At 69.1% G+C, this 44,385-nt stretch carries 37 protein-coding genes; 28 read left to right on the forward strand and 9 right to left on the reverse strand.

Annotation, left to right across the window (positions count from 1 at the left end):
* Nucleotides 1–145: 145 nt before the first annotated feature.
* The 4 genes from ABZ845_RS28745 to mshC all read left to right on the forward strand — a co-directional run bounded on the left by ABZ845_RS28745 (nt 146) and on the right by mshC (nt 3,721).
* Nucleotides 146–832, forward strand: coding sequence for a histidine phosphatase family protein (locus ABZ845_RS28745; RefSeq protein WP_360985265.1), 687 nt, complete (start codon nt 146–148; stop codon nt 830–832).
* Nucleotides 833–942: 110 nt separating this feature from the next.
* Nucleotides 943–1,533 carry a DUF3090 domain-containing protein gene (locus tag ABZ845_RS28750; RefSeq protein ID WP_360985268.1) on the forward strand — a complete coding sequence of 197 codons (591 nt, stop codon included), beginning with the start codon at nt 943–945 and terminating at the stop codon, nt 1,531–1,533.
* On the forward strand, nt 1,497–2,315 hold the full coding sequence (locus ABZ845_RS28755) for an SCO1664 family protein (protein WP_360985271.1): 819 nt from the start codon (nt 1,497–1,499) through the stop codon (nt 2,313–2,315). The genes ABZ845_RS28750 and ABZ845_RS28755 overlap by 37 nt, the downstream gene beginning before the upstream one ends.
* A gap of 176 nt (nt 2,316–2,491) precedes the next feature.
* Complete coding sequence (gene mshC, locus ABZ845_RS28760; protein ID WP_360985274.1) at nt 2,492–3,721, forward strand: cysteine--1-D-myo-inosityl 2-amino-2-deoxy-alpha-D-glucopyranoside ligase; 1,230 nt, start codon at nt 2,492–2,494, stop codon at nt 3,719–3,721.
* 61 nt (nt 3,722–3,782) lie between these two features.
* On the opposite strand, the gene ABZ845_RS28765 is transcribed toward mshC, so the two are convergent.
* The 5 genes from ABZ845_RS28765 to ABZ845_RS28785 form a co-directional block, all read right to left on the reverse strand.
* Nucleotides 3,783–4,769, reverse strand: a complete 987-nt coding sequence (locus tag ABZ845_RS28765; RefSeq protein ID WP_360985277.1) for a PAC2 family protein — start codon at nt 4,767–4,769, stop codon at nt 3,783–3,785.
* 376 nt (nt 4,770–5,145) lie between these two features.
* Entirely contained in the window at nt 5,146–6,753 is a 1,608-nt protein-coding gene (locus tag ABZ845_RS28770) for a glycerol-3-phosphate dehydrogenase/oxidase (RefSeq protein WP_360985280.1), read from the reverse strand.
* 6 nt (nt 6,754–6,759) lie between these two features.
* A complete protein-coding gene (gene glpK / locus ABZ845_RS28775) occupies nt 6,760–8,298 on the reverse strand; it encodes a glycerol kinase GlpK (protein ID WP_360985283.1) in 1,539 nt (512 codons plus the stop codon).
* A 106-nt stretch (nt 8,299–8,404) separates the two neighbouring features.
* On the reverse strand, nt 8,405–9,193 hold the full coding sequence (locus ABZ845_RS28780) for an MIP/aquaporin family protein (protein ID WP_360985285.1): 789 nt from the start codon (nt 9,191–9,193) through the stop codon (nt 8,405–8,407).
* A 557-nt stretch (nt 9,194–9,750) separates the two neighbouring features.
* Nucleotides 9,751–10,515, reverse strand: a complete 765-nt coding sequence (locus ABZ845_RS28785) for an IclR family transcriptional regulator (RefSeq protein ID WP_360985288.1) — start codon at nt 10,513–10,515, stop codon at nt 9,751–9,753.
* A 269-nt stretch (nt 10,516–10,784) separates the two neighbouring features.
* On the opposite strand from ABZ845_RS28785, the gene metH reads away from it, so the two are divergent.
* From metH to ABZ845_RS28805, 4 genes are all read left to right on the forward strand, one after another.
* Nucleotides 10,785–14,330 carry a methionine synthase gene (gene metH / locus ABZ845_RS28790; protein ID WP_360985291.1) on the forward strand — a complete coding sequence of 1,182 codons (3,546 nt, stop codon included), beginning with the start codon at nt 10,785–10,787 and terminating at the stop codon, nt 14,328–14,330.
* A gap of 198 nt (nt 14,331–14,528) precedes the next feature.
* Nucleotides 14,529–15,230 (forward strand): HAD family phosphatase, encoded by a 702-nt coding sequence (locus ABZ845_RS28795; protein WP_360985294.1) that lies wholly within the window; start codon nt 14,529–14,531, stop codon nt 15,228–15,230.
* A 421-nt stretch (nt 15,231–15,651) separates the two neighbouring features.
* Nucleotides 15,652–17,256, forward strand: coding sequence for an ABC transporter substrate-binding protein (locus tag ABZ845_RS28800; RefSeq protein WP_360985297.1), 1,605 nt, complete (start codon nt 15,652–15,654; stop codon nt 17,254–17,256).
* 141 nt (nt 17,257–17,397) lie between these two features.
* Nucleotides 17,398–18,981 carry an ABC transporter substrate-binding protein gene (locus ABZ845_RS28805; protein WP_360985300.1) on the forward strand — a complete coding sequence of 528 codons (1,584 nt, stop codon included), beginning with the start codon at nt 17,398–17,400 and terminating at the stop codon, nt 18,979–18,981.
* 77 nt (nt 18,982–19,058) lie between these two features.
* On the opposite strand, the gene ABZ845_RS28810 is transcribed toward ABZ845_RS28805, so the two are convergent.
* Both ABZ845_RS28810 and ABZ845_RS28815 read right to left on the reverse strand, forming a co-directional pair.
* Nucleotides 19,059–19,730, reverse strand: coding sequence for a response regulator transcription factor (locus ABZ845_RS28810; protein ID WP_360985303.1), 672 nt, complete (start codon nt 19,728–19,730; stop codon nt 19,059–19,061).
* 14 nt (nt 19,731–19,744) lie between these two features.
* Nucleotides 19,745–20,632 (reverse strand): RecB family exonuclease, encoded by an 888-nt coding sequence (locus ABZ845_RS28815; protein WP_360985306.1) that lies wholly within the window; start codon nt 20,630–20,632, stop codon nt 19,745–19,747.
* A gap of 228 nt (nt 20,633–20,860) precedes the next feature.
* Here ABZ845_RS28815 and ABZ845_RS28820 point away from each other — a divergent pair, with 228 nt between their 5' ends.
* The 3 genes from ABZ845_RS28820 to ABZ845_RS28830 all read left to right on the forward strand — a co-directional run bounded on the left by ABZ845_RS28820 (nt 20,861) and on the right by ABZ845_RS28830 (nt 24,128).
* Nucleotides 20,861–22,342 carry a site-2 protease family protein gene (locus ABZ845_RS28820; protein WP_360985309.1) on the forward strand — a complete coding sequence of 494 codons (1,482 nt, stop codon included), beginning with the start codon at nt 20,861–20,863 and terminating at the stop codon, nt 22,340–22,342.
* A gap of 55 nt (nt 22,343–22,397) precedes the next feature.
* Nucleotides 22,398–23,300, forward strand: a complete 903-nt coding sequence (locus ABZ845_RS28825; RefSeq protein ID WP_360985312.1) for a tRNA (adenine-N1)-methyltransferase — start codon at nt 22,398–22,400, stop codon at nt 23,298–23,300.
* A 252-nt stretch (nt 23,301–23,552) separates the two neighbouring features.
* Nucleotides 23,553–24,128 carry a hypothetical protein gene (locus ABZ845_RS28830; protein ID WP_360985315.1) on the forward strand — a complete coding sequence of 192 codons (576 nt, stop codon included), beginning with the start codon at nt 23,553–23,555 and terminating at the stop codon, nt 24,126–24,128.
* 115 nt (nt 24,129–24,243) lie between these two features.
* Here ABZ845_RS28830 and ABZ845_RS28835 read toward each other — a convergent pair whose 3' ends face one another.
* On the reverse strand, nt 24,244–24,558 hold the full coding sequence (locus tag ABZ845_RS28835; RefSeq protein WP_360985318.1) for a ferredoxin: 315 nt from the start codon (nt 24,556–24,558) through the stop codon (nt 24,244–24,246).
* Between the two features lie 244 nt (nt 24,559–24,802).
* Here ABZ845_RS28835 and arc point away from each other — a divergent pair, with 244 nt between their 5' ends.
* The 6 genes from arc to prcA all read left to right on the forward strand — a co-directional run bounded on the left by arc (nt 24,803) and on the right by prcA (nt 30,954).
* Nucleotides 24,803–26,569, forward strand: coding sequence for a proteasome ATPase (arc, locus tag ABZ845_RS28840; RefSeq protein ID WP_360985321.1), 1,767 nt, complete (start codon nt 24,803–24,805; stop codon nt 26,567–26,569).
* Between the two features lie 234 nt (nt 26,570–26,803).
* A complete protein-coding gene (dop, locus tag ABZ845_RS28845; protein WP_360985324.1) occupies nt 26,804–28,315 on the forward strand; it encodes a depupylase/deamidase Dop in 1,512 nt (503 codons plus the stop codon).
* Nucleotides 28,316–28,497: 182 nt separating this feature from the next.
* A complete protein-coding gene (locus ABZ845_RS28850; protein ID WP_360985327.1) occupies nt 28,498–28,716 on the forward strand; it encodes a ubiquitin-like protein Pup in 219 nt (72 codons plus the stop codon).
* Between the two features lie 117 nt (nt 28,717–28,833).
* On the forward strand, nt 28,834–29,346 hold the full coding sequence (locus ABZ845_RS28855; protein WP_360985330.1) for an endonuclease VII domain-containing protein: 513 nt from the start codon (nt 28,834–28,836) through the stop codon (nt 29,344–29,346).
* Nucleotides 29,298–30,143, forward strand: a complete 846-nt coding sequence (gene prcB / locus ABZ845_RS28860; RefSeq protein ID WP_360985333.1) for a proteasome subunit beta — start codon at nt 29,298–29,300, stop codon at nt 30,141–30,143. The genes ABZ845_RS28855 and prcB overlap by 49 nt, the downstream gene beginning before the upstream one ends.
* Nucleotides 30,144–30,204: 61 nt before the next feature.
* Nucleotides 30,205–30,954: a proteasome subunit alpha gene (prcA, locus tag ABZ845_RS28865; protein WP_360985336.1), complete on the forward strand. Its 750-nt coding sequence runs from the start codon at nt 30,205–30,207 to the stop codon at nt 30,952–30,954.
* Between the two features lie 88 nt (nt 30,955–31,042).
* Here the strand turns inward: prcA and ABZ845_RS28870 are convergent, their stop codons facing one another.
* Nucleotides 31,043–32,059 (reverse strand): LacI family DNA-binding transcriptional regulator, encoded by a 1,017-nt coding sequence (locus tag ABZ845_RS28870; RefSeq protein ID WP_360985339.1) that lies wholly within the window; start codon nt 32,057–32,059, stop codon nt 31,043–31,045.
* A 142-nt stretch (nt 32,060–32,201) separates the two neighbouring features.
* Between ABZ845_RS28870 and ABZ845_RS28875 the strand changes: the two genes are divergently transcribed.
* From ABZ845_RS28875 to ABZ845_RS28925, 11 genes are all read left to right on the forward strand, one after another.
* The gene (locus ABZ845_RS28875) at nt 32,202–33,461 is read left to right on the forward strand and encodes an MFS transporter (protein ID WP_360985342.1); all 1,260 of its coding nucleotides are present in this window, start codon (nt 32,202–32,204) and stop codon (nt 33,459–33,461) included.
* 9 nt (nt 33,462–33,470) lie between these two features.
* Nucleotides 33,471–34,832, forward strand: a complete 1,362-nt coding sequence (pafA, locus tag ABZ845_RS28880; protein ID WP_360985345.1) for a Pup--protein ligase — start codon at nt 33,471–33,473, stop codon at nt 34,830–34,832.
* A gap of 139 nt (nt 34,833–34,971) precedes the next feature.
* A complete protein-coding gene (locus tag ABZ845_RS28885) occupies nt 34,972–35,991 on the forward strand; it encodes an FKBP-type peptidyl-prolyl cis-trans isomerase (RefSeq protein ID WP_360985348.1) in 1,020 nt (339 codons plus the stop codon).
* A gap of 70 nt (nt 35,992–36,061) precedes the next feature.
* The gene (locus tag ABZ845_RS28890) at nt 36,062–36,433 is read left to right on the forward strand and encodes an FKBP-type peptidyl-prolyl cis-trans isomerase (protein ID WP_360985351.1); all 372 of its coding nucleotides are present in this window, start codon (nt 36,062–36,064) and stop codon (nt 36,431–36,433) included.
* A gap of 313 nt (nt 36,434–36,746) precedes the next feature.
* Nucleotides 36,747–37,724 carry a WYL domain-containing protein gene (locus ABZ845_RS28895; protein WP_360985354.1) on the forward strand — a complete coding sequence of 326 codons (978 nt, stop codon included), beginning with the start codon at nt 36,747–36,749 and terminating at the stop codon, nt 37,722–37,724.
* 17 nt (nt 37,725–37,741) lie between these two features.
* Entirely contained in the window at nt 37,742–38,785 is a 1,044-nt protein-coding gene (locus ABZ845_RS28900) for a WYL domain-containing protein (RefSeq protein WP_360985357.1), read from the forward strand.
* A gap of 104 nt (nt 38,786–38,889) precedes the next feature.
* On the forward strand, nt 38,890–39,123 hold the full coding sequence (locus tag ABZ845_RS28905) for a hypothetical protein (RefSeq protein ID WP_360985372.1): 234 nt from the start codon (nt 38,890–38,892) through the stop codon (nt 39,121–39,123).
* Nucleotides 39,124–39,150: 27 nt separating this feature from the next.
* Nucleotides 39,151–39,345 (forward strand): hypothetical protein, encoded by a 195-nt coding sequence (locus tag ABZ845_RS28910; protein ID WP_360985360.1) that lies wholly within the window; start codon nt 39,151–39,153, stop codon nt 39,343–39,345.
* Between the two features lie 384 nt (nt 39,346–39,729).
* On the forward strand, nt 39,730–40,017 hold the full coding sequence (gene tatA, locus ABZ845_RS28915; RefSeq protein ID WP_360985363.1) for a Sec-independent protein translocase subunit TatA: 288 nt from the start codon (nt 39,730–39,732) through the stop codon (nt 40,015–40,017).
* A gap of 48 nt (nt 40,018–40,065) precedes the next feature.
* Nucleotides 40,066–41,013, forward strand: coding sequence for a twin-arginine translocase subunit TatC (gene tatC / locus ABZ845_RS28920; RefSeq protein ID WP_360985366.1), 948 nt, complete (start codon nt 40,066–40,068; stop codon nt 41,011–41,013).
* A gap of 107 nt (nt 41,014–41,120) precedes the next feature.
* Nucleotides 41,121–43,976: a DEAD/DEAH box helicase gene (locus ABZ845_RS28925; protein WP_360985369.1), complete on the forward strand. Its 2,856-nt coding sequence runs from the start codon at nt 41,121–41,123 to the stop codon at nt 43,974–43,976.
* Nucleotides 43,977–44,385: the final 409 nt, after the last annotated feature.

Consider the following 44,385-nt stretch of genomic DNA (forward strand, 5'->3'; position numbering starts at 1 on the left):
CCCCAGGTCATCCGTTCGACAGGGGGGAACAGTCATGCCGGGCCCGGAGGCCAGCGGCCCTCTTGCAGGACCGCGCAAAACATAACGGGGGGGGGTGCCCACTCGCCGGGTCCGGCCCCGCAGGCGTCCGTTTAGGCTGGGCGGCATGCCCACGTTGCTCCTCGTCCGACATGGACGCTCCACCGCCAACACCGCGGGACTCCTCGCCGGCTGGATGCCCGGCGTCGCCCTCGACGAGCGCGGCACCGAACAGGCCGCGGCCCTGCCGGGGCGACTCGCCGGGCTGCCGATCTCCGAGGTCGTCGCGAGCCCGCTGCAGCGCTGCCAGGAGACCGTCCGGCCGCTGCTCGACGCCCGCCCCGGACTGAATGCGCACACCGACGACCGGATCGGTGAGTGCCACTACGGTGACTGGTCCGGCCGTAAGCTCGCCGAGCTGTCCGACGAGCCGCTGATGGAGGTCGTCCAGGCTCACCCGTCGGCCGCCGCGTTCCCCGGCGGCGAGTCGATGCGGGCCATGCAGACCCGCGCCGCCGAGGCGGTGCGGGAGTGGAACGAACGGGTGGAGCGCGACCACGGCGCCGACGCCGTGTACCTCATGTGCTCGCACGGTGACATCATCAAGTCGCTTGTCGCGGACGCACTCGGACTTCATCTCGACCTTTTCCAGCGGATCTCTGTAGAACCGTGTTCCATCACCGCGATCCGTTACACCCGTCTGAGGCCGTTTCTCGTTCGCCTCGGCGACACCGGGGATTTCAGCTCCCTCATGCCGCGCGCGGAATCCTCCGGTTCCGACGCCACGGTCGGGGGCGGCGCGGGCGCCCCGTGATCGTCGGCAGCAGTAGGGTGAAGCGGGCGCACGAGCGCAGCAGTTGTCAGTAACCGAAAGCGGGCCGGTGCCGTCGGCCGGTCCCGTTCCCGATCTCATGGAGACAGGACGTGTCCCGTCAGGTGTTCCTCTACGACCCCCCGGACCGCTTCGTGGCCGGGACGGTCGGGCTGCCCGGGCGCCGTACTTTCTTCCTGCAGGCTTCGTCCGGCCCCCGGGTGACGAGCGTCGCTCTGGAGAAGACCCAGGTCGCGGCGCTCGCCGAGCGCATGGACGAGCTGCTCGACGAGGTGGTGCGCCGTAGCGGCGGCAGCGCGTCCGTACCCGCCATGGCCCCCACGGACGACTCGGACACGGCACCGCTGGACACCCCCATCGAGGAGGAGTTCCGCGTCGGCACCATGGCACTGGCCTGGGACGGTGACGAACAGCGCATGATCGTAGAGGCGCAGGCGCTCGTCGAGCTGGACGCAGACTCCGAGGAGGACCTCGCCGAGGCCGAGGAGCGGCTGCTCCAGGACGAGGAGAACGGCCCTCCGATGCTCCGGGTGCGCCTCACCGGCGCGCAGGCCCGCGCCTTCGCCAAGCGCGCCCTCGACGTCGTCAACGCCGGGCGGCCGCCGTGCCCGCTGTGCAGCCTCCCGCTCGACCAGGAAGGACACGTATGTCCGCGCCAGAACGGATACCGCCGCGGAGCGTGACCACGGTCGAACTGCTCGCCGAGGGCGAGCTGACGGTGGTCGGACGCATCCGCGACGCGTCCAACGCGGCGCTGTACTGCACGGTCTCCTACGAGGGCCGGGAAGCCGCCTGCGTCTACAAGCCCATCCAGGGGGAGCGGCCCCTGTGGGACTTCCCCGACGGCACGCTCGCCGAGCGCGAGGTGGCCGCCTACGAGGTGTCCGAGGCCACCGGCTGGGAGCTCGTGCCGCCCACCGTGCTGCGCGACGGGCCCTACGGCCAGGGCATGTGCCAGCTGTGGATCGACGGCACGCCGGGGCCCGAGCTGCTCGCCCTGATGGACGCCGAGGAGCCGGCGGAGGGCTGGAAGGCCATCGGCCTCGCCGACGTCGGGGAGGACCGGACGGCCCTGCTCGTGCACGCCGACGACGAGCGGCTGCGGCGCCTGGCCGTGCTCGACGCGGTCATCAACAACGCAGACCGCAAGGGCGGCCATCTGCTGCCCGGCGGTGAGGAGCGCCTGTACGGCATCGACCACGGGGTGACTTTCAACACCGAGAACAAGCTGCGCACCCTGCTGTGGGGATGGGCCGGGGAGCCGCTGACCGGGGAGGCGGTCGAGGTGCTCGAGCGGCTGAAGGAGGATCTGCGGGAGGGCGCGGCGCTGGCCGTACGGCTCGGTGATCTGCTCACCGCCGACGAGGTCCAGGCCACGCGGGCGCGCGTCGACGGGCTCCTGGAGTCGGGCAGGCATCCGGAGCCCAGCGGGGAGTGGCCGGCGATTCCGTGGCCGCCGGTGTAGTCGCGGCCACCGGCGCGGCCCCGGAACCGCGCCGGCGCGACAGGGGCCGGAAACCGCTCGGCAGTGGTCGCCCCCGGCACGCCCCGCACATCGGCGGCCCGCGCGCAAGAGCGCGTTCCTGGCCATACGGCCCGTCCGGTTCGTACACCGAACTTCCGGCCGGTTAGGCTCATGGCATGCATGCCTGGCCCGCTTCCGAGGTCCCCGCCCTGCCAGGCCAGGGCCGCGACCTCAGGATCCACGACACCGCGACCGGCGGTAAGGTCTCCCTCGACCCCGGTCCCGTCGCCCGCATCTATGTGTGCGGCATCACCCCGTACGACGCGACCCACATCGGGCACGCGGCGACGTACAACGCGTTCGACCTCGTCCAGCGCGTGTGGCTGGACACCAAGCGGCAGGTGCACTACGTCCAGAACGTGACCGACGTCGACGACCCGCTCCTGGAGCGCGCGGACCGCGACGGCGTCGACTGGGTGGCCCTCGCCGAGAAGGAGACCGCCCTCTTCCGCGAGGACATGACCGCCCTGCGGATGCTTCCTCCCCGGCACTACATAGGCGCGGTGGAGGCAATACCCGGGATCGTGCCGCTCGTCGAGCGCCTCCGGGACGCCGGAGCGGCGTACGAGCTCGAAGGGGACATCTACTTCTCCGTCGAGTCCGACCCCGACTTCGGAAAGGTGTCCAACCTGGACGCCGCCGCCATGCGCCTGCTGTCAGCCGAGCGCGGCGGCGACCCGGAGCGCCCCGGCAAGAAGAACCCGCTCGACCCGATGCTGTGGATGACCGCCCGCGAGGGCGAACCCAGCTGGGACGGCGGCTCGCTGGGCCCGGGCAGGCCCGGCTGGCACATCGAATGCGTGGCCATCGCCCTCGACCACCTGGGCATGGGCTTCGACGTGCAGGGCGGCGGCTCCGACCTCGCCTTCCCGCACCACGAGATGGGTGCCTCGCACGCTCAGGTGCTGACAGGTGAGTTCCCGATGGCCAAGGCGTACGTCCACGCCGGGATGGTGGCGCTGGACGGCGAGAAGATGTCGAAGTCGAAGGGCAACCTCGTCTTCGTGTCCCGGCTGCGGCGCGACGGCGTCGACCCGGCGGCCATCAGGCTCGCGCTGCTGGCCCACCACTACCGCTCCGACTGGGAGTGGACCGACGAGGTGCTCCAGGAGGCCGTGGCACGGCTCGACCGCTGGCGCTCCGCCGTCTCCCGGCCCGACGGCCCGCCCGCCGAGGCGCTCGTCGAGGAGATCCGCGAGGCGCTCGCCGACGACCTGGACGCACCGGCGGCGCTCGCCGCGGTGGACCGCTGGGCGGCACTCCAGGAACAGAGCGACGGTACGGACACGGGCGCGCCCGGAGTCGTCTCACGTGCCGTGGACGCGCTGCTCGGCGTGGCTCTCTGAGCCTCACCCTCCGGGCACAGAAGAACGATCAAGGGCGGTGCGCACACGCGCACCGCCCTTGTCAGTCCTCCGACGTGTCCTCGTCCTCGTCGTCTGTCCGCGGCGGCTTCGGCGGTCTCGTCAGCCCGCCAGGGTTGTCCTTGTCCCGGTCCCGCCGGAACGAGCCACTGTCGCCGCCGTCCGCCGTGGCATGCCCGCCGGGCGGGTTTATGTCCCGTCGGCGCAGATACCGCTCGAACTCGCGGGCGATCGCCTCGCCCGACGCCTCCGGCAGCTCGGCGGTGTCCCGGGCCTCCTCCAGCGTCTGGACGTACTCGGCGACCTCGCTGTCCTCGGCGGCCAGCTGGTCCACGCCCAACTGCCAGGCACGCGCGTCCTCCGGCAGCTCACCGAGCGGGATACGCAGGTCGACCAGGTCTTCCAGGCGGTTGAGCAGAGCCAGGGTGGCCTTCGGGTTCGGCGGCTGCGACACATAGTGGGGGACCGCCGCCCACAGCGAGACCGCCGGGACGCCCGCGTGGGTGCACGCCTCCTGGAGAACGCCCACGATGCCCGTGGGGCCCTCGTACTTGGTCTCCTCGAGGTCCATCCGGCGCGCCAGGTCCGGGTCGGACGTGGTCCCGCTGATCGGGACCGGACGTGTGTGCGGGGTGTCACCGAGCAGAGCTCCGAGGATCACCACCAGTTCCACGCCCAGTTCATGGGCGAAGCCCAGCAGTTCGTTGCAGAACGACCGCCAGCGCATCGAGGGTTCGATCCCGCGGACCAGTACAAGGTCGCGGGGCTTGTCACCGCCGACGCGGACCACGGACAGCCGTGTGGTGGGCCAGGTGATCTTGCGTACTCCGGCCTCCATGAACACGGTGGGGCGGTTCACCTGGAAGTCGTAGTAGTCCTCGGCGTCCAGCGCCGCGAACACCTCGCCCTTCCACTCCCTGTCCAGATGCGCGACCGCGGCGGAAGCGGCGTCACCGGCATCGTTCCAGCCCTCGAACGCGGCCACCATGACCGGGTCGATCAGCTCGGGAACCCCCTCGAGCTCGATCACCCAGCGCCTCCTTCCGACGTGCCCTTCATGTACGTCCCAACCTTACGGCGTGCCACGGGGGTGCCCGCAGCCCCTTGCACGGGGGAGTGAACGGATGACTGCCCAGTCTGGGACGCTCGAACACCCATGATCGCCGACAGGACATCCCGGCCCGGAGGAGGGCCACACATCGGACGGATCACATGGCCCGCTCCGCCCGGGCCACAGCCACCACCTCATCGAGCGTCGTCAGAACCCGGTCACCAGCCGCAACGCGCCCGGCACGCCGAGGTGTCGGGGCCGACCGCGCGTCCGTGCCCAGCCCGGCACACACGCCCGCCTCCAGCAGGCGAGGGGCGGCCCCCTTCGGGAGCCGCCCCTCGATGTCCGCTGGTGCCTACGCCTTGCCGAGCAGGTCCTCGACCTTGCCGCGCACCTCGTCCGTGGCCAGGCCGCGGATCGTCAGCGTCGTACGGCGGCGCAGCACGTCGTCCGCGGTGGAGGCCCACTCGTGGTCCCGGGCGTAGACGACCTGCGCCCAGATCTCCGGGGCGTCCGGGTGGATGCGCTCGCCGAGCTCCGCGTTCTCGTTGGCCAGTCGGGCGATGTCGAAGGCCAGCGAGCCGTAGTGCGTCGCCAGGTGCTTGGCGGTGTCGGCGGCCATGCGCGGGCCGGGGGCCGGACCGTCGACGACCAGCCGGTGGGCGACCGCGCGCGGGTTGGCGACGCCCGGCAGGGGCAGCCGCTTCGGCAGCGAGGAGATCGGCTCGAAGTCCTCGCCGAGCGGACGGCCCGGCAGGGACTCGAGCTTCTTCATGACGGTGCGTCCGATGTGCCTGAACGTCGTCCACTTGCCGCCCGCGACGGACAGCATGCCGCCCCGGCCCTCGGTGACGACGGTCTCGCGCTTGGCCTTGGCGGTGTCGCCGGGGCCGCCCGGCAGCACCCGCAGACCGGCGAAGGCGTAGGTGATCAGATCGGGCCGCAGCTGCTGGTCGCGGACCGAGAACGCGGCCTCGTCCAGGATCTGCGCCACGTCCTTGTCGTTGACCGCGACGTCCGCCGGATCACCCTCGAACTCCTCGTCGGTGGTGCCGAGCAGCAGCATGTCCTCCCAGGGGAGGGCGAAGGTGATGCGGTACTTGTCGATCGGCGTGGCCAGCGCCGCCTTCCAGGGAGAGGTGCGCTTGAGCACCAGGTGCGCACCCTTGGACAGGCGTATGGAGGGCGCCGCCTTCGGGTCCTCCATCCTGCGCAGGTGGTCGACCCAGGGGCCGGTCGCGTTGAGCACCAGCCGCGCGTCGACACCGAACTCGTCGCCGGACAGGCGGTCCTTGAGCTCGGCGCCGGTGACCCGGCCCTGCGTGAAGCGCAGACCGGTGACCTCGGCGTGGTTGAGCACCACCGCGCCCGCGTCCACGGCCGCGCGGACCGTCATCAGCGCCATGCGGGCGTCGTTCATCTGGTCGTCGCCGTAGACGGCGACGGCCTTGAGGTTCTCGGTGCGCAGCTCCGGCACGTCCTGCTGCGCCCTGGCGGGCGACAGCAGGTGGCCGACGCCGTCCCCGAACGCCGACAGCGCGGAGTAGGCGAAGACGCCCGCCCCGAGCTTCGCGGCGCCGTGCGGCCCGCCCTTGTAGACGGGGAGGTAGAACGTGAGCGGGTTCGCCAGGTGGGGGGCCACCTGACGGGAGACCGCACGGCGCTCGAAGTGGTTCTCCGCCACCAGCTTCACCGCGCCGGTCTGCAGGTAGCGCAGACCGCCGTGGAGCAGCTTGGAGGAGGCGGAGGAGGTGGCGCCGGCGAAGTCGCCGGCGTCCACCAACGCCACCCGCAGGCCCGACTGCGCGGCATGCCATGCCGTGGAGATGCCCAGGATCCCGCCACCGATCACCAGGAGGTCGTACGTCGCTTTGGACAACTGCTCCCGGGTCTCGGCGCGGCTCGGGGTGGAGCCGTGGGCCGGGTGGGTCCCCAGAGCCGGGACACTCTGCAGGGTGGTCATCGCGAATTACTCCTCGTCTTCGATCCAGCCCATGGTCCGCTCGACGGCCTTGAGCCAGTTCTTGTACTCACGGTCGCGGGTCTCCGCGTCCATGTGGGGCGTCCACTCGGCGGCCCGGCGCCAGTTGGCGCGCAGGTCGTCGGTGCTGGTCCAGAAGCCGACGGCGAGGCCGGCGGCGTAGGCGGCGCCGAGGCAGGTGGTCTCGGCGACCATCGGGCGCACCACAGGCGCGTCCAGGACGTCCGAGAGCGTCTGCATCAACAGGTTGTTGGAGGTCATACCGCCGTCGACCTTGAGGGCCGCGAGCTCGACGCCGGAGTCCTTCGTCATGGCGTCGGTGATCTCACGGGTCTGCCAGGCCGTGGCCTCCAGGACGGCGCGCGCGAGGTGCGCCTTTGTGACGTACCGGGTCAGACCGCTGATCACGCCACGGGCGTCGGAGCGCCAGTACGGGGCGAACAGACCGGAGAAGGCCGGCACGAAGTAGGCGCCGCCGTTGTCCTCGACCGAGAGCGCCAGCGTCTCGATCTCCGCGGCGGTCTTGATCAGGCCCATCTGGTCGCGCATCCACTGCACCAGGGAGCCGGTGACGGCGATCGAGCCCTCCAGGGCGTAGACCGGCTTCTCGTCGCCGATCCGGTAGCCGACGGTGGTCAGCAGGCCCGAGTAGGAGTTGATGATCTTCTCACCGGTGTTCATCAGCATGAACGTGCCGGTGCCGTAGGTGGACTTGGCCTCGCCCTCGGAGAAGCAGGTCTGGCCGAACAGGGCCGCCTGCTGGTCGCCGAGCGCCGAGGCCACCGGGATGCCGCCGAGCAGCTCGCCGAGGCTGCCGCCGGCGATCTCCCCGTACACCTCGGCCGACGAGCGGATCTCCGGCAGCATCGCCATCGGAACGCCGATCGACTCGCAGATCTTCTCGTCCCACTCCAGCGTGTGAAGGTTCATCAGCATGGTGCGGGAGGCGTTGGTCACGTCGGTGACGTGATGGCCGCCGTCGACACCGCCGGTCAGGTTCCAGATGACCCAGGTGTCCATGGTGCCGAAGAGGATGTCGCCCGCCTCGGCGCGCTCGCGCAGGCCCTCGACGTTGTCGAGCAGCCAGCGGGCCTTGGGGCCGGCGAAGTACGAGGCCAGCGGCAGACCGGTCTCGCGACGGAAGCGGTCCTGGCCGACGTTGCGGCCGAGCTCCTTGCAGAGCGCGTCGGTGCGGGTGTCCTGCCAGACGAGGGCGTTGTGGACGGGCTCACCGGTGTTCCTGTCCCACAGCACGGTGGTCTCGCGCTGGTTGGTGATGCCGATCGCCTTGATGTCGTCGCGGGTGATCCCGGCCTTCTCGACGGCTCCGGCGACGACCTCCTGGACGTTGGTCCAGATCTCGGTGGCGTCGTGCTCGACCCAGCCCGGCTTCGGGAAGATCTGCTCGTGCTCCTTCTGGTCGACGGAGACGATGCGGCCGTCCCGGTCGAAGATGATGCAGCGCGAGGAAGTCGTGCCCTGGTCGATGGCGGCGATGAACGGGCCGGCGGTGTGTGCGTCGGTCACTGTCTGCTCCTGAAATTCCTAAGTCCGCGGATAAGTGGGGCGGCTCTACGGCTCTTACGGCGCGGTGCTGAGTGCTGAGGGGCGATGCCCGGAGTGATCAGTTTTCTCAGGCGAAGGCGACGTTGTATATGCCGGCGGCGATGGCGCCTCCGACCAGCGGACCGACGACGGGGATCCAGGCGTAGCCCCAGTCGGAACCACCCTTGTTGGGCAGGGGGAGAAGTGCGTGCACGATGCGCGGACCGAGGTCGCGGGCGGGGTTGATCGCGTATCCGGTCGGGCCGCCGAGTGACAGACCGATGGAGACGACGACCAGCGCGGTGATCAGGGCGCCAAGAGTGCCGAGGCCGTTGCCCTTGTCGTTGAGACCCTGCGTCAGCACGGCGAGGACCAGCACGATCGTTCCGATGATCTCCGTCGCGAGGTTCATCACCGCGTTACGGATCTCGGGGCCGGTCGAGAAGACGCCGAGCACCGGACCGGCCTCGGCCTCCTGGGCCTCGGCGGCCTTGGTGGCCTGCGCGCCCGGTCCACCGACGATCTCGCTGTCGGTGAGGTGGGCCTGGAACTGGCCGTAGTAGACGACCCACACCAGAGTCGCGCCGATCATGGCGCCGAGCAGCTGTCCGCCCCAGTAGTACGGGACGTTGCTCCAGTCACCGTCCTTGATGGCGAGCGCGAGCGTCACGGCCGGGTTCAGGTGGGCACCCGACAGGGGCGCCGAGGTGTAGACCGCCGTGAGGACTGCGAAGCCCCACCCGAAGGTGATGGCCAGCCAGCCGGCGTTGCGGGCCTTGGAGGCCTTCAGCGTCACGGCGGCACAGACGCCGCCGCCGAGCAGGATGAGTATGGCGGTACCGATGGTCTCGCCGATGAAGATGTCGGAGCTGGACACCCGCGACTCCTTTGTCCTTCGTCCAGGGGAAGGCGAACCCCGGGTCCCTCCGGTGGTCCGCGCCCTCGGGGGTGAGAGCGATGCCGGCCCTTGGCGTTGCCACACTCTAGCGCGTATTGCCGGTAGGTGTTCGACAATGCCGACCGATGGACGGGAGTCTCGCTTCCGGTTCGGTAAGACGTCAAGAGTTCGACAATCGAAAGCCTGATCGTTACTGATCGCTTGGCCGATCGCTTGGAGCCCGCCGTTCCGCAACGGGCGCGTACCGCGCGCGAGCAGGGGCGTCGTGGGGCCGTATGCCGTCGTGAGCCGTCGCGCGGGGGATGGGTCGCCGCGAGGGTGCGGGCGGACGGCGGACCCGGCCCCGGAGCGCCCTGGCGGGAATTCCGCTTACGGGAAAGGGCCGGTACGGCGACGCCGTACCGGCCCTTCGTGACACGGGGGCGCGGAGAGGGGGAGATATCGGAAACTTTCCGGCTTCCGGTGTGATATCAGGAGCTTCCCGGCACTCGGATTTGCCCGTGGCGCGAGCCCGGTGCGGGGCCCGAGGTGCGGGTTCAGAACCTGCCGGCGCCGAGGTCGCGCGAGACCGCACGGGCGCAGTCACGGACCGCAGCGATCAGCTCGGGGCGCAGCTCCCCGTCCCTGCACAGGCGTTCGACGGCGCCGGCGATGCCCACCGCACCGACCGGCATCCGCCGCCGGTCGTGGATCGGCGCGGAGACCGAGGCGACGCCCGTCCATGTCTCCTCGACATCGGCCGCGTACCCGCGTGCCCGGGTCAGGTCCAGAACGTGCTCGAACTCCTCCGGTTCGCACACCGTCCGGTCCGTGAACGCCTTCCGGTCCGCCTCCAGCACCTCGCTGTGCGCGACCGGGTCGTACGCCGACAGCACCTTGCCGAGCGCCGTCGAGTGCAGCGGCTGCATGGCCCCGATCTCCAGGACCTGCCGGCTGTCGTCGGGCCGGAACACGTGGTGCACGATCAGTACGCCCTGCTGGTGCAGCACGCCCACATAGACGCTCTCGCCGCTCGAACGGGCCAGATCGTCCGTCCACACCAGGGCGCGCGCCCGCAGTTCGTGGACATCGAGGTAGGTGGTTCCCAGGCGCAGCAGCTCGGCGCCGAGCTGATAGCGGCCCGAGGCCGTGTCCTGCTCGACGAAACCCTCCTGCTGGAGCGTGCGGAGTATGCCGTGGGCCGTGCCCTTGGCCAGGCCCAGCGAGGAGGCGATGTCCGACAGGCCGAGCCGCCGCTCGCCGCCCGCGAGCAGCCGCAGCATTGCGGCCGCCCGTTCGAGCGACTGGATGTTCCGTGCCATCCCCGTCCTGCCCTCCGTCCTCTCCGCCGCCGGCCGTCATCTTTGAACCGCCGTTCGGCAATGCCGAACACTACCCGCCGAGGCCGTCCACTTGCTAATGGCCCGTCGCCATCCGTTCGGAGGAAATCCTCACCCGGGTCATCTCGGTCACACCCGTCCGCCCCGTGGACGCCACCGACAGCGGGACGTGCTCCGGGCTACCCTGGCGGCGTGCGCCTTCCATGGGAAGCGCAAAGCCGACAGCCGTCGCACTCCAGGGAGCATCTTCCATGGCCTCGTTGCCGAACTCGTCCCTTTCCACCGTCCCGGACGGCGGTTCGCCCGTCTCCACCGACAGCCGGACCCGAACCGAAGCCCTCAGGGAAGCCCTCGCCACCCGCGTCGTGGTGGCCGACGGAGCGATGGGCACGATGCTCCAGGCCCAGGACCCCACCCTCGAGGACTTTGAGGGTCTCGAAGGCTGCAACGAGATCCTCAACCTCACCCGCCCCGACATCGTCCGCTCCGTCCACGAGGCGTACTTCGCCGTGGGCGTCGACTGCGTGGAGACGAACACCTTCGGGGCGAACCACGCGGCCATGGCCGAGTACGAGATCGCCGACCGCGTCCACGAACTGTCCGAGGCGGGCGCCCGTATCGCCCGCGAGGTCGCGGACCGGTTCGCCGCGGACGACGGCCGCCCCCGCTGGGTCCTCGGCTCGATCGGCCCCGGCACCAAGCTGCCCACCCTCGGCCACGTCGGCTACGCCACCATCCGCGACGGCTTCCAGGCGAACGCGGAGGGGCTGCTCGCCGGCGGCGCGGACGCGCTGATCGTGGAGACCACCCAGGACCTGCTGCAGACGAAGGCGTCCGTCCTCGGCGCCCGGCGCGCCATGGAGGCCACCGGGATCGAGGTGCCGCTGCTGTGCTCGATGGCGTTCGAGACCACCGGCACCATGCTGCTCGGCTCCGAGATCGGCGCCGCGCTGACCGCGCTCGAACCGCTCGGCATCGACATGATCGGCCTGAACTGCTCGACCGGCCCCGCCGAGATGAGCGAGCATCTGCGCTATCTCACCCGCCACTCCCGTATCCCGCTGCTGTGCATGCCCAACGCCGGACTGCCCGTGCTCACCAAGGACGGCGCGCACTTCCCGCTCGGCCCCGAAGGACTGGCGGACGCCCAGCAGAACTTCGTCCGCGACTACGGCCTCTCCCTGATCGGCGGGTGCTGCGGCACCACCCCCGAGCACCTGCGCCAGGTCGTCGAGCGGGTCCGCGGGCTGACCCCGCCCGAGCGCCACCCGCAGCCGGAGCCGGGCGCCGCCTCCCTCTACCAGAGCGTGCCGTTCCGCCAGGACACCTCCTACCTGGCCATCGGTGAGCGCACCAACGCCAACGGCTCCAAGAAGTTCCGCGATGCCATGCTGGAGGGCCGCTGGGACGACTGCGTGGAGATGGCGCGCGAGCAGATCCGCGAGGGCGCCCACATGCTCGACCTGTGCGTCGACTACGTGGGCCGTGACGGCGTCGCCGACATGGAGGAGCTCGCCGGGCGCTTCGCCACCGCCTCCACACTGCCGATCGTCCTGGACTCCACCGAGGTCGACGTCATCGAGGCCGGACTGCAAAGGCTCGGCGGACGCGCCGTCATCAACTCCGTCAACTACGAGGACGGCGACGGACCCGAGTCGCGTTTCACGAAGGTCACCAGGCTGGCGCGGGAGTACGGTGCCGCGCTGATCGCGCTGACCATCGACGAGGAGGGCCAGGCCCGCACCCCCGAGAAGAAGGTCGAGATCGCCGAGCGGCTGATCGCCGACCTGACCGGGAACTGGGGCATCCGTGAGGAGGACATCCTCATCGACACCCTGACCTTCACCATCTGCACCGGCCAGGAGGAGTCCCGGCGCGACGGCATCGCCACCATCGAGGCGATCCGCGAGCTGAAGAGGCTCCACCCGGACGTGCAGACCACGCTGGGCCTGTCGAACATCTCCTTCGGCCTGAACCCGGCCGCGCGCATCCTGCTGAACTCGGTCTTCCTCGACGAATGCGTGAAGGCGGGCCTCGACTCGGCGATCGTGCACGCCTCGAAGATCCTTCCGATCGCCCGCTTCGACGAGGAGCAGGTCACCACGGCACTCGACCTGATCTACGACCGGCGCGCCGAGGGCTACGACCCCCTGCAGAAGCTCATGGCGCTGTTCGAGGGCGCCACCGCCAAGTCCCTGAAAGCCGGCAAGGCCGAGGAACTGGCCGCGCTGCCGCTCGACGAGCGCCTCAAGCGCCGGATCATCGACGGGGAGCGCAACGGGCTGGAGAGCGACCTCGAGCTCGCCCTGGCGGACCGGCCCGCCCTGGACATCGTCAACGAGACGCTGCTGGACGGGATGAAGGTGGTCGGCGAGCTGTTCGGCTCCGGCCAGATGCAGCTGCCGTTCGTGCTGCAGTCCGCAGAGGTCATGAAGCTGGCCGTCGCCTACCTCGAACCGCACATGGAGAAGACCGACGAGGCGGGCAAGGGCACCATCGTGCTGGCCACCGTGCGCGGCGACGTCCACGACATCGGCAAGAACCTCGTGGACATCATCCTGTCCAACAACGGCTACAACGTCGTCAACCTCGGCATCAAGCAGCCCGTCTCCGCGATCCTGGAGGCTGCCGAGGAGCACCGCGCCGACGTCATCGGCATGTCCGGGCTCCTGGTCAAGTCCACGGTGATCATGAAGGAGAACCTGGAGGAGCTCAACCAGCGGGGCCTGGCCGCCGGTTACCCCGTCATCCTCGGCGGCGCGGCCCTGACCCGCGCCTACGTCGAGCAGGACCTGCACGAGCTGTACGAGGGCGAGGTCCGCTACGCGCGCGACGCCTTCGAGGGCCTGCGCCTGATGGACGCCCTCATCGGGGTCAAGCGGGGCGTGCCCGGGGCGAAGCTGCCCGACCTCAGGCAGCGCCGGGTACGGGCAGCCGCCGTCGAGATCGAGGAGCGGCCGGAGGAGGGCCACGTCCGCTCGGACGTCGCCACCGACAACCCCGTGCCCACGCCGCCCTTCTGGGGCACCCGCGTCGTCAAGGGCATCCCGCTCAAGGAGTACGCCTCCTGGCTGGACGAGGGCGCCCTGTTCAAGGGCCAGTGGGGCCTGAAGCAGGCGCGCACGGGCCAGGGACCGTCCTACGAGGAACTCGTCGAGAGCGAGGGACGCCCGCGGCTGCGCGGACTGCTCGACCGCCTTCAGACCGACAACCTCCTCGAGGCGGCCGTCGTCCACGGCTACTTCCCGTGCGTGTCCAAGGACGACGACCTGATCATCCTCGACGAGCAGGGCAACGAACGCACCCGCTTCACCTTCCCCCGCCAGCGCCGCGGCCGGCGGCTGTGCCTGGCCGACTTCTTCCGCCCGGAGGAGTCCGGGGAACAGGACGTCGTCGGCCTCCAGGTCGTCACCGTCGGCTCGAAGATCGGCGAGGAGACCGGGCGCCTGTTCGCGTCGGACTCCTACCGCGACTACCTCGAGCTGCACGGGCTGTCCGTGCAGCTCGCGGAAGCGCTCGCCGAGTACTGGCACGCGCGCGTCCGCTCCGAACTGGGCTTCGCCGGCGAGGACCCGGCCGCGATGGAGGACATGTTCGCCCTCAAGTACCGCGGCGCCCGCTTCTCCCTCGGGTACGGCGCCTGCCCCGATCTGGAGGACCGAGCCAAGATCGCCCAGCTTCTCGAGCCGGAGCGGATCGGCGTGCACCTCTCCGAGGAGTTCCAGCTCCACCCCGAACAGTCCACCGACGCGATCGTGATCCACCATCCGGAGGCGAAGTACTTCAACGCCAGGTAGCCCGGCAGCGCCCCCTCGGAACGCCCGTGCGCCCCCGGCCCACCCGGGGGCGCGGTGCCGCTCACGGCGGGTGCCCGGGCGCTGCCGCTTCCGTACCGCCCTGCACTTTCCTTGCGGGCGTCGTACACTGGTCGGTCCACCGCAGGCCGGTTCCCTCCGTGGGAACCGGCCTGGTCGTCCCTTGAAGGAGGTCGCCGGATGACCACCACGGTCCCCGCACTCGGAACCCGTACGGCCGAAGGCTCCGCACTCCAGGCCGTCCTCCTCGACATGGACGGCACCCTGGTGGACACCGAGGGATTCTGGTGGGACGTCGAGGTCGAGGTCTTCGCGGGCCTCGGACACACCCTCGACGAATCATGGCGCCACGTCGTCGTCGGCGGCCCCATGACACGCAGCGCGGGCTTCCTGATCGAGGCCACCGGTGCCGACATCACCCTGGCCGAGCTCACCGTGCTGCTCAACGACGGGTTCGAGGACCGGATCGACCGCAGGCTGCCCCTCATGCCGGGAGCCGCCCGGCTGCTGGCGGAGCTGGCCGCCCACGAGATCCCCACCGCGCTGGTGTCCGCGTCCCACCGGCGCATCATCGACCGGATCCTGGCCGGCGTGGGCCCGCAGTACTTCGCGCTGACCGTCGCGGGCGACGAGGTCGAGCGCACCAAGCCGTTCCCCGACCCGTATCTGCTGGCCGCCTCGGGACTGAGCGCCGAGCCCGGCCGCTGCGCGGTCATCGAGGACACGGCCACCGGAGTCGCGGCGGCCGAGGCCGCCGGCTGCAAGGTGGTCGCCGTCCCGTCGGTCGCCCCCATCGCACCCGCCGCGGGCCGCACCGTGGTGACCTCGCTCGAAGAGGTCGACCTGACATTTCTGCGCGCTTTGATGACGGAAATGCGCTGACCGTTCACCCAGCGTGCCGGTCGAATGGACGGATTACCGTCTTCCGTCCAGACCGGCTAATTAAAACCGGGTCACCTGCCCGAATTGGACCTCCCGCAGCTTGGTTGAACCTGTGACGTTCCTCACATGCGCGGGGGTCGACAGGCGCTACGGAGCGTGCTGTTCCACCCAATTCGGGCGGCTCGGGCCCGCCCTTGTGTCCCGATTGATGGGACGCTGCACTAATCCTTCCCCGACTGGGTTTCCGGTGCGTTCACAACCGGTTTCGCAGCGTGAGGAAGACCCAACTCCGGTTGCCGTGAACCCTCGTGCGGGCGCGCACTAATCTCATCGCGAGAACATCACCACAACCCCCGTGATCCGCCGCACCATCCATGCATGCCGGATACACGGACTCGAACAGCTCTGGAGAAACTCGAGCATGAACCGTAAGACTTTGGTGCTGCCGGCCGTCCTGGGCCTGCTCACCCCCGTCCTCGCCGCCTGCGGCGGGTCCAGCAGCGGGGGAAACAGCGGTGACGCCATCGTCGTCGGCACCACCGATCGGTTCACCGCCTCCAGCGACGTCCCCGCGCCCGTCGACCCGGCGTACGCGTACGACGTGGGCACCTGGAACATCCTCCGGCAGACCGTCCAGACACTGATGGTCCAGTCCCGCGGCGACGGTGAACCCGAGCCCGAGGCGGCCGAGAGCTGCGGTTTCACCGACACCGGGAACGAGCGCTACGCCTGCAAGCTGCGCAAGGACCTCAAGTTCGCCAACGGTGACCCGGTGACCGCGGCCGACGTGAAGTTCTCCATCGACCGCGCCCGCGCCATCAAGGCCGACAGCGGCGTCTTCGCCCTGCTGTCCACCGTCGACACCGTCGAGACCCAGGGCGACAGCGAGGTCATCTTCCACCTCAAGAACGCGGACGCCACCTTCCCGTACAAGCTCTCGACGCCGGTCGCGGGCATCCTCAATCCCAAGGACTACGAGAAGAACAAGCTGCGCGACGGCTTCGCGATCGACGGCTCCGGTCCGTACACGATGCAGGCCGAGGTCAAGAACAACGAGATGGTGAAGGCCACCTTCACCAAGAACCCCAACTACAAGGGTCTTCTCACCCCGAAGAACGACAAGGTGGTCCTGGAGCCCTTCAAGGACGCCGCCGGCATGGGAACGGCCCTGGAGAAGGGCGACATCGACGTGATGAGCCGCCAGATGTCGCCGGACCAGATCCGCAAGCTCCAGAGCAACACCGGCGGCAGCATCAACCTGGTCGAGATGCCGGGCCTCGAAATCCGCTACCTGGCCTTCAACACCAACGCCACCTCGGTGAAGGACAAGGCCGTCCGCCAGGCCATGGCGCAGGTCGTCAACCGAGGCCAGCTCGTCTCCGAGGTGTACGGCACACAGGCGGAGCCCCTGTATTCGCTGGTCCCGGCCACCATCACCGGCCACTCCAACTCGTTCTTCAACAAGTACGGCGACCCGAGCGTGGCCAAGGCCCGCGCTCTGCTGGCCAAGGCGAACATCACCACCCCGGTCAAGCTGACCCTGCACTACACGACCGACCACTACGGCTCCGCCACCGCCCAGGAGTTCGCGGTGCTGAAGAAGCAGCTCGACGACAGCGGGCTGTTCGACGTCACCGTCCAGGGTCATCCGTGGGAGCAGTTCTCCCCGGCCGAGCGCAAGGGCAGCTACGACGTCTTCGGCATGGGCTGGTTCCCCGACTTCCCGGACGCCGACAACTACCTCGCGCCGTTCCTCGACAAGGACAACTTCCTCAACTCGCCCTACTACAACTCCGACATCAGTGAGAAGCTGATCCCGCAGTCGCGCCGTGAGGCCGACCGTCTCACCGCGTCGAAGTCCCTGACCGAGATCCAGGACATCGTCGCCGACGATGTGCCGGTCCTCCCGCTGTGGCAGGGCAAGCAGTACGTCGCCACCCGGGACAACATCACCGGCAGCGAGTACGCGATGAACTCCTCCTCCACGCTGCAGCTGTGGGAGCTCGGCCGCGGCGTCGGCGGCTGACACGTCTCACTCATCGAGACCCCCGGGCACCGGCCCGGGGGTCTTCGTCATGTACACGGTAAGATCCGGGGCGTTCTCCCGCACGAGAGCGGACCACATCCACCGTGGGCCGACACGAAGTGAAGACAAGGCACGATGTACGTGAACATACGCACCCAGTGGCCGGTCCTGTCCCTGGCCACGGCGCTCGCCGCCGGCCTGCTCACCGGATGCGGCACCTCCACGGACGACTCCGCGGGCACCGGGCACCCCGTCGTCATGGGAATGTCGGACGACGTCCTGGCCACCGACCCCGCCTCCGGCTACGACCCCGGCTCCTGGATGCTGTTCGACAACGTCTTCCAGACCCTGCTGAGCTTCCCCAAGGGCGGCACGGAACCCGGGCCCGAAGCCGCCCGGCAGTGCTCGTTCACGGACGCCGCCACCAAGGTCTACTCCTGCACCCTCGAAGACGGACTGAAATTCAGCAACGGCGACCCGCTCACCTCGAAGGACGTCAAATACTCCTTCGACCGCATGCTGAAGATCAATGACGCCGCCGGCCCGGCGATCATGTTCCCCATGCTCGGCTCGGTCGCCACCCCCGACGCCAAGACCGTCGTCTTCCACCTGAAGTACCCCGACGCCACCTTCCCCAGCAAGATAGCCTCCGGCGCGGGCTCGATCGTCGACCACAAGGAGTACCCCGCCGGCGCACTGCGCAAGGACGGCAAGGCGGTCGGCTCCGGCCCCTACAAGCTGGACTCCATCGGCCCGGACAAGGCCGTCTTCTCCGTAAACACGGCCTACAAGGGCACCGCCCGGGTCCGCAACTCCGGTGTCACCCTCAGGTTCTTCCACGGCGACCAGGGCGCACTGAAGCGGGCCCTCCTCGGCCACCGGATCGACCTCGCCTACCGCGGTCTCGCCGCCGCCGACATCGCCGGCATCGACAACGACACCTCCACCGGCAACGGGATCGATGTCATCGAGGGCTCCAGCGCCGAAGTCCAGGACCTCGTCTTCAACATGAAGGACCCGGTCGCGGGCAGACTCGGCGTCCGCAAGGCGATCGCCTACCTCCTCGACCGTGACGCCCTCGTCAGCAAGGTGTACGACAACACGGCCACCTCGCTCTACTCGATCATCCCGGCCGGCATCACCGGCCACGACACGTCCTTCTTCGACACCTACGGCGCACGCCCCTCCGCGGCCAGGGCGGCCGCCGCACTGCGCGCCGAGGGCATCACCGGCAAGGTGAAGCTGACCCTGTGGTCCACGCCCTCACGCTACGGGCCCGCCACCGACGACGAGCTCAAGACCATCGCCCAGCAGCTCGACACCAGCGGACTGTTCGACGCCACCGTCAAGTCCGTCCCCTTCGCCCAGTACGAGAAGGACATCGCCGCGGGCAAGTACGGCGTCTACGTGAAGGGCTGGGTCCCCGACTACCCGGACCCCGACAACTTCACCGCCCCGTTCTTCGGCAAGGGCAACGTCCTGGACAACCACTACGACAACAGCACAATCAGCGACCGGCTGATCCCCGCGACCGCCGCCCAGAGCGACCGCTCCTCGACCGTCGGCGACTACGGCAGGCTCCAGGACATCGTCGCCAAGGACATCCCGCTCCTGCCCATATGGCAGGCAAAGCAGTACGCCCTGGCCGGCGACAACGTCTACGGCCTCGAATACTGCCTCGACGCCTCCACCGTGTTCCGGTTCTGGGAGATCAGCAAGGGCTGAGCAGGACCCCGCACACCCACACGCGGGGTGCCCCCAAGGAGGCACCCCGCGCGTCGTCATGGTGGAAACCGAGCCGTCTACTGCGCCCCGGGCCGCACCAGACCGCTCTCGTACGCGTACACCGCCGCCTGCACCCGGTCCCGCAGCCCCAGCTTCGTGAGCACATGACCGACGTGAGTCTTGACCGTCGTCTCGCTGACGAACAGGTCAGCGGCGATCTCCGCGTTCGACAGCCCCCGCGCCACCAGCTTCAGAACCTCCACCTCACGCTCGGTCAGCGTGTGCAGCGTGTCCGGCACCGGCTCGTCCCCCGACGGCAGATGGCCCGCGTACTTGTCCAGCAGCCGGCGCGTGATGCTCGGCGCCAGCATCGCCTCGCCCCCCGCGACCACCCGGATCGCCTGCACCAGCTCATGCGCCGGAGCATCCTTGAGCAGAAAGCCGCTGGCACCCGCGCGCAGCGCCTCCACCACATACTCATCGAGATCGAAGGTCGTCAGCACCAGCACCTTCGCCGGCCCGTCCCGCCCCGGGCCCGTGATCTGCCGAGTCGCCTCCACCCCGTCCATCCGGGGCATACGGATATCCATCAACACCACATCGGGCTGCAGGGCACGCACCTGATCGAGCGCCTGAAGGCCGTCACCGGCCTCACCGACGACCGCGATGTCCCCCTCGGCTTCCAGGATCATCCGGAAGCCCGTACGCAGCAGCGGCTGGTCATCGACCAATAGGACGCGGATGGCCACGTAAGTCTCCTTCGCTAGTCCGGCCCCATTCTGCCCTGCTCGGTGCCACCCGACCCGGGCACCCTGACCGGCAGCGGATACGGCGGGGGAGTGCCACCGAACTCGGGACACACCGCCTGATGATCACACCAGCCGCACAGCTTGCTGGGCCGGGGCCGCCAGTCCCCGGACTCCGTCGCCGACCCGATCGCCTCCCACAAGGCCAGCAGCTTCCGCTCCACCCGCTGCAGATCGGCCGGCACCGGGTCGTACGTCAGCACCTCCCCGCTGCCCAGATACACCAGCTGCAACCGCCGCGGCACCACACCCTTCAGCCGCCACACCACCAGGGCATAGAACTTCATCTGGAACAACGCGCCCTCGGCATACTCGGGCCGGGGCGCCTTGCCCGTCTTGTAGTCGACGATCCGCACCTCACCCGTCGGCGCCACATCCACACGGTCGATGATCCCGCGCAGCCTCAGCCCCGACTCCAGCTCCGCCTCCACGAACAGCTCCCGCTCGGCGGGCTCCAGCCGCGTCGGATCCTCCAGCGAGAACCAGCGCTCCACCAGCCGCTCCGCCTCACCCAGCCAGCGCGCCAGCCGCTCACCGCCCGGATCCTCCGCGAACAGCTCCACGACCTCCGGCCTGCTCTCCCGCAGGCGGTCCCACTGCCCCGGCACCAGCGACCGCGCCAAAGGAGCCGTCCGCTCCGCCGCCGGCACGTCGAAGAGCCGCTCCAGCACCGCATGCACCAGCGTGCCCCGGGTCGCCGCCTCACTCGGCTTCTCCGGCAGCCTGTCGATCACCCGGAACCGGTACAGCAACGGGCACTGCATGAAATCGCTCGCCCGCGAGGGCGACAGCGACCCCGGCGGCACGGCGGACGGCTCCACGACGCCGTCAGTGCTGGTTTCCATGACAACAAACCCTACGGCCCACCACTGACAGTGACGCCCACCCGCCCGGATCCGGCCCCCCGGCCAACACCCCGCACGCCCCGGACAACCCCGCGCCCGCACACGACGTCCCAGGCAACAGAGAAGGTGCCGGGGCAGAACACCGGGCAACAGACGCATACCATCGACCACAGAACCTCCCACCCCGCACCACCCGGGAACGGGAGACGCATCGAACGAGGGGACATCGTGGACGAGAGCGGCGGAAGCGGACAGCCGCACCCCGGCAACGGCGGGGCGACCGGAAGCGAAACGGCCCCCACGGCGCACACCGCCGATCCCGTACGCCCTCAGCAGCCGCAACGACCCGCCACACGCCCCACCGCGGACGAACCCACGACCGTACGCCAGGAAGAAGACCCGGAGCAGCACCCCACACCCCCACCGGCACCGGGCCACCCCAACGGCCCAACGCCCCCCCACCCGCACGGCGACCCCTCGGCACCCGGCGCACACCCGCCCCGCAGCCACGCCCACACCGGCACCTCCGGCACCGGACGACCCCCACGACGCCCCAAGGAACCAGGCGGCGGCATCCTCATGGGCCGCCCCTTCGGCGTCCCCGTCTACGTCGCCCCCAGCTGGTTCCTCGTCGCCGCCCTCATCACCTGGGTCTTCGGAGGCCAGCTCGACCGCGTCCTGCCCGAACTCGGCGCCGCCCGCTACCTCGTCTCCCTCTTCTTCGCCATCGCCTTCTACGCCTCCGTCCTCATCCACGAACTCGCCCACACCGTCGCCGCCCTCCGCTTCAAGCTCCCCGTCCGCCGCATCCAGCTCCAGTTCTTCGGCGGCGTCTCCGAGATCGAGAAGGAAGCCGAGACCCCCGGCCGCGAATTCATCCTCGCCTTCGTCGGCCCCCTCCTCTCCCTCCTCCTCGCCGGCGCCTTCTACCTCGCCATGCAACCCGTACGCGCCGGCACCGTCCCCGGCGTCCTGCTCGCCGGGCTCATGGTCTCCAACCTGATCGTCGCCGTCTTCAACCTGCTCCCCGGCCTGCCCCTCGACGGCGGCCGCATGCTCCGCGCCGTCGTCTGGAAGATCACCGGCAAACCCATGAGCGGAACCATCGCCGCCGCCTGGGTCGGCCGCGCCCTCGCCGTCAGCGTCCTCATCGGACTGCCCCTGCTCACCCAGACCGGCGCCCTCGGCCCCACCGCCGAGGACAACACCGGAATGGACACCGTCACCGACGCCCTGCTCGCCGCCATCCTCGCCGCGATCATCTGGACCGGCGCGGGCAACAGCCTGCGCATGGCCCGGCTGCGCGAACACCTCCCCGAACTACGCGCCCGCAACCTCACCCGCCGCGCCGTACCCGTCGAAACAGACACCCCCCTCTCCGAAGCCCTCCGCCGCGCCAACGCCGTCGGCGCCCGCGCACTCGTCGTCGTCGACGCCGGCGGCGAACCCCTCTCCCTCGTCCGCGAAGCCGCCATCGTCGGCATCCCCGAACACCGCCGACCCTGGGTCCCCGTCAGTGGCCTCGCCCAAGAACTCAACGACGGCATGCGCGTCTCCGCCGAACTCGCCGGCGAAGACCTCCTCGACGTCCTGCGCGCCACCCCCGCCACCGAATACCTCGTCGTCGAGGAAACCGGCGAGATCTACGGCGTCCTCTCCGCCGCCGACGTGGAGCGCGCCTTCGTCAACGCCATGGCCCGCCCCAGCTGACCCCACCGCCACTCACATGGTCGGCACCCCCTCCCACGACCGGTAGGCTGGTCACATGTCCGAACCGACCGGTGCCGCCCGCCGACGCGGGCCCTTCAAGGTCGGGGACCAGGTTCAGCTGACCGACCCCAAGGGCCGCCACTACACGTTCACACTCGAAGCGGGAAAGAACTTCCACACCCACAAGGGCTCCTTCCCGCACGACGAACTGATCGGCGCACCCGAGGGCAGCGTTGTCCGCACCACCGGAAACGTCGCCTACCTCGCGCTGCGCCCCCTGCTCCCCGACTACGTCCTGTCCATGCCCCGCGGGGCAGCCGTCGTCTACCCCAAGGACGCCGGGCAGATCCTCGCCTTCGCCGACATCTTCCCCGGCGCACGCGTCGTGGAAGCAGGCGTCGGTTCCGGCTCGCTCAGCAGCTTCCTGCTGCGCGCCATCGGCGACCAGGGCATGCTCCACAGCTACGAGCGCCGCGCGGACTTCGCGGAGATCGCCCAGCAGAACGTGGAGCGCTACTTCGGCGGACCCCACCCCTCCTGGCAGCTCACCGTCGGTGACCTCCAGGACAACCTCAGCGACACCGATGTCGACCGTGTCATCCTCGACATGCTCGCCCCCTGGGAATGCCTGGACGCCGTCTCCAAGGCACTCGTCCCCGGCGGCATCCTGTGCTGCTACGTCGCCACCACCACCCAGCTCGCCAGGACCGTCGAGTCCATCCGGGAGATCGGCTGCTTCAACGAGCCCACCGCCTGGGAGACGATGATCCGCAACTGGCACATCGAGGGCCTCGCCGTCCGCCCCGACCACCGCATGATCGGTCACACCGGCTTCCTGCTCACCGCCCGCCGCCTCGCCGACGGAGTCGAGCCGCCGATGCGCCGCCGACGCCCCGCCAAGGGCGCCTACGGCGAGGACTACGAAGGCCCCAACGCCGACGGGGGCGCCGGCCGCTGACACGGCCGTACACCACACAACGCCAGAGCGCCGTGGCCCAGTTCCCAGGAGTGTCCGGGAACTGGGCCACGGCGCTTTCGTGTTGAACCCCGGGCAAGCACCCGACTCCTGGCAGACGCAAATGACCCCCGGTGTGCACGAAGCGCACCGCCGGGCCCGGAAGAGCCGCCCCCGACGTTCCCCCGCAATGTGACGTGTGGCACCATGCGGGACACCCCCACCGGCGCAGCTCTCACAGGAGACACTTCTCGCGTGCAGCACCCAGCCGTTCCGGAACTCGCTCACACCACCACCCAGCCCATCCACTGGGTCGCCACGGCCACCGCCATCTCCGGCGTGATCGCCCTGTCCTCAGTGCTGCAGCCCGGCTCCGCGACGGCGGCTCAGCCCCGCGCCGAGACCAAAGCCGCCCCGGTCGGCATCGCACCCCCCGACCCCGCCAGAGCCGACTTCCCCCTCGACTGCGGTTCCACCCGGCTCCTCGTCCGCAAGAAAGCCACCGGCGACCTGGACGGCGACGGCCGCCCCGAGACCGTCGCCCTCGTCCGCTGCGACACGAGCATGGGAACCCCGCCCGACGCCGTGTACGTCCTCACCCAGGCCGCCACGGACCCGAAGCCGCGCGTGGTCGCCACCCTGGTCGACCCCAAGGACCGCCTCACCGTCACCGACTTCGCCGTCCACGACGCCGCGGTCAGCGCCACGCTCCTCGGCTACTCCTCACCCGACGTACCCAGTTGCTGCCCGGACACCAAGACCCGCGCCAAATGGCAGTGGAAGGGCGGCGCGTTCATCCGCTCCACGCCCACCGGCGCACAGAACGCATGACCCGAGCGCCGGACCACCGGCGCACACCACCGCGGGACCGCCGCCGGGCACGCACACCGGCACAGCGGGCATCATGTGAGAAAACAGACAGAAGTGGCGCGGAGTGATCCTACGATCACTCCGCGTCGGCGTCCACGTCAGGCCCGTAGACCTCCACGCCGTCCGCGATCCGACGCACGTGAATGCACTCACCCGGGCACTCCCGGACCGAATCCACCACATCCGTGACAAGCGGCAGCGGCACCGGTGTTACAGCCCCCCTGGCCTGCAAAAGCTCATCGTCCGGGCCCTTCACGTACGCCAGACCGTCGATGTCCAGCTCGAAGACCTCCGGCGCGTACTGGGCGCAGATCCCGTCACCGGTGCACAGATCCTGATCGATCCAGACCTCCAGCGCCCCACTTCCGACTCCGGCCCGTTCCACGATCATCTCTCCTGACATTTCCTGCACACAGCCGCCGGGAATCCAGCAGGCTCTGACGGGTGTTGAACACTCAGACCCTACCTTCGGCCGCTTCCCAATCATGTTCGGTGGGTATCCCCCTGGCGTGAGGGAGAGCGCAAGGGTGAAGATCGGACACACCTCGACAGTCTTTGTGATCTAGGGGTTTCAATCGACACCCACCCAGGTAGGGTCTGGAAGCGTCCAGCTCCCCTTGGAGGAGGTGAGGACCGTGGCAGCCCACGACGACGACATGAACCGCGGCATCCGCCCGGGACGGGGGTCCGAAGACCCGGCCGGGCAGATCGCCTACCTTGAGCAGGAGATCGCCGTCCTGCGCCGCAAGCTCGCCGACTCTCCGCGGCACACGAGGATTCTCGAAGAGCGGATCGTCGAGCTGCAGACCAACCTGGCAGGCGTCTCCGCACAAAACGAACGGCTCGCAAACACGCTCCGTGAGGCCCGAGACCAGATCGTGGCCCTCAAGGAAGAAGTCGACCGGCTCGCACAGCCGCCGGCCGGCTTCGGCGTCTTCCTGCAAGCCAACGAGGACGGCACGGCGGACATCTTCACCGGAGGGCGCAAACTCCGCGTGAACGTCAGCCCCGGCGTCGACCTCGACGAGCTCCGCCGCGGCCAGGAACTGATGCTCAACGAAGCGCTCAACGTGGTCGAAGCCATGGAATACGAGCGCGTCGGGGACATCGTCACCCTCAAGGAAGTCCTTGAGGACGGCGAGCGCGCCCTGGTACTCGGGCACACCGACGAGGAACGGGTGGTACGGCTCGCCGAGCCGCTGCTGGACGTCACCATCCGGCCCGGCGACGCCCTGCTGCTCGAACCCCGCTCCGGCTACGTCTACGAAGTCGTACCCAAGAGCGAAGTCGAGGAACTGGTCCTCGAAGAGGTCCCCGACATCGGCTACGAACAGATCGGCGGCCTCGCCGGCCAGATCGAAGCCATCCGCGACGCGGTCGAGCTCCCCTACCTCTACCCCGACCTGTTCAAGGAGCACGAACTGCGGCCGCCCAAGGGCGTCCTGCTGTACGGCCCCCCCGGATGCGGAAAGACACTCATCGCCAAGGCCGTGGCCAACTCACTGGCCAAGAAGGTCGCCGAAGTCACCGGACAGGCCGCGGGCAAGAGCTTCTTCCTCAACATCAAGGGCCCCGAGCTCCTGAACAAATACGTCGGCGAAACCGAACGACAGATCCGCCTCGTCTTCCAGCGAGCCCGTGAGAAGGCCAGCGAGGGCACCCCCGTCATCGTCTTCTTCGACGAGATGGAATCCCTCTTCCGCACCCGGGGCTCCGGCGTCAGCTCGGACGTGGAGAACACCATCGTCCCCCAGCTCCTCGCCGAGATCGACGGAGTGGAAGGCCTGCAGAACGTGGTCGTCATCGGCGCCTCCAACCGCGAGGACATGATCGACCCCGCCATCCTGCGCCCCGGCCGCCTCGACGTGAAGATCAAAATCGAACGTCCGGACGCCGAAGCGGCCAAGGACATCTTCGGCAAGTACCTCACCGAAAGGCTCCCCCTGCACGCCGACGACGTCAGCGAGCACGGAAACGACAAGGGCGCCACCGTCCACGGCATGATCCAGACCGCCGTGGAACAGATGTACGCCGAATCCGACGAAAACCGCTTCCTCGAAGTCACCTACGCCAACGGAGACAAGGAAGTCCTCTACTTCAAGGACTTCAACTCAGGCGCCATGATCGAAAACATCGTCGGCCGCGCCAAGAAAATGGCGATCAAGGACTTCCTCGAACACAACCAAAAGGGCCTCAGGGTCTCCCACCTCCTCCAGGCATGCGTGGACGAGTTCAAGGAGAACGAGGACCTGCCCAACACCACCAACCCCGACGACTGGGCCAGGATCTCCGGAAAGAAGGGCGAACGGATCGTCTACATCCGCACCCTCATCACCGGAAAACAGGGCGCAGACACCGGACGCTCCATCGACACGGTGGCAAACACCGGCCAGTACCTGTAAAGCACAGGGAGGCTGCGGGTGCCCCCACCGGGTACCCGCAGCCCACTGCTTTTCCGGCCACGACCGGACCAAGGCAAAGACGCAAATGATCTCCCCACCAGCGCAAAGGCGTTCTAGGCTCTTTCCTACCGCCGCGTCGCGCAGCGCGGGGACGGGCACCGCACGCGCACCGGAGCACCAGCGGTACTTGAGCGCCGCCCCCGACCGAGGGCGCCGCCGGGCAAGGAGGGCCGCATGACCGTACGGCGAGTAATGGGCATCGAGACGGAGTACGGCATCTCCGTCCCCGGCCACCCCAACGCCAATGCCATGCTCACCTCGTCCCAGATCGTCAACGCATACGCCGCGGCGATGCACCGGGCCCGACGGGCCCGCTGGGACTTCGAAGAGGAAAACCCACTGCGCGACGCGCGAGGCTTCGACCTCGCCCGCGAAGCCGCCGACGCCAGCCAGCTCACCGACGAGGACATCGGACTCGCCAACGTCATCCTCACCAACGGAGCACGGCTCTACGTCGACCACGCACACCCCGAATACAGCGCACCCGAAGTCACCAACCCCCGCGACGCCGTCCTCTGGGACAAAGCCGGCGAACGCATCATGGCCGAGGCCGCCGAACGCGCCGCCCAGCTCCCCGGCGCCCAGCCCATCCACCTCTACAAGAACAACACCGACAACAAAGGCGCCTCCTACGGCACCCACGAGAACTACCTGATGAAGCGCGAAACCGCCTTCTCGGACATCGTGCGCCACCTCACCCCCTTCTTCGTCTCCCGCCAGGTCTTCGCCGGAGCAGGCCGCGTCGGCATCGGCCAGGACGGCCACGAACACGGCTTCCAGCTCAGCCAGCGCGCCGACTACTTCGAGGTCGAAGTAGGCCTCGAAACGACACTCAAGCGCCCCATCATCAACACCCGCGACGAACCTCACGCCGACGCCGAGAAATACCGCCGCCTCCACGTGATCATCGGCGACGCCAACCTCTCGGAAATCTCCACCTACCTCAAACTAGGCACCACCGCCCTCGTCCTCTCCATGATCGAGGACGGCTTCATCGCCGTCGACCTGGCCGTCGACCAGCCCGTACGCACCCTCCACCAGGTCTCCCACGACCCCACACTCAAGCGCCTCGTCACGCTCCGCAGCGGCCGGACACTCACCGCCGTCCAGCTCCAGATGGAGTACTACGAGCTGTCGCGCAAATACGTGGAGGAGCGCTTCGGAGCCGACGCCGACGACCAGACCAAAGACGTCCTCACCCGCTGGGAAGACACCCTCAACCGCCTCGAGAGGGACCCCATGAGCCTCGCCGGCGAACTCGACTGGGTCGCCAAACGAGAACTCATGGAGGGCTACCGGCGCCGCGACGGCCTCGACTGGGACGCCGCACGACTCCACCTCGTCGACCTCCAGTACGCCGACGTACGCGCCGAGAAGGGCCTCTACAACCGCCTGGTGGCCCGAGGACGCATGAAACGCCTGCTGGACGAGTCCGACGTCGAGAGGGCCCGTACCAAGCCGCCGGAGGACACCAGGGCGTACTTCCGCGGACGCTGCCTGGAACAGTACGCGGACGACGTCGCCGCGGCCTCCTGGGACTCCGTGATCTTCGACCTCCCCGGCCGGGACTCACTCCAGCGGGTCCCGACCCTGGAGCCGCTTCGCGGAACGCGTAATCACGTCAAGGAACTCCTCGACCGCTGCCGCACCGCGGAGGACCTGGTCCGGGTCCTGTCGGGCAGCTGAGGAGACCGAGGGACCGGGTACCGGCCGGGCGGGGTGGAAATCCCGGCGGCCGGGAATCATGGAGATGGCCCCCCGTACGTTGAAGCAACTGCGGGGCCGATGTCGGACCGGGCGAGTAGGGTCTGATCATCACCGATCGGCGGAAAGCCGACCATGTCGGGCGAACTGAGCGGGGTGAGGTTATGGCGACCAAGGACACCGGCGGCGGGCAGCAGAAGGCCACGCGCTCCACGGAGGAGGTCGAGGAGCAGGAGCAGGACGCGCAGGCTCAGGGAGACCTGAAGGAACGGCACGAGAAGCTGAGCGATGACGTGGACTCGGTTCTCGATGAAATCGATGATGTGCTCGAGGAAAATGCAGAGGATTTCGTGAAGTCCTTCGTTCAGAAGGGCGGAGAGTGATTTCACCTTCGAAGCTAAGGTGACGGGGGCTCGGGGTTGGGAAACGAAGATGGCGTGAAGCGTTGCTCGCGGTGTAAGCAGTACCAGCCGCGAGCGGCGTTCGCGCGAAACCAGGCAATGCGTGACGGCTTGCAGGCTTACTGTCGAGAGTGTGCCGCTGAGTACCACCAGCAGCGGCAGATTGCCAAGGGCCGCAATGTGCGTCCGCGGGTAGCCGTACCGGAGGGGCACAAGTTCTGCAGGACCTGCGGCGAGATCAAGCCCCACAGTGAGTGGCATCGCAACGCAAGCGCCTCCGACGGCCTCGCGACGAGCTGTAAGCCCTGCCGGGCGGTGCTGATGCGTGCGATCCACCTGAAGCGCAACTACGGCATCACCGAAGCCGAGCGCGACGAGTTGATTGCCTCTCAAGGGGGCGTCTGCTGCATATGTTTGTCGGCTCCGGCCGTTCATGTGGATCACTGCCATGAGACGGGTAGGGTCCGTGGCGTACTGTGCTTCAGCTGCAACGCCGCGCTGGGGCAGTTCAAGGATCGGCCCGACGCCATAAGGCGCGCTGCCGCATACGTGGAAGGAAACGCGTGGAAGCCAACACTCGTAGCACCGGGCGTCTACCGGCTGCCTTCCTGACGCCTGGCTCCTCGTCCTTCATGGACTTCCTGTCCGAGCACCAGCCCGAGCTGCTGCCCGGCAGGCGGCAGCTGCCCCCGACCCAGGGTGTGATCGAGGCGCCGCACGGCACGACCATCGTGTCCGTCACGTTTCCCGGGGGTGTGGTGCTGGCGGGTGACCGCAGGGCGACCATGGGCAATGTGATCGCGCAGCGGGACATCGAGAAGGTGTTCCCGGCGGACGAGTACTCGGCGGTGGGGATCGCGGGTACGGCGGGTCTCGCCGTGGAGATGGTGAAGCTGTTCCAGCTGGAGCTGGAGCACTTCGAGAAGGTCGAGGGTGCGCAGCTCTCGCTGGAGGGCAAGGCGAATCGCCTGTCGACCATGATTCGTTCGAACCTCGGTATGGCCATGCAGGGCCTGGCCGTGGTGCCGCTCTTCGCCGGTTATGACGTGGACCGGGAGAAGGGCCGTATTTTCTCGTACGACGTGACGGGTGGCCGTTCGGAGGAGCAGGGTTTCGCGGCCACGGGTTCTGGTTCGATCTTCGCGCGTGGTGCCATGAAGAAGCTCTACCGTGATGATCTGTCCGAGGAGCAGGCGACCACGTTGGTGGTGCAGGCTCTGTATGACGCGGCCGACGACGACTCGGCGACCGGTGGTCCCGATGTCGCCCGCCGGATCTACCCGATCGTCACTGTGATCACTGAGGACGGTTACCGCCGGCTGAGCGAGGACGAGGCGTCCGGGATCTCGCGTGCGGTTCTGGAGCGGCGCCTGGAGCAGCCGGACGGTCCGAGGGCCGCTCTGCTCTGATGCCGGGCCTGGTTGTTGTGCAGGTGATCGAGTGACTTCGACAGAAAGGGATGGATGACCGGTGTCGACGCCGTTTTATGTCTCCCCTCAGCAGGCCATGGCCGACCGGGCGGAGTACGCCCGTAAAGGCATCGCGCGTGGTCGCAGCCTGGTCGTGATGCAGTTCGCCGACGGCATTGTGTTCGTCGGTGAGAACCCGTCCCGTGCGCTGCACAAGTTCAGTGAGATCTATGACCGGATCGGCTTTGCGGCTGCCGGCAAGTACAACGAGTACGAGAATCTGCGGATCGGTGGTGTGCGGTACGCGGATCTGCGGGGTTACACCTATGACCGGGATGATGTGACGGCTCGGGGTCTGGCGAACGTGTATGCGCAGACGCTGGGCACGATCTTCTCGAGTGCGGCGGAGAAGCCGTACGAGGTGGAGCTGGTGGTGGCCGAGGTGGGGGAGACCCCGGACGGCGACCAGATCTATCGTCTGCCGCATGACGGGTCGATCGTGGATGAGCACGGTTCGGTGGCGGTCGGTGGTAATGCGGAGCAGATCAGTACATTCCTGGATCAGCGTCATCGTGACGGTATGACGTTGGCGGAGGCGCTGAAGCTGGCGGTGCAGGCGCTGTCGCGGGATACGAACGGCAGTGAGCGGGAGATTCCGGCGGAGCGTCTGGAGGTCGCGGTTCTGGACCGGACGCGTCCGCAGCAGCGGAAGTTCAGGCGGATCGTGGGTCGGCAGTTGTCGCGTCTGCTGGAGGGCGGGGGCGCGGCCACGGCTGCGGAGGCCGAGGCTGAGGCCGACGACGAGGAGTGACCGTTCCGGTCGTTGGGTGAGGTGCCGTGTGCCCCGGTCGTTCTGGCCGGGGCACACGGCTTTTGCGTGTCCAGGGGCGTCGGGGGTGTCAGGGGCCGGGCGGTGGGGCTGTGGAGCCGCGTACGACGAGTTCGACGGGGATGTCGTTCTTGTCGGGGGTGTGGCCGTCGAGGACGGTGAGGAGGGCGTGCATGCCGCGTTCGCCGAAGAGTTCGGCGTCGAGGCGGATGGTGGTGAGTTCGGGGTCGAGGGCGGTGGCGAGGGCGAGGTCGTCGATGCCGGTGATGGAGAGGTCGTCGGGGATGCGCAGGCCGAGGCGGCGGGCGGCTTTGTAGGCGCCGGCGGCGAGTTTGTCGTCGTCGCAGATGAGGGCGGTGGGGCGGGGGTCCGGTGCGGCGAGGGCGGCTTCGGCGGCGGTGCGGGCGCCTTCGATGGAGATGGGGGCGTGTGTGGTGCGCAGGGTGGTGCCGGGGGTCTGGGCGAGGCGTGTGGCGAGTTGCTGTGCGCGGGTCTCGAAGGTCCAGGAGGGGATGTCGGCGCCGAGGTGGAGGTAGTGGCGGTGGCCGAGTGCGAGGAGGTGTTCGGTGACCTGGCGGATGCCGTCCGCGATGTCGAGGTTGACGGTGGTGGCGCCGAGGCTGCCTTCGGGGTCGCTGTCGAGCATGACGAGGGGGAGCTGGTCGCCGCGGATGGCGGTGAGGGCGTCGGCGGCCATGGAGGAGGCGATGACGCCGTCGAGTGCTGCTTGTGCGCTGTGGAAGGGGTCTCGGGCGGGGCCGACGCCTTCGGGGGAGGGGTAGAGGACGACGCCGAATTCGTGCTGGGCGGCGATGCGGGCGGCTCCGGTGTAGACGCCGGCGAAGAATTCGGTGGTGAGTGCGGGGACGACGAGGAGGACGGTGCGGGTGTGGCCGAGGCGGAGGTTGCGGGCGGCGAGGTTGGGGCGGTAGCCGAGTTCGTGTGCGGCCTGGCGGACGCGTTCGGCGGTGGTTTCGGAGACGCGTCCGCGCCATTTGTCGCCGAGGACGAGGGAGACCGCGGCTTGGGAGACGCCTGCGGCGTGGGCCACGTCGCGGCTGGTGGGGCGGGTGCTGCCTCGTGCCACGGTGGGGGTGCCTCTTTCGTATGGACTCGTGGACAGCGCACATGGTACGTATGACCGGGGACGTTATACGTAACACTTCCTTCGTTGCCGATTCGGAGCGGCAGGGACGGTACGCACGGATCGGAAACGTGGAGAGGCGGCCATGGCGGCGGGTTACCTGGAGATCCTCAGGGCGAGGCATGCGGCGCGGCTGCTCGTCGGGACGCTGGTGGGCCGGCTGCCGAACGCTGTCGCGGCGATCGCGACGGTGCTGTTCGTACGGGCCCAGGGTGGTTCGTACGGCCTCGCCGGGGCGCTGGCGGGGGCGTACGGGGTGGCGAATGCCGTGGGGCAGCCGCTGCTGGGACGGCTGGTGGATCTGCGGGGTCAGCCGCGTGTGCAGCTGCCGGCTGCGGTGGTGTCGGCCGCCGCGATGACGGTGTTCGCGGTGATGGGTGTCGGGTCGCCCGTCGTGGCGTACGGGGCCATGGCGGTGGCGGGGTTCTTCGCGCCGCCGCTGGAGGGTGGTCTGCGTGCGCTGTGGCCGGTGGTGCTGGGCCGGGAGGAGCAGGTGCCGACGGCGTACGCGCTGGACGCGGTGGCGCAGGAGGTGATGTTCACGGTCGGGCCGCTGCTGCTGACGGTGTGCGCGTCGGTGTGGTCGGCCCGGATGGCGCTGGTGGTGCTGAATGTGATCGGGGTCGCGGGGGCGCTGTCGGTGGTGGTGTCGCCGCCGTCGAGGGCGTGGCGTTCGGCGCCCCGTGAGGCGCACTGGCTGGGTGCGCTGCGTTCGAGGGGGCTGCTGGCGTTGCTGGCCGCGTTCTTGTTCGTGGGGATCGCGCTGGGTTCGATCACGGTGGCGGCGGTGTCGTATGCCGACGGTCATGGTGGTGACGGGGTGTACGGGTGGTTGATGGCGGCTTTGGGGCTGGGTGCTCTGGTCGGTGGGACGGTGTACGGGGCGCGGGAGTGGCCGGGTGCGCCGGAGCGGCGACTGCGGGTGCTGGTGGGGCTTCTGGCGGTGTGTTATGTGCCGCTGGTGCTGATGCCGGGCGTGGTGGCGATGGGGTCGCTGACGGCGTTGGCGGGGCTGTTTCTCGCGCCGTGTATCGCGTGTGCGTTCATCATCGTGGATCGGCACGCTCCGCGGGGGACGGTGACGGAGGCGTTCTCGTGGCTGGTGACGACGTTCACGGTGGGTGCGTCGGTGGGGACGGGGCTTGCGGGGCCTGTGGTGCAGACGGGTGGTGCGCTGTGGGGTTTCGCGCTGCCGGGTGCCGCGGGGGTGGTGTCGCTCGGGGTGTTGCTGGCGACGGGGAGGGTCCTCGCAGCTCCTGCTGGGGGCGGGGTGGTTGCGGGTTCACCGGAAAATGATCCAAACCGTGCTGTCGAACCCCGTTTCAGCTCGGGGGATCGGGCGTAATGTTCAGTCATGGACCGCCGCATTTTCGGGCTGGAGAACGAGTACGGCGTCACGTGCACGTTCAGGGGACAGCGCCGTCTGTCGCCTGACGAGGTGGCGCGGTACCTCTTCCGCCGTGTCGTGTCATGGGGCCGCAGCAGCAATGTGTTCCTGCGGAATGGTGCTCGCCTGTATCTCGACGTGGGATCACATCCGGAATACGCGACTCCCGAGTGTGACAATGTGATCGAACTGGTCACCCACGACAAGGCCGGCGAGCGCATTCTCGAGGGGCTCCTGGTGGATGCAGAGCGCCGTCTGCATGAGGAGGGAATCGCCGGCGATGTGTATCTCTTCAAGAACAACACCGACTCGGCGGGCAACTCCTATGGTTGCCATGAGAACTATCTGGTGGCCCGTCACGGGGAGTTCTCGCGGCTCGCGGACATCCTGATTCCGTTCCTGGTCACACGGCAGCTGCTGTGCGGGGCGGGCAAGGTGCTGCAGACGCCGCGCGGTGCGGTGTACTGCGTGAGCCAGCGGGCCGAGCACATCTGGGAGGGTGTCAGTTCGGCGACGACGCGTTCACGGCCGATCATCAACACGCGTGACGAGCCGCACGCGGACGCAGAGCGTTACCGCAGGCTGCATGTCATCGTCGGGGATTCGAACATGTCCGAGACGACGATGCTGCTCAAGGTGGGCGCCACCGACCTGGTGCTGCGCATGATCGAGGCGGGCACGGTGATGCGCGATCTGACCCTGGAGAACCCGATCCGGGCGATCCGCGAGGTCAGTCATGACATCACGGGCCGCCGCAAGGTGCGTCTGGCGAGCGGCCGTGAGGCGTCCGCGCTGGAGGTGCAGCGCGAGTACTACGAGAAGGCCGTGGACTTCTGCGAGCGCCGCGGGATCCGTACGGGCACCGTGGAGCAGGTCCTGGAGCTGTGGGGCCGCACGCTGGAGGCGATCGAGTCCGAGGATCTGGACCGGATCGACACCGAGATCGACTGGGTGATGAAGTACAAGCTCATCGAGCGGTACCGGGCCAAGCACAACATGACGATGTCCCATCCGAGGGTCGCGCAGATAGACCTCGCCTACCACGACATCCACCGTCGCCGGGGTCTGTACTACCTGCTGGAGAGGAAGGGGCAAGCCACCCGGATCTGCAACGACTTGAAGATCTTCGAGGGCAAGTCGGTTCCGCCGCAGACGACTCGGGCGCGGCTGCGGGGCGACTTCATCCGTCGTGCGCAGGAGCAGCGCCGTGACTTCACGGTGGACTGGGTGCATCTCAAGCTCAACGACCAGGCGCAGCGCACCGTGTTGTGCAAGGACCCGTTCCGGTCGGTGGACGACCGGGTGGAGAAGCTGATCGCCGGTATGTGACAGGCGTGGGGCGCGTGGCGCCTCAGGCATATGAGCGGACCGCAACGCGGGCGTCGTACGTTTGCCGTACGACGCCCTTGTTGCGTCGTAGAGTTGCGATCACGCCATCATTCAAGATCGATCGATACGAGGCCCCATCGTGCGCCGACGTTCCCTCATCCTTGCCGCTGTGCCCGCCGGGCTGGTCACCCTCGCCGGGTGCGGCGACGGCAAGTCCAGCTCGAGCAAGGCCAGCGCGAGTCCGTCTCCCGCGGCTCCGACCACGCAGGCTCCGGCTCCCTCCGCCGTCCCGCCGCCGAAGATCGTCGAGGGGCCCCTGCCCGCCATCACCGCGGGGACGAAGTTCGGCGAGAAGCCGACGGTGGCGAAGGGGCAGGGCACCCCGTCGAAGGACCTGGCGGTCAAGACGGCGATCGCGGGCGGTGGGCAGACCGTCGCCGAGAACGACTTCATCCAGGCGAACTACCTCGGCCAGATCTGGTCGACGGGCAAGGTCTTCGACAACTCCTACGACCGCAAGACGCCCCTGGTGATCCAGCTGTCGCAGGGCAGCATCATCGATGGCTGGCGGTATGCGCTCGCGGGCAAGAAGGCGGGCAGCCGGGTTCTGATGTCGGTGCCGCCGACCTGGGGTTACGGCTCGCAGGGAAACCCACGGGGCGGCATCAAGGGCACCGACACCCTCGTGTTCGTGGTGGACGTGATGAACACGTTCAACAGCAAGAGTTCCGCCAAGGGCAAGGCGGTGGCGCAGACGGACGCCGCTTTGCCGAAGGTGGGTACGAACACCGACGGCAAGGCTCCGTCCATCGACGTGCCGAAGGTGAAGCCCCCGACGGGTCTGGTCGCGAACTACGTGCTGGAGGGCGACGGTCCCGTGGTCGCGGCGGACAACACCGTCCTGGTGCAGTACAAGGGTGTTCTGTGGGACTCCGGCAAGGAGTTCGACTCCACCTACAGCGGCGGCAAGCTGTCGATGTTCGTCCTCCAGCAGGTCGTCAAGGGCTGGGCGCAGGGCCTGACCGGCAAGAAGGTGGGCAGCCGTGTGCTCATCGTGGTCCCGCCGAAGCTGGGGTACGGCGACAACCCCCCGCAGGGCAGCGGCCTGACCAAGGACTCCACGCTGGTCTTCTCCGTCGACATCCTGGCGAAGATGTAACCGTCGCGGGGATGTGAGAGTGTCGGTGGTGCCGTAATGGCCTCAACTTGAACAAGCAGGAGCTTTAGACGTGAGCATCGAGAAGCCCGAGATCGACTTCCCGGGCGGCGAGCCCCCGGCCGACCTCGAGATCAAGGACCTCTGGGAGGGTGACGGACCGGAGGCCAAGGCGGGCGACACCGTCTCCGTGCACTACGTGGGTGTGGCGTTCTCCTCCGGTGAGGAGTTCGACGCTTCCTGGAACCGTGGTACGCCGCTGCGGTTCCAGCTGGGCGTGGGCCAGGTCATCCCGGGCTGGGACCAGGGTGTGCAGGGAATGAAGGTCGGCGGGCGCCGCCAGCTCATCATTCCTCCGCACCTGGCGTACGGGGACCGTGGCGCGGGCGGCCGTATCAAGCCGGGCGAGACGCTGATCTTCGTCTGCGACCTGGTCGGGGTCTGACGAGCCAGGGCTCCCGTTGCGCCGTGACGGGCGCGCCTTCGGGTGCGCTGTCGCCTGCGGCCGTGCCGTGGTCGTTCGCGCCGTTCCCCGCCCCCTGTGGGGCGCGGTCCGCGCGCGGTCGGGTGCGGTGCCGTCTGCGGCGCGTTGCGGCTGGTCGCTCGGTTCCCCGCGCCGGTGCAGGGCCGCGGGGCCGGTCGGGAGTGAGCGGCTGGGGTCCATGCCCGCGCGGGCGTGGGCCCTCGGCTTTTGTCGCGGGACCTGCGAGCGGTACGGTCGTCGGTCGTAGGCATCGTGGGGAAGGCGAAGGGCGTCGATGGCCATTGCCAAGGCTGAGCGGCTGATGAATCTGGCGCTGTGTCTGCTCGGGACGCGACGGCCACTCAGCAAGCGGGAACTGCGCGAGTCCATCGAGGCGTATGTCGAGGCGTTCGGGCCGGACAGGAGCGCGGCCGGGTCCGATGACTCCTTCAACCGTATGTTCGAGCGCGACAAGGATGATCTGCGCGAGCTGGGCCTGGTCATCGAGACCGTGGAGAACCTGGAGGGCGAGGTCGGTTATCTCGCCCGGCGTGACAGCAACCGGCTGCCGCCCATCACGCTCGACGCCGAGGAGGCCGCCGCGCTCGGTCTCGCCGCCAAGGTGTGGCAGCAGGCGCGGCTCGCCGGTGCCGCGAGCGGTGCCCTGCAGAAGCTGCGTGCCGCGGGCCTGCCCGAGGACGTGGACCCGTATGGCGGCCATGGCGCGCTGGAGCCGCGCATCCCGGTCCACGAGGCCGCCTTCGAGCCGCTGATGCTGGCCTGCCGCGACCGCCGCCCCGTCGCCTTCGACTACCGCAAGGCCACCGCGGCGCATCCCGAGCCGCGCCATGTGGAGCCGTGGGCGCTGGAGTGCTGGCGTGGGCACTGGTATCTGGCGGGCTGGGACCGTGACCGTGGTGCCGAGCGGGTCTTCCGGCTCTCGCGGATCACCGGGAAGGTGCGCTCCCGCGGGGGCGGCTTCACCGCGGAGGTTCCCGATGTGGTGACGGTCCGTGAGACCGTCGCGAGCTGGGCGGGCGAGATCGCCGACCGCTCCGCCCTGATCCGGCTGCGGACGGGTGCGGGTTACCCCCTTCGGGCGAAGGCCACCGCCGTCCGGGAACTCGGCGACGGCTGGGACGAGTTGGAGATTCCGTACGGCCATGGCCTGGACGCCTGGCTGGTGGAGTTCGGGCCCGACGTCGTGGTCCTGGAGCCCGCCGAGCTGCGCGCGGACGTGGTGGACCGGCTGCGTGCCGTGGCCAAGGGCTGAGGGGGAGGGGTACGACAGTGGCAGGCAAACCGGCGAGGCCGGCGAACGCCATCGACCAGACCCGGCGGATGCTGTCCCTGGTGACGTATCTGCGGGAGCGTCCCGGTGCCCGTGTCGAGGATGTCGCCAGGGCCTTCGGGATCACCGAGGACGAGCTGGTCTCGGACCTCGATGTGCTGCCCATGTGCGGCACGAGCTTCCGCGGCGGCGATCTGCTGGACATCGACACCGACGGTGAGCGCATCTGGTGGCACAACCCGGCCGCGCTCGGCGCGGACGCGGCCGAGCCGCTGCGGCTGGCGGCCGACGAGGCGACGGCGCTGCTGGTGGCCGCGCGGGCCGTCGCCACCCTGCCGGGCCTGCGGGAGAGCGACCGGCAGGCGCTGGTGCGCGCGACCGCGAAGGTGGAGACCGCGGCGGGCGAGGCGGCCGGTGCCAGCTCGCGGCTGTCTGTGACCTTCGAGTCCGAGGGCGGTGTGTTCGCGGACGTCGACCGTGCCATCTCCGAGCGCCGCCGGCTGTGGATCCGCTACTACTCGCCTGCCCGCGACGAGGTCACCGAGCGCGAGATCGACCCGATCCGCCTGGTCAGCGTGGGGCACACATATGTGGAGGCGTGGTGCCGCCGCTCGGAGGCGCGCCGTACGTTCCGGCTCGACCGGGTCGCCGAGATCAGGATCCTCGACGAGCCGTCGGCGCCGCCCGAGGTGGAGCTGCGCGACCTGTCCGAGGGGCTGGTGCAGCCGGCCGCCGAGGACCCCGAGGTGGTCGTCGAGGTGGGACCCGGGGGGCGCTGGGTCGCCGAGTACTACCCGCATGACAGCGCGGATGAGCTTGCGGACGGCGGGCTGCGTATCACTTTGCGGACACCCGATCCGACGTCGCTGCGAAGGCTGGCACTGCGGCTCGGGGCCGACGGCCGGATCGTGTCGCCCGCGGATCTGGCGGACAGCGCCCGCCAGGCGGCTGCCGAGGCGCTCGCGGCGTACGACGGGCCGCACTCCGGCGCGGACGGGCCGCATGGCAGGGAAGGGCTCGACAGACAGGAGCAGGGGCTGTGAGCACATCGGCGACGACTGGCGCGTCGGAGCGGCCGGATGCGCCGGCCGGTGCGCCCCAGGGGGCCGGGCCCGCGGAGGTGTCCGTACGGACGGCGTTCGCCGGGATGAGGCGGGTGGCGGACGTGGTGTTCCGGGCCGGCTGCCCGGACTGCCGGGCGCGTTTCGAGCTGGGGGCGGGCGCGCTCAGGCTGGCGATCGGCGCCAGCAGCAAGACCACCTTCTATTCCTTCACCTGCCCCGAGTGCGGTGCGTCGGTCCGCAAGCCTGCCGGTGAGCGCATCGTGGAACTGCTCACCGGGGGCGGTGTGCGGACCCTGCGCCTCCACTCGACGGCGTAGGGCCCTCGGGGCACTAAGCTCGACGTCATGTTCTGGCCGATGCTCGCTGTCGCCCTGGGGTTCCTGGGGCTTGTCGTCCTGGGTGTCCTCGCCGTCCGGGTGTTCGTGGAGGCGCAGCGGCTCGGGCGGCAGGTCTCGGACTCCGCCCGCCGCATCAGCCGGGCCGCCGAGGACCTGGAGCGGGCGGCGGTGAGAACGGCGAAGGCCGCGGACCGGATATGAAGCGGGTGTGAGTCCCCCCTTCCCCCCCGCAGTCCCGCGGGGTCCCGGCGTGGACATGGCGCTTTCCGCGAGCGGTGTGCGCGCGGAGCGCGGGCCGGGTCAGGCGGGTCCGGACCTTGTCCGCCGGGGACTTGACACGGTCGTCGAGCGTGGCCGTACGCGGGCGGGATGAGGCGCTTCGCCCTGTCTGTTCCAGCGGCATCCAGGTACTCTCTGAGCGCGGCCCGGAGAACGAGGCGCGGTCCGCAGACCGGAAGTACGCACGGGGATGGTCTGGTGTTCATCCCCGGGCGATACGATCTCTGGCAGCACGATGGTCAGACACCTGTCCGACCGGTCGGACACATTGCTCCGCTGCCCCGCCTCAGTGAGAAGGTGAAGATTATGTTCCGCAACGCACTTGAGCCGTGGCACCTGGTGCTCCTGGTTCTGGTGATCGTCCTCGTGTTCGGCTCCAAGAAGCTCCCGGACATGGCGCGGTCGCTCGGCAAGTCCGCGCGGATCCTCAAGAGCGAGGCCAAGGCGATGAAGGACGAGGGCAAGCAGCCCGCGCCGTCCGCCCAGCCGGCCGAGGAGCAGTCCCAGGCTCAGCGCACGATCCAGGCGTCCCCCGGCGATGTGACCAGCTCCCGGCCGGTGAGCGAGCCGACGGACACCACGACCCAGCGCTGACGCGAGGGCCGGGGTCCGCCGGTCCACTGCACGAGATGAGGATGTGGGTTGCTCAAGCCTGCCCGCAATAAGGAGAGAGATCCCGAGGGGCGCATGCCGCTCGTGGATCACCTTCGTGAGCTGCGCAACAGGCTCGCGAAGGGCGTGCTGGCGATCGTCGTCGTCACGATCGTGGCCGCCTTCTTCTACCAGGACATCATCAACTTCATCACCAAGCCGCTGCTCCACTCGGTCGGCTGCGGGCAGTCCTTCGGGCAGCTGGCGCAGGGGAAGCAGGACGTCCACTGTGCTCACCTCACGGTCAGCGGTCTGCTGACGCCCTTCACGCTGGCGCTGAAGGCATCGCTGACCGCCGGTGTCGTGCTGGCGGCACCGATCTGGCTGTACCAGCTGTGGGCGTTCGTCGCGCCCGGCCTGCACCGCCACGAGCGCAGGTACGCCTACGCGTTCGTCGGGTTCGGCTTCCCCCTCTTCCTCGGCGGCGGCCTCCTCGCCTACAAAGTCCTGCCCAAGACGGCGAAGGTCTTCATCGACCTCACGCCGAAAGGCGCGGAGAACCTGCTGCCGCTGGACAACCTGCTCGACCTGGTGACGCGCATGGTGGTGGTCTTCGGCCTCGCCTTCGAGATGCCGCTGCTGCTCGCCATGCTCAACCTGACCGGCATCCTGTCCGGCCGGCGCATGCTCGGCTGGTGGCGCGGCATGGTCGTCGGTATCGCCGCCTTCGCGGCCGTGGCCACGCCCGGCGCCGACCCGATCTCGATGCTCGCGCTGGCGGTGCCGATCTGGGTGCTGTACTTCATCGCCGTGGCCTTCTCGCTGCTCAACGACCGACGCCGGGCCCGGCGCGAGGCCCAGGGCCCCGCCGACGACGAGGCTTCCGAGCTGGACCTCACCCCCGAGGACATCGGCGAGACCGAGAGCATCGGTGCCGGCCGCTCCCTGCCCGAGCCGCCGGACCCGGACCGGGTCAACGGCTACGACGACGTGACGTGACCGGACGGGCACGGAACGTGCCGTGACGACGTGATCCGCGGGCCCCACCGGGCACACCGGTGGGGCCCGCCGCCGTTCACACACCGGTGCGCCCTCCGATCCCGATAATGATCGTCCTGTTGTCAGTGGGGCCCGGTACGCTCGAAAGCACGATGACAGAGGACCTCTCACCGGCCGAGCGGTACGCGGCAGCACGCAGGCGCGCTGCCGAGCAGGCCACCTCGCTCGCGTCCTTCCGCGAGATGTACGACTTCGGCCTCGACCCCTTCCAGATCGAGGCGTGCCAGGCGCTCGAGGCCGGGAAGGGCGTGCTGGTGGCCGCGCCCACCGGCTCCGGCAAGACGATCGTCGGCGAGTTCGCCGTCCACCTGGCCCTCCAGCAGGGCAAGAAGTGCTTCTACACGACACCCATCAAGGCACTGTCGAACCAGAAGTACTCCGACCTGTGCCGCCGCTACGGAACGGACAAGGTCGGCCTGCTCACCGGCGACAACAGCGTCAACTCCGACGCCCCGGTCGTCGTCATGACCACCGAGGTCCTGCGGAACATGCTGTACGCGGGCTCCCAGACCCTCCTCGGCCTCGGCTATGTGGTCATGGACGAGGTGCACTACCTCTCCGACCGCTTCCGCGGTGCCGTCTGGGAGGAAGTGATCATCCACCTGCCCGAGTCGGTGACGCTGGTGTCGCTGTCGGCGACCGTGTCGAACGCCGAGGAGTTCGGCGACTGGCTCGACACCGTCCGCGGTGACACCGAGGTGATCGTCTCCGAGCACCGGCCCGTGCCGCTGTTCCAGCACGTCCTGGCCGGACGCCGGATGTACGACCTGTTCGAGGAGGGCGAGGGCCACAAGAAGGCCGTCAACCCCGACCTCACACGGCTGGCCCGGATGGAGGCCAGCCGACCCTCGTACGCGGACCGCAGACGCGGGCGCGCCATGCGGGAGGCCGACCGGGAGCGGGAGCGCCGGCAGCGCGCGCGGGTGTGGACGCCGGGCAGGCCCGAGGTCATCGAGCGGCTGGACGCCGAGGGCCTGCTGCCCGCGATCACGTTCATCTTCAGCCGGGCCGCGTGCGAAGCCGCCGTCCAGCAGTGCCTGTACGCCGGCCTCAGGCTCAACGACGAGGAGGCGCGGGGCAAGGTGCGCGCCCTGGTCGAGGAGCGCACCGCGTCCATCCCCACAGAGGACCTGCACGTACTGGGCTACTACGAGTGGCTGGAGGGCCTGGAGCGGGGCATCGCCGCCCACCACGCGGGCATGCTGCCGACGTTCAAGGAAGTCGTGGAGGAGCTGTTCGTACGGGGCCTGGTGAAGGCCGTGTTCGCGACCGAGACCCTCGCGCTGGGCATCAACATGCCCGCACGCTCGGTGGTGCTGGAGAAGCTCGTCAAGTGGAACGGCGAGCAGCACGCCGACATCACCCCCGGTGAGTACACCCAGCTGACGGGCCGCGCAGGCCGCCGGGGCATCGACGTCGAGGGCCACGCGGTGGTGCTGTGGCAGCGGGGCATCAGCCCCGAGCACCTCGCCGGTCTCGCGGGCACCCGCACCTATCCGCTGCGCTCCAGCTTCAAGCCGTCGTACAACATGGCCGTCAACCTGGTCGAGCAGTTCGGCCGGCACCGCTCACGCGAACTCCTCGAGACGTCCTTCGCGCAGTTCCAGGCGGACAAGTCGGTTGTCGGGATCTCGCGCCAGGTCCAGCGCAACGAAGAGGGCCTCGAGGGCTACCTGGAGGCCATGACCTGTCACCTCGGCGACTTCGAGGAGTACGCGCGGCTGCGCCGTGACCTCAAGGACCGCGAGACGGAGCTGGCCCGGCAGGGCGTCGCACAGCGCCGCGCGGAGGCCGCCGTCTCCCTGGAGAGGCTCAAGCCCGGGGACGTCATCCACGTGCCCACCGGCAAGTACGCGGGCCTGGCCCTGGTCCTCGACCCCGGGCTGCCCGCCGGCCGCTCCAACGGCCACCGCGGCTTCGAGCACCACGACGGGCCGCGCCCCCTCGTCCTGACCGCCGAACGGCAGGTCAAGCGGCTGGCGGCGATGGACTTCCCGGTGCCCGTCGAGCCCCTGGAGCGGATGCGCATCCCGAAGTCGTTCAATCCGCGCTCCCCGCAGTCCCGGCGCGACCTCGCCTCCGCACTGCGCACCAAGGCCGGGCACATCCCGCCGGAGCGGCAGCGCAAGAAGCGGGCCGCCGCTGCCGACGACCGCGAGATCGCCCGGCTTCGCACCGCCCTGCGCGCCCACCCCTGCCACGGCTGCAACGACCGGGAGGACCATGCCCGCTGGGCCGAGCGCTACCACCGGCTGATGCGGGACACCTCGCAGCTGGAGCGCCGTATCGAGGGCCGGACGAACACCATCGCCCGCACCTTCGACCGCATCGTCGCACTGCTCACCGAGCTGGACTACCTGCGCGGTGACGAGGTGACGGAACACGGAAGGCGACTGGCGCGGCTGTACGGCGAACTGGACCTGCTGGCCAGTGAGTGCCTGCGCGAGGGCGTCTGGGAAGGGCTCGCCCCGGCCGAACTGGCGGCGTGCGTCTCGGCGTTGGTGTACGAGGCGCGGGTCGGTGACGACGCGATGGCGCCGAAGCTGCCGTCGGGCCGCGCCAAGGCCGCGCTCGGCGAGATGGTGCGCATCTGGGGCCGGCTGGACGCCCTGGAGGAGGATTTCCGGATCACCCAGACCGAGGGTGTCGGCCAGCGGGAACCGGACCTGGGCTTCGCCTGGGCCGCGTACATGTGGGCCGACGGCAAGGGCCTCGACGAGGTGCTGCGCGAGGCCGAGATGCCGGCGGGTGACTTCGTGCGCTGGTGCAAGCAGGTCATCGACGTGCTCGGGCAGATCGCGGCCGCCGCGCCGTCCCGCGAGGGGTCCTCGGTCGCCAAGAATGCCCGTAAGGCCGTCGAGGGGTTGTTGCGCGGGGTGGTGGCCTACTCGTCGGTGGGGTGACGGTCCCCGGGGACGTGGTGGGCTTCTGCCGAGTTCCCCGCGCTCCTGCCTAGTGCCGCGACAGGCAACGTTCGCCCCGTCGCGACGCCCGGCACGTGCTCTCGCCGCACCGGCCGAAAGCCCAAGTACGTCCAGTACGAGGGCTTCCGGCCGGCACGCCGAGAGCACGCGCCCCCAAGCTCTCGGCTCCGCTCGAGCAGGGGGTCCCCCATGACGCCGCTCCTCAACGGGCAAACGTTGCCTGCCGCGACGATCTACTAGTAGGTTGTCGCGGCTAATGTTTGGGATAGAGGTGGCGCAGTCTGATGCGTGCATCGTGGGTGGTGAACTGCCAGTTCACCTGACGTCGGTCGGTGTTGGTGGCGTTCTGCCATGCTGAGAGTTCGGTGTTGAGGATGCCGAGGTCGCT

The sequence above is a fragment of the Streptomyces sp. NPDC047022 genome, assembly GCF_040644155.1.
Lineage (GTDB): Bacteria > Actinomycetota > Actinomycetes > Streptomycetales > Streptomycetaceae > Streptomyces.

What these genes read in the sequence shown, in the direction of transcription:
- ABZ845_RS28745 (WP_360985265.1), top strand. Translation starts at nt 146, where the DNA reads ATGCCCACGTTGCTCCTCGTCCGACATGGACGCTCCACCGCCAACACC.
- ABZ845_RS28755 (WP_360985271.1), top strand. Translation starts at nt 1,497, where the DNA reads ATGTCCGCGCCAGAACGGATACCGCCGCGGAGCGTGACCACGGTCGAA.
- mshC (WP_360985274.1), top strand. Translation starts at nt 2,492, where the DNA reads ATGCATGCCTGGCCCGCTTCCGAGGTCCCCGCCCTGCCAGGCCAGGGC.
- ABZ845_RS28770 (WP_360985280.1), bottom strand. Translation starts at nt 6,753, where the DNA reads ATGACCACCCTGCAGAGTGTCCCGGCTCTGGGGACCCACCCGGCCCAC.
- ABZ845_RS28785 (WP_360985288.1), bottom strand. Translation starts at nt 10,515, where the DNA reads ATGGCACGGAACATCCAGTCGCTCGAACGGGCGGCCGCAATGCTGCGG.
- metH (WP_360985291.1), top strand. Translation starts at nt 10,785, where the DNA reads ATGGCCTCGTTGCCGAACTCGTCCCTTTCCACCGTCCCGGACGGCGGT.
- ABZ845_RS28795 (WP_360985294.1), top strand. Translation starts at nt 14,529, where the DNA reads ATGACCACCACGGTCCCCGCACTCGGAACCCGTACGGCCGAAGGCTCC.
- ABZ845_RS28800 (WP_360985297.1), top strand. Translation starts at nt 15,652, where the DNA reads ATGAACCGTAAGACTTTGGTGCTGCCGGCCGTCCTGGGCCTGCTCACC.
- ABZ845_RS28815 (WP_360985306.1), bottom strand. Translation starts at nt 20,632, where the DNA reads ATGGAAACCAGCACTGACGGCGTCGTGGAGCCGTCCGCCGTGCCGCCG.
- ABZ845_RS28825 (WP_360985312.1), top strand. Translation starts at nt 22,398, where the DNA reads ATGTCCGAACCGACCGGTGCCGCCCGCCGACGCGGGCCCTTCAAGGTC.
- ABZ845_RS28835 (WP_360985318.1), bottom strand. Translation starts at nt 24,558, where the DNA reads ATGATCGTGGAACGGGCCGGAGTCGGAAGTGGGGCGCTGGAGGTCTGG.
- dop (WP_360985324.1), top strand. Translation starts at nt 26,804, where the DNA reads ATGACCGTACGGCGAGTAATGGGCATCGAGACGGAGTACGGCATCTCC.
- ABZ845_RS28850 (WP_360985327.1), top strand. Translation starts at nt 28,498, where the DNA reads ATGGCGACCAAGGACACCGGCGGCGGGCAGCAGAAGGCCACGCGCTCC.
- ABZ845_RS28855 (WP_360985330.1), top strand. Translation starts at nt 28,834, where the DNA reads ATGCGTGACGGCTTGCAGGCTTACTGTCGAGAGTGTGCCGCTGAGTAC.
- ABZ845_RS28875 (WP_360985342.1), top strand. Translation starts at nt 32,202, where the DNA reads ATGGCGGCGGGTTACCTGGAGATCCTCAGGGCGAGGCATGCGGCGCGG.
- pafA (WP_360985345.1), top strand. Translation starts at nt 33,471, where the DNA reads ATGGACCGCCGCATTTTCGGGCTGGAGAACGAGTACGGCGTCACGTGC.
- ABZ845_RS28895 (WP_360985354.1), top strand. Translation starts at nt 36,747, where the DNA reads ATGGCCATTGCCAAGGCTGAGCGGCTGATGAATCTGGCGCTGTGTCTG.
- ABZ845_RS28905 (WP_360985372.1), top strand. Translation starts at nt 38,890, where the DNA reads ATGAGGCGGGTGGCGGACGTGGTGTTCCGGGCCGGCTGCCCGGACTGC.
- ABZ845_RS28910 (WP_360985360.1), top strand. Translation starts at nt 39,151, where the DNA reads ATGTTCTGGCCGATGCTCGCTGTCGCCCTGGGGTTCCTGGGGCTTGTC.
- tatA (WP_360985363.1), top strand. Translation starts at nt 39,730, where the DNA reads ATGTTCCGCAACGCACTTGAGCCGTGGCACCTGGTGCTCCTGGTTCTG.
- ABZ845_RS28925 (WP_360985369.1), top strand. Translation starts at nt 41,121, where the DNA reads ATGATCGTCCTGTTGTCAGTGGGGCCCGGTACGCTCGAAAGCACGATG.